This window comes from Microbacterium sp. CJ77 (genome assembly GCF_002911615.1).
Taxonomy (GTDB): Bacteria; Actinomycetota; Actinomycetes; order Actinomycetales; family Microbacteriaceae; genus Microbacterium.
This window is the reverse complement of record NZ_PQBR01000022.1, coordinates 1-55873: the sequence shown is the minus strand read 5'-3', so window position 1 is coordinate 55873 and position 55873 is coordinate 1. Positions and strand designations below refer to the sequence as shown.

The 55873-nt window shown below is 68.0% G+C and carries 59 protein-coding genes and 1 tRNA gene (1 of these 60 cut by a window edge); 36 read left to right on the top strand and 24 right to left on the bottom strand.

Annotated elements, in window-relative coordinates:
- On the top strand, positions 1 to 1209 hold the 3' portion of the coding sequence (locus C2868_RS11355; RefSeq protein WP_103663375.1) for a glycerol-3-phosphate dehydrogenase/oxidase. The gene continues 504 nt to the left of window position 1, outside the view; 1209 of the gene's 1713 nt are visible here — the last part of the coding sequence; its start codon lies beyond the left edge, outside the window; its stop codon occupies positions 1207 to 1209.
- Positions 1210 to 1219: 10 nt separating this feature from the next.
- On the opposite strand, the gene glpK is transcribed toward C2868_RS11355, so the two are convergent.
- From glpK to C2868_RS11335, 4 genes are all read right to left on the bottom strand, one after another.
- The gene (glpK, locus tag C2868_RS11350) at positions 1220 to 2722 is read right to left on the bottom strand and encodes a glycerol kinase GlpK (protein WP_103663374.1); all 1503 of its coding nucleotides are present in this window, start codon (positions 2720 to 2722) and stop codon (positions 1220 to 1222) included.
- Between the two features lie 106 nt (positions 2723 to 2828).
- Positions 2829 to 3794 (bottom strand): sugar-binding transcriptional regulator, encoded by a 966-nt coding sequence (locus tag C2868_RS11345; RefSeq protein ID WP_100812248.1) that lies wholly within the window; start codon positions 3792 to 3794, stop codon positions 2829 to 2831.
- Between the two features lie 141 nt (positions 3795 to 3935).
- Positions 3936 to 4889, bottom strand: a complete 954-nt coding sequence (locus C2868_RS11340) for an L-lactate dehydrogenase (protein ID WP_103663373.1) — start codon at positions 4887 to 4889, stop codon at positions 3936 to 3938.
- 51 nt (positions 4890 to 4940) lie between these two features.
- The gene (locus C2868_RS11335) at positions 4941 to 6347 is read right to left on the bottom strand and encodes an MFS transporter (protein WP_103663372.1); all 1407 of its coding nucleotides are present in this window, start codon (positions 6345 to 6347) and stop codon (positions 4941 to 4943) included.
- A gap of 124 nt (positions 6348 to 6471) precedes the next feature.
- Here C2868_RS11335 and C2868_RS11330 point away from each other — a divergent pair, with 124 nt between their 5' ends.
- From C2868_RS11330 to C2868_RS11295, 9 genes are all read left to right on the top strand, one after another.
- The gene (locus tag C2868_RS11330) at positions 6472 to 7224 is read left to right on the top strand and encodes an SDR family NAD(P)-dependent oxidoreductase (protein WP_103663371.1); all 753 of its coding nucleotides are present in this window, start codon (positions 6472 to 6474) and stop codon (positions 7222 to 7224) included.
- Between the two features lie 79 nt (positions 7225 to 7303).
- Positions 7304 to 7394: transfer RNA gene (locus tag C2868_RS11325), tRNA-Ser, on the top strand.
- A 180-nt stretch (positions 7395 to 7574) separates the two neighbouring features.
- Positions 7575 to 7790: an AlpA family transcriptional regulator gene (locus tag C2868_RS11320; RefSeq protein ID WP_100812410.1), complete on the top strand. Its 216-nt coding sequence runs from the start codon at positions 7575 to 7577 to the stop codon at positions 7788 to 7790.
- On the top strand, positions 7790 to 8851 hold the full coding sequence (locus tag C2868_RS11315; protein ID WP_374935779.1) for a tyrosine-type recombinase/integrase: 1062 nt from the start codon (positions 7790 to 7792) through the stop codon (positions 8849 to 8851). The genes C2868_RS11320 and C2868_RS11315 overlap by 1 nt, the downstream gene beginning before the upstream one ends.
- The gene (locus tag C2868_RS17730; RefSeq protein WP_258034440.1) at positions 8852 to 8983 is read left to right on the top strand and encodes a hypothetical protein; all 132 of its coding nucleotides are present in this window, start codon (positions 8852 to 8854) and stop codon (positions 8981 to 8983) included.
- Positions 8980 to 9264, top strand: coding sequence for a hypothetical protein (locus C2868_RS11310; RefSeq protein WP_100812204.1), 285 nt, complete (start codon positions 8980 to 8982; stop codon positions 9262 to 9264). Before C2868_RS17730 ends, C2868_RS11310 begins: the two co-directional genes overlap by 4 nt.
- Positions 9265 to 9330: 66 nt before the next feature.
- Positions 9331 to 10383 (top strand): hypothetical protein, encoded by a 1053-nt coding sequence (locus tag C2868_RS11305; protein WP_100812203.1) that lies wholly within the window; start codon positions 9331 to 9333, stop codon positions 10381 to 10383.
- A gap of 70 nt (positions 10384 to 10453) precedes the next feature.
- Positions 10454 to 14221: a MobF family relaxase gene (gene mobF / locus C2868_RS11300; protein ID WP_157813997.1), complete on the top strand. Its 3768-nt coding sequence runs from the start codon at positions 10454 to 10456 to the stop codon at positions 14219 to 14221.
- A 172-nt stretch (positions 14222 to 14393) separates the two neighbouring features.
- Positions 14394 to 14792, top strand: coding sequence for a hypothetical protein (locus C2868_RS11295; protein WP_100812202.1), 399 nt, complete (start codon positions 14394 to 14396; stop codon positions 14790 to 14792).
- Positions 14793 to 14807: 15 nt separating this feature from the next.
- Here C2868_RS11295 and C2868_RS11290 read toward each other — a convergent pair whose 3' ends face one another.
- From C2868_RS11290 to C2868_RS11255, 8 genes are read right to left on the bottom strand one after another with little or no spacing between them, the layout of a single operon-like run.
- Positions 14808 to 15347, bottom strand: a complete 540-nt coding sequence (locus C2868_RS11290) for a hypothetical protein (protein ID WP_100812201.1) — start codon at positions 15345 to 15347, stop codon at positions 14808 to 14810.
- Positions 15344 to 15748: a hypothetical protein gene (locus tag C2868_RS11285; RefSeq protein WP_100812200.1), complete on the bottom strand. Its 405-nt coding sequence runs from the start codon at positions 15746 to 15748 to the stop codon at positions 15344 to 15346. The genes C2868_RS11290 and C2868_RS11285 overlap by 4 nt, the downstream gene beginning before the upstream one ends.
- 5 nt (positions 15749 to 15753) lie before the next feature.
- Complete coding sequence (locus C2868_RS11280) at positions 15754 to 17565, bottom strand: type IV secretory system conjugative DNA transfer family protein (RefSeq protein ID WP_100812199.1); 1812 nt, start codon at positions 17563 to 17565, stop codon at positions 15754 to 15756.
- Positions 17565 to 18038 (bottom strand): hypothetical protein, encoded by a 474-nt coding sequence (locus C2868_RS11275; RefSeq protein WP_146048051.1) that lies wholly within the window; start codon positions 18036 to 18038, stop codon positions 17565 to 17567. Before C2868_RS11275 ends, C2868_RS11280 begins: the two co-directional genes overlap by 1 nt.
- A gap of 45 nt (positions 18039 to 18083) precedes the next feature.
- Positions 18084 to 19535, bottom strand: coding sequence for an ATP-binding protein (locus C2868_RS11270; protein ID WP_374935780.1), 1452 nt, complete (start codon positions 19533 to 19535; stop codon positions 18084 to 18086).
- Positions 19520 to 20932 (bottom strand): SCO6880 family protein, encoded by a 1413-nt coding sequence (locus tag C2868_RS11265; RefSeq protein ID WP_100812408.1) that lies wholly within the window; start codon positions 20930 to 20932, stop codon positions 19520 to 19522. Before C2868_RS11265 ends, C2868_RS11270 begins: the two co-directional genes overlap by 16 nt.
- 54 nt (positions 20933 to 20986) lie before the next feature.
- A complete protein-coding gene (locus C2868_RS11260; protein ID WP_103663369.1) occupies positions 20987 to 22330 on the bottom strand; it encodes a conjugal transfer protein TrbL in 1344 nt (447 codons plus the stop codon).
- A 22-nt stretch (positions 22331 to 22352) separates the two neighbouring features.
- Positions 22353 to 22670 carry a DUF6112 family protein gene (locus C2868_RS11255; protein WP_219811476.1) on the bottom strand — a complete coding sequence of 106 codons (318 nt, stop codon included), beginning with the start codon at positions 22668 to 22670 and terminating at the stop codon, positions 22353 to 22355.
- Positions 22671 to 22687: 17 nt separating this feature from the next.
- Here C2868_RS11255 and C2868_RS11250 point away from each other — a divergent pair, with 17 nt between their 5' ends.
- Entirely contained in the window at positions 22688 to 23557 is an 870-nt protein-coding gene (locus tag C2868_RS11250) for a hypothetical protein (RefSeq protein WP_103663368.1), read from the top strand.
- 126 nt (positions 23558 to 23683) lie between these two features.
- Here the strand turns inward: C2868_RS11250 and C2868_RS11245 are convergent, their stop codons facing one another.
- Complete coding sequence (locus C2868_RS11245) at positions 23684 to 24322, bottom strand: SOS response-associated peptidase family protein (RefSeq protein WP_100812159.1); 639 nt, start codon at positions 24320 to 24322, stop codon at positions 23684 to 23686.
- A gap of 198 nt (positions 24323 to 24520) precedes the next feature.
- Here C2868_RS11245 and C2868_RS11240 point away from each other — a divergent pair, with 198 nt between their 5' ends.
- From C2868_RS11240 to C2868_RS11230, 3 genes are all read left to right on the top strand, one after another.
- Positions 24521 to 24919, top strand: coding sequence for a hypothetical protein (locus C2868_RS11240; protein ID WP_198519601.1), 399 nt, complete (start codon positions 24521 to 24523; stop codon positions 24917 to 24919).
- Positions 24916 to 25641, top strand: a complete 726-nt coding sequence (locus C2868_RS11235) for a hypothetical protein (RefSeq protein ID WP_100812158.1) — start codon at positions 24916 to 24918, stop codon at positions 25639 to 25641. The genes C2868_RS11240 and C2868_RS11235 overlap by 4 nt, the downstream gene beginning before the upstream one ends.
- 93 nt (positions 25642 to 25734) lie before the next feature.
- Positions 25735 to 26900 (top strand): IS3 family transposase gene (locus C2868_RS11230; protein ID WP_100812122.1). Its coding sequence is split into 2 segments (ribosomal slippage): positions 25735 to 26019 and positions 26022 to 26900, totalling 1164 coding nucleotides; the frame shifts between segments, so codons are not numbered across the junction.
- A 95-nt stretch (positions 26901 to 26995) separates the two neighbouring features.
- Here C2868_RS11230 and C2868_RS11225 read toward each other — a convergent pair.
- The 6 genes from C2868_RS11225 to C2868_RS11200 form a co-directional block, all read right to left on the bottom strand.
- On the bottom strand, positions 26996 to 27286 hold the full coding sequence (locus C2868_RS11225) for a DUF6112 family protein (RefSeq protein ID WP_258034439.1): 291 nt from the start codon (positions 27284 to 27286) through the stop codon (positions 26996 to 26998).
- The gene (locus C2868_RS11220) at positions 27283 to 28422 is read right to left on the bottom strand and encodes a M23 family metallopeptidase (RefSeq protein ID WP_181003453.1); all 1140 of its coding nucleotides are present in this window, start codon (positions 28420 to 28422) and stop codon (positions 27283 to 27285) included. The genes C2868_RS11225 and C2868_RS11220 overlap by 4 nt, the downstream gene beginning before the upstream one ends.
- A gap of 8 nt (positions 28423 to 28430) precedes the next feature.
- Positions 28431 to 29069: a hypothetical protein gene (locus tag C2868_RS17445; protein ID WP_181003452.1), complete on the bottom strand. Its 639-nt coding sequence runs from the start codon at positions 29067 to 29069 to the stop codon at positions 28431 to 28433.
- Between the two features lie 65 nt (positions 29070 to 29134).
- The gene (locus C2868_RS11210) at positions 29135 to 30178 is read right to left on the bottom strand and encodes a ParB N-terminal domain-containing protein (protein ID WP_100812155.1); all 1044 of its coding nucleotides are present in this window, start codon (positions 30176 to 30178) and stop codon (positions 29135 to 29137) included.
- The gene (locus C2868_RS11205; RefSeq protein ID WP_100812154.1) at positions 30175 to 30990 is read right to left on the bottom strand and encodes a hypothetical protein; all 816 of its coding nucleotides are present in this window, start codon (positions 30988 to 30990) and stop codon (positions 30175 to 30177) included. The genes C2868_RS11210 and C2868_RS11205 overlap by 4 nt, the downstream gene beginning before the upstream one ends.
- Positions 30987 to 31214, bottom strand: a complete 228-nt coding sequence (locus C2868_RS11200) for a hypothetical protein (RefSeq protein ID WP_146048050.1) — start codon at positions 31212 to 31214, stop codon at positions 30987 to 30989. The genes C2868_RS11205 and C2868_RS11200 overlap by 4 nt, the downstream gene beginning before the upstream one ends.
- A 399-nt stretch (positions 31215 to 31613) precedes the next feature.
- Between C2868_RS11200 and C2868_RS11195 the strand changes: the two genes are divergently transcribed.
- From C2868_RS11195 to C2868_RS11135, 13 genes are all read left to right on the top strand, one after another.
- Positions 31614 to 32396, top strand: coding sequence for a sigma factor-like helix-turn-helix DNA-binding protein (locus tag C2868_RS11195; RefSeq protein WP_100812152.1), 783 nt, complete (start codon positions 31614 to 31616; stop codon positions 32394 to 32396).
- Between the two features lie 210 nt (positions 32397 to 32606).
- Positions 32607 to 33209, top strand: a complete 603-nt coding sequence (locus C2868_RS11190; RefSeq protein WP_146048049.1) for an SAF domain-containing protein — start codon at positions 32607 to 32609, stop codon at positions 33207 to 33209.
- Positions 33210 to 33215: 6 nt separating this feature from the next.
- Positions 33216 to 34067 carry a hypothetical protein gene (locus C2868_RS11185; RefSeq protein WP_100812150.1) on the top strand — a complete coding sequence of 284 codons (852 nt, stop codon included), beginning with the start codon at positions 33216 to 33218 and terminating at the stop codon, positions 34065 to 34067.
- Positions 34060 to 35673, top strand: a complete 1614-nt coding sequence (locus tag C2868_RS11180) for a CpaF family protein (RefSeq protein WP_157813996.1) — start codon at positions 34060 to 34062, stop codon at positions 35671 to 35673. Before C2868_RS11185 ends, C2868_RS11180 begins: the two co-directional genes overlap by 8 nt.
- Positions 35670 to 36548, top strand: coding sequence for a type II secretion system F family protein (locus tag C2868_RS11175; protein ID WP_100812148.1), 879 nt, complete (start codon positions 35670 to 35672; stop codon positions 36546 to 36548). The genes C2868_RS11180 and C2868_RS11175 overlap by 4 nt, the downstream gene beginning before the upstream one ends.
- Positions 36545 to 37429, top strand: coding sequence for a hypothetical protein (locus C2868_RS11170; protein WP_100812147.1), 885 nt, complete (start codon positions 36545 to 36547; stop codon positions 37427 to 37429). The genes C2868_RS11175 and C2868_RS11170 overlap by 4 nt, the downstream gene beginning before the upstream one ends.
- Positions 37430 to 37603: 174 nt before the next feature.
- Positions 37604 to 38023: a TadE/TadG family type IV pilus assembly protein gene (locus tag C2868_RS11165; protein WP_100812146.1), complete on the top strand. Its 420-nt coding sequence runs from the start codon at positions 37604 to 37606 to the stop codon at positions 38021 to 38023.
- Positions 38024 to 38073: 50 nt separating this feature from the next.
- Positions 38074 to 38472: a pilus assembly protein TadE gene (locus tag C2868_RS11160; RefSeq protein WP_146048048.1), complete on the top strand. Its 399-nt coding sequence runs from the start codon at positions 38074 to 38076 to the stop codon at positions 38470 to 38472.
- On the top strand, positions 38469 to 38843 hold the full coding sequence (locus C2868_RS11155; RefSeq protein WP_100812144.1) for a hypothetical protein: 375 nt from the start codon (positions 38469 to 38471) through the stop codon (positions 38841 to 38843). Before C2868_RS11160 ends, C2868_RS11155 begins: the two co-directional genes overlap by 4 nt.
- Before the next feature lie 9 nt (positions 38844 to 38852).
- Positions 38853 to 39464: a hypothetical protein gene (locus C2868_RS11150; protein ID WP_100812143.1), complete on the top strand. Its 612-nt coding sequence runs from the start codon at positions 38853 to 38855 to the stop codon at positions 39462 to 39464.
- Positions 39458 to 40405 carry a hypothetical protein gene (locus C2868_RS17240; protein ID WP_146048047.1) on the top strand — a complete coding sequence of 316 codons (948 nt, stop codon included), beginning with the start codon at positions 39458 to 39460 and terminating at the stop codon, positions 40403 to 40405. Before C2868_RS11150 ends, C2868_RS17240 begins: the two co-directional genes overlap by 7 nt.
- 28 nt (positions 40406 to 40433) lie before the next feature.
- The gene (locus C2868_RS11140) at positions 40434 to 43244 is read left to right on the top strand and encodes a hypothetical protein (protein WP_103663366.1); all 2811 of its coding nucleotides are present in this window, start codon (positions 40434 to 40436) and stop codon (positions 43242 to 43244) included.
- Positions 43241 to 43822: a prepilin peptidase gene (locus C2868_RS11135; protein ID WP_100812140.1), complete on the top strand. Its 582-nt coding sequence runs from the start codon at positions 43241 to 43243 to the stop codon at positions 43820 to 43822. The genes C2868_RS11140 and C2868_RS11135 overlap by 4 nt, the downstream gene beginning before the upstream one ends.
- Positions 43823 to 43832: 10 nt before the next feature.
- Here C2868_RS11135 and C2868_RS11130 read toward each other — a convergent pair whose 3' ends face one another.
- A complete protein-coding gene (locus C2868_RS11130; RefSeq protein ID WP_100812139.1) occupies positions 43833 to 44147 on the bottom strand; it encodes a hypothetical protein in 315 nt (104 codons plus the stop codon).
- Between the two features lie 95 nt (positions 44148 to 44242).
- Here C2868_RS11130 and C2868_RS11125 point away from each other — a divergent pair, with 95 nt between their 5' ends.
- From C2868_RS11125 to C2868_RS11110, 4 genes are all read left to right on the top strand, one after another.
- Entirely contained in the window at positions 44243 to 44992 is a 750-nt protein-coding gene (locus C2868_RS11125; RefSeq protein WP_258034438.1) for a Xaa-Pro peptidase family protein, read from the top strand.
- Positions 44989 to 45855, top strand: coding sequence for an NAD(P)-dependent oxidoreductase (locus C2868_RS11120; RefSeq protein ID WP_103663364.1), 867 nt, complete (start codon positions 44989 to 44991; stop codon positions 45853 to 45855). Before C2868_RS11125 ends, C2868_RS11120 begins: the two co-directional genes overlap by 4 nt.
- A gap of 89 nt (positions 45856 to 45944) precedes the next feature.
- Positions 45945 to 46655 (top strand): SDR family NAD(P)-dependent oxidoreductase, encoded by a 711-nt coding sequence (locus C2868_RS11115; RefSeq protein WP_103663402.1) that lies wholly within the window; start codon positions 45945 to 45947, stop codon positions 46653 to 46655.
- A 370-nt stretch (positions 46656 to 47025) separates the two neighbouring features.
- Positions 47026 to 47565, top strand: coding sequence for an RNA polymerase sigma factor (locus C2868_RS11110; RefSeq protein ID WP_100812107.1), 540 nt, complete (start codon positions 47026 to 47028; stop codon positions 47563 to 47565).
- Positions 47566 to 47615: 50 nt separating this feature from the next.
- Here C2868_RS11110 and C2868_RS11105 read toward each other — a convergent pair whose 3' ends face one another.
- Positions 47616 to 47996 carry a nuclear transport factor 2 family protein gene (locus C2868_RS11105; RefSeq protein WP_100812106.1) on the bottom strand — a complete coding sequence of 127 codons (381 nt, stop codon included), beginning with the start codon at positions 47994 to 47996 and terminating at the stop codon, positions 47616 to 47618.
- Between the two features lie 527 nt (positions 47997 to 48523).
- Between C2868_RS11105 and C2868_RS11100 the strand changes: the two genes are divergently transcribed.
- On the top strand, positions 48524 to 49993 hold the full coding sequence (locus C2868_RS11100; RefSeq protein ID WP_258034437.1) for a glyceraldehyde-3-phosphate dehydrogenase: 1470 nt from the start codon (positions 48524 to 48526) through the stop codon (positions 49991 to 49993).
- Positions 49994 to 50171: 178 nt separating this feature from the next.
- On the opposite strand, the gene C2868_RS11095 is transcribed toward C2868_RS11100, so the two are convergent.
- A complete protein-coding gene (locus C2868_RS11095) occupies positions 50172 to 51140 on the bottom strand; it encodes an aldo/keto reductase (protein ID WP_100812104.1) in 969 nt (322 codons plus the stop codon).
- Between the two features lie 82 nt (positions 51141 to 51222).
- Here C2868_RS11095 and C2868_RS11090 point away from each other — a divergent pair, with 82 nt between their 5' ends.
- Together C2868_RS11090 and C2868_RS11085 are read left to right on the top strand one after the other, a co-directional pair.
- Positions 51223 to 51819 (top strand): TetR/AcrR family transcriptional regulator, encoded by a 597-nt coding sequence (locus tag C2868_RS11090; RefSeq protein WP_100812103.1) that lies wholly within the window; start codon positions 51223 to 51225, stop codon positions 51817 to 51819.
- Positions 51820 to 52404: 585 nt separating this feature from the next.
- A complete protein-coding gene (locus tag C2868_RS11085; RefSeq protein ID WP_219811475.1) occupies positions 52405 to 53034 on the top strand; it encodes a class I SAM-dependent methyltransferase in 630 nt (209 codons plus the stop codon).
- Between the two features lie 51 nt (positions 53035 to 53085).
- Here C2868_RS11085 and C2868_RS11080 read toward each other — a convergent pair whose 3' ends face one another.
- Together C2868_RS11080 and C2868_RS11075 are read right to left on the bottom strand one after the other, a co-directional pair.
- On the bottom strand, positions 53086 to 54270 hold the full coding sequence (locus C2868_RS11080; protein ID WP_103663363.1) for a site-specific integrase: 1185 nt from the start codon (positions 54268 to 54270) through the stop codon (positions 53086 to 53088).
- A complete protein-coding gene (locus C2868_RS11075; protein WP_258034436.1) occupies positions 54263 to 54853 on the bottom strand; it encodes a hypothetical protein in 591 nt (196 codons plus the stop codon). The genes C2868_RS11080 and C2868_RS11075 overlap by 8 nt, the downstream gene beginning before the upstream one ends.
- 334 nt (positions 54854 to 55187) lie before the next feature.
- On the opposite strand from C2868_RS11075, the gene C2868_RS11065 reads away from it, so the two are divergent.
- Both C2868_RS11065 and C2868_RS11060 read left to right on the top strand, forming a co-directional pair.
- A complete protein-coding gene (locus C2868_RS11065) occupies positions 55188 to 55709 on the top strand; it encodes a ParA family protein (protein ID WP_181003450.1) in 522 nt (173 codons plus the stop codon).
- Positions 55702 to 55873: transposase (locus tag C2868_RS11060; protein ID WP_146048056.1), on the top strand; the 172-nt coding region annotated here is incomplete at its 3' end. The genes C2868_RS11065 and C2868_RS11060, both read left to right, overlap by 8 nt.

The window sequence follows — 55873 nt, the reverse complement described above, 5'->3', positions numbered from 1 at the left end:
GCCCCGGACTTCCGCTTCACCGCGACCTACTACGACGCATCGCTGCGCGACCCCGAGCGCCTGGCCCTCGACGTCGCGCTCGATGGTGAAGCCGCGGGCGATGCCACGGCACTCAACTACGTCGAGGCCGTCGGGGGCGACCAGAACGGCGTCATGGTGCGCGACGTCCTGACCGGCACGGAGCAGACGATCACGGCACGCGTGATCGTGAACGCCTCCGGGCCGTGGACCGACCTCACGGCCCGTGCCCTCGGGCAGCCGAGCACGTTGATGGGTGGCACCAAGGGATCACACATCGTTCTCGACAACCCCGAGCTGCTCGCCGCGACGGGCGGGCGCGAGATCTTCTTCGAGCACCAGGACGGACGAATCGTGCTGGTGTACCCGCTCAAGGGACGCGTGCTCGTCGGAACGACCGACCTCGACGCAGACCCGGGCGAACCCGCTGTCTGCACCGAGGAAGAGGTGGACTACTTCTTCGAACTCGTCGCTCAGGTGTTCCCCGATGTGACCGTCGACCGCTCGCAGATCGTGTATCGGTTCTCGGGCATCCGTCCCCTGCCCCGTCACGACGACATGGTGCCGGGCTTCGTCTCGCGTGACTACCGCGTCGTCGACACGCAGGGTCCCGGGGCGCCGATGCTCAACCTGGTCGGTGGCAAGTGGACCACGTTCCGGGCGCTCGGCGAGCAGCTGACCGACCGCGTGCTCGCGCTGCTGCAGAGCGAGCGCCGCGTGTCGACCGAGGACCTCCCCATCGGCGGGGGTCGTGGTTATCCGCTGCCGGATGCGAAGGATGCCTGGATCCGTTCCGAGCTGGGTGGCGTGTCGCGCGAGCGAGGGCGCGTTCTGTTGGAGCGTTACGGGACCAAGGCCCGAGATGTCGTGAACTTCCTCGCCCTCGCACACGACGAGCCGATCCTCGGCGACCGCCTGTCCTCGCGCGAGGTGGCGTATTTCGTCGAACAGGAGAAGGCGACGCGCCTGAACGACGTCCTTCTGCGGCGCACCGACGTGACCTACACAGGCGACCTCACCGACGACGTCTTCGAGCACACGCTCGGCGCGTTCGCGGACGCCGCCGGATGGGATGCCGCGCGCATCGAGGAAGAGCGCTCCCGCTCGCTCGCCGAGCTCCGGGTCGCTCACGGCGTCGCGCCGCGCGCAGTGGCGGAGCGAGCCGGGCAGCGACGGCGCGCCTCGCGCTGAGCGGCGAGGACTATTCCTGGGGCCAGTCGAGCGTTCGTGCGACCGCGTTCTGCCAGCGCTCCAGCATCCGGGTCCGCTCCGCCTCCGACGACCGCGGCTCCCAACGGCGATCCTCCTGCCACAGTTCGGACAGCTCGGGCAGGCCCGACCAGAACCCGACCGCCAGCCCGGCGGCGAACGCGGCTCCGAGCGCCGTCGTCTCGGCGATCGCGGGGCGAACGACGGGGATGCCGAGCGCATCGGACTGCATCTGCATGAGGGTGTCGTTCGCGACCATGCCGCCGTCGACGCGCAGCTCGGTGATCGGAGCGTCGGTGTCCGCGGCGGCCGCATCGACGACCTCGCGCGTCTGCATGGCAACGGACTCGAGCGCGGCACGAGCGATGTGACGGCGGTCGGAGAAGCGGGTGAGGCCCATGATCGCGCCGCGGGCATCCGGGCGCCAGTGGGGCGCGAAGAGGCCCGAGAACGCCGGGACGATGATGACGCCGCCCGCGTCGTCGACGGCCAGTGCGAGGTCTTCCACCTCGCTCGCCGACGAGATGATGCCCAGGTTGTCGCGTAGCCACTGCACGAGGGACCCGGTCACCGCGATGGATCCCTCGAGCGCGTAGGCGGTCTCGCCGGATCCGAGCCGGTAGGCCACGGTCGTGAGGAGCCCGTTGCGGGAGATGACGGGGGTGTCTCCCGTGTTGATCACCAGGAAGTTGCCCGTGCCGTAGGTGTTCTTGCTGTCGCCGCGAGCGAAGGCGGCCTGTCCGAACGTCGCCGCCTGCTGGTCGCCCATGATTCCGGCGATGGGTACCTCGCGCAGCAGGCTGGACGATTCGACGGTGCCGTAGATCTCCGACGACGAGCGCACCTCGGGCAGGATCGACGCGGGGATGTCGAAGGCGCTGAGCAGCTCGGGGCGCCAGTCGAGCGTCTCCAGGTCGAGCAGCAGGGTGCGGCTCGCGTTCGTGACATCGGTGGCGTGCACGCCGCCCTCCGGTCCGCCCGTGAGGTTCCACAGCAGCCAGGTGTCGGGGGTGCCGAACGCGAGGTGTCCCTCGTCCGCGAGTTCACGTGCGCCGGGGACGTTCTCGAGCACCCAGGCGATCTTCGTCGCGGAGAAGTACGCGGCGAGGGGCAAGCCCGTGCGGGCCCGGAATCGGTCGACGCCGCCGTCCGAGGCCAGCCGATCGACGATCTCCTGCGTGCGGGTGTCCTGCCAGACGATGGCGTTGTGGACGGGTGTACCCGTGCGCCGATCCCAGAGGATGGCGGTCTCGCGCTGGTTGGTGATGCCGACGGCGGCGATGTCGTGGCGGGTGATGTCGGCGCGGGCGAGCGCGACGCCGATCACCTCTTGGGTGTTGTGCCAGATCTCCAGGGCGTCGTGTTCGACCCATCCGGCCTGGGGGAAGATCTGCCGGTGTTCCAGCTGGCCGACCGACACGCGGCCGCCCGCGTGGTCGAAGACGATCGCGCGGGTGCTCGTCGTGCCCTGGTCCAGGGCGAGGATGTATGTCATCGACGTGTACTCCTTCGTCGTCGGAACCCGTCAGTGGGCCGGGACCAGATTACGGAGGCGTGCACGCCTTCTGCCAGCCGATGCACGAACGTGCGCCGAGGTGCGATCACGATGCCGCGAGCTTGCGGGCGGCAGCCTCGTCGATCACGAGATCGGTGATGAGGCGGGCGGCCAGCGCGCCCCGCAGGCTCGGCACCTTCTGCTCACCCGCGACGACGCACATGCGGCGGGCGACGCGCCGCAGCTCGTCGAAGGCCGGGCCCGTAGCTCGGCGGTTGAGCGCGACATCCGTCCAGCTCCCGTCGGCGCGGTAGAAGACGGTCGCGACATCGCCGACGATCTCGTCTTCGGTCAGGCTCGCGAAGTCGGCCTCGTCCAGGTACCCGCCGATGTATACCTGGCTCGGAACTCCCGCGAAGGGTGAGCCGAGACCGAACAACGCCAGGTCCATTCGGGACTGGATGTCGAGGACGCGACGGGTGCTGCGCTCGCGCCAGAGCGCCGACCGGGTCTCGGGGTCGTCGAAGAACGCGGGAACGGGGAACTGCTGAACCTTCGCGCCATAAGCATCACCGAAACGGCGCAGGATCTCGCTCGTGTAGTCGATCCCGGTCGTGAGGTAGCTTCCGGCACCGTTCATCTGGACGACGGTGACATTGTGCGTGTCCTTGGGGACCAGGTGCCTGCTGATCGCGCTGACGGTGGAGCCCCACGCGACCCCCAACGTCATGTTCGAGTCGACGAATCGGGCCAGTAGGCGTGCCGCGGTGAGAGCGACGCGGTCGAGTCGGTCGACGTCGCTGATGTTCTGGGGACAGGGGACGACGTGGACGGCGATCCCGTAGCGCGCCTCGAGATCGCGCTCGAGCTCGGTCGCGGCGTCGAAGGGCGAGCGGATCTGGATGTCGACGAGTCCGCTGGAGCGCGCATGGCTGAGCAACCGCGACACGGTCGAGCGCGAGGTGTGCAGGTCGCTGGCGATCGCCTCCATCGTGAGGTCCTGCACGTAGTACATCTGAGCGGCGCGCAGAGCCGCGCGAGCGCGTTCGTCGTCACGATCTCCATCGACCATGCCTGATTCCTCCCGCCGTGAGTTGCGTCCCATCCTGGCATCCGGGGCGGCGCGACGTACTGGCTCCCCTGCCGGGGAAGAAGCCCGATGTGCATCCGTGCGATATCGAAGGCGAATCGTGCAGGGCGTGCTCTGTTCGTTTCAGGTCCGAAGCGAATCCGCGACCGTGCGCAGGGCGCTCGCCGAGCTGCGGAGCAGACCGAGCTCGCTGTCCGAGAAGACCGTCTCGCGGATCGGAACCGCGCCGTGGGAGCTCACGATCGAGGGCACGGAGAGGGCGACCCCGTCGATGCCGTGGAAGTCATGGAGCACCGTGCTGACCGGCATGACGGCATGCTCATCCCGGAGGATCGCCTCGACGATCCGCGCGCTGGAGAGCCCGATCGCGTAGTTGGTCGCGCCCTTTCCGAGGATGACCTTGTATGCGGCATCCCGCACATCCACGGCGATCGCGTCGAGCTCGTCCTGAGACATCCGCGGGTGTCCGGGCGCGACCCAGTCGAGGATCGGCACCGCACCGATCGTGGCCTTGGACCAGAGGGGGAACTCCGTGTCACCGTGCTCGCCGACGATGTACGCGTGCACGCTCGACGTCGAGACCCCGGCGCGCTCGGCGAGCTTCCAGCGCAGACGCGACGTGTCGAGCACGGTTCCCGAGGCGAAGATGCGCTCGGGCGGCAGCGCCGTAGCCTCTTGTGCGAGGACCGTCAGGACGTCGCACGGGTTGGTCACGATCACGTAGATGGCATCGGGAGCAACCGCGAGCAGGTCCGGCATCATCGAGCGGAGGATGCCCGCATTGACCCCGGCAAGCTCGATGCGCGACTGCCCGGGCTTCTGTTTGGCGCCGGCTGTGATCACCACGACGTGCGATCCCGCGGCGACCGAGATGTCACTGCCGCCCGTGATGTCGCTCGCGCCCGTGAATTGCGTGCCGTGGGCGAGATCGAGCACCTCGGCCTCGACTTTCGTGGCGGCGATGTCGTACAGGGCGACGTGCCGTGCGGATCCCCGGATCAGTGCCGCGTAGGCGACGCTGGCACCGACACTTCCGGCGCCCACCACGGTGAGTTTCGCGTTCTCGATTGCGCTCATGCGGCCAGTCTCGCAGGGGGCCGACCGGGAGGGCAGAGAGCGGCGCCAGAACTAACGATCGTTCTCGCTCGCCGATCGCGGTTCTGCCGTCGTCATCGCGGCGCGCGGCGGATTGCGGATGCCGGCGAAAGAGACGAGCCCACCGACCGCCATGAGGGCCGCGGTGACGATCGCGGCGCGGTGGAAGCCGTCGAGGTCGAGCGATCCGCCGACGATCGTCGCGAGCAGAGCGATCACGATCAACCCGGCGACGCGCGAGACGGCGTTGTTGACGGCGGAGGCGATGCCCGAGCGTTCCGTGTCGATCGCGCCCAGGATGGCCGAGGTCAGCGGAGCGACCGTCAGCGAGATGCCGAGGCCGAATACCAGGATGCCGGGCAGAACCTGCGTCCAGTACGAGAAGTCGTCGCGGACGGTCAGCAGCAGGAGCGCCCCCGCCGCCATCACGAGCGGCCCGGCGGTCATGAACAAGCGCGGGCCGAAACGTCCCGAGAGAGCGCCGACGCGCGAGCTGAGCAGGATGAGCAGGACCGTGCCGGGCAGGCTCGCGAGACCGGCCAGCGTCGCGCTCAGGCCGGCGCCCTGCTGCAGGTAGACGCCGACGACGAAGCCGTTGAGGCTCAGTGCGCCGTAGACGAAGGCGGTCGCGACGTTGCCCGTCCAGAAGTTGCGAACGCGGAAGAGGCCGAGGGGGAGGATCGGCGTGGTCGCCGTGCGCTGACGGAACAGGAACGCGACGAACATGGCGAGGCCGGCAATGCCGGGGATGAGGATGATGGGCGAGCCCCAGCCCAGGTTCGGTTGTTCGATGAGTGCGAAGACGAAACCGCCGAGCCCGAGCGTGCAGAGCGCCGCGCCGAGCCAATCGATCGAGGCATCCGGTCGTCGCACGTCGCGGTGCGTCAGGCGTGTCAGCAGCCACAGCGTGACCGCGATCGGCAGGACGTTGATCAGGAACACCAGGCGCCAGGAAAGCAGGTCGACGAAGAGGCCGCCGATGACGGGTCCGGCGAGCATCGCGCACGTGGTGAGGGCGGTCCAGATACCGATCGCCCGGCCCTGTGCGGCGTCGCGGAAGGTCGAGGTGATCAGGGCCAGAGAGCTGGGCACGAGGAACGCCCCGGCCGCGCCCTGGATCGCGCGGGCGACGATCAGTACGACCGGGTCGGGTGCGAGGGCGATCGCGACCGAGGCGACGCCGAAGCCGATCAGCCCGATCCGCAGCACGAGGATGCGCCCGAACGCGTCGCTCACCGACCCCGCGAGCAGGATGAGCGCGCCGAGTGTGATGAGGTACGCATCCACGACCCACTGTTGCGTCGTGAGGCCACCCCCCAGTTCGCGGTCGATCGCGGGTAGTGCGACCGTGACGACGGTTCCGTCGAGGAACGCCACGAACGACGCGAGCACCGCGACCGCCAAGACGAGGCGCTGCTGTGTCGTCATCGTGGGGGCCATGGGGCCAACCTAGCCCGCGACCAGGGGGTGCGGGTCCGCATTGAGCCGCGATGCGTGACGGGACCAACGACCCTGTGTGGCCGCGCGGATTGCCGCTGGACTGACCTCGAGAAGAGGAGACATCATGACCAACAGCACGGCACGCTTCGAGGGTCGCACCGTCATCGTCACGGGGGGAGGAGCCGGAATCGGCCGCGCTACGGTCGAGAGGCTCGCACGCGAGGGCGGGCGGGTCGTCGCGGTGGACATCTCGCCCGACCGCCTGGAATCGCTGACCGCCGAGGTCGGCGGAGACGTCGTCACCGTCGCGGGCGACCTGACGGACGAAGAGACGGTGCGCCGAGTGGTGGAGGTGGCGGGCGACCGCATCGACGGGCTCGCGAACGTCGCGGGGATCATGGACGGATTCGAGCCGACCGCTGAGATCGCGGACGAGACCTGGGAGCGGGTCATGGCCGTAAACGTGACCGCGATGATGCGCCTGACCCGTGCGGTGCTGCCGAGGATGCTCGAGGCAAGTGCGGGCAGTATCGTCAACGTCGGATCCGAGGCTGGCCAGCGGGGTTCGGCCGCGGGAACGCCCTATACGACGTCGAAGCATGCGGTGAACGGCTTCTCCCAGAGCACCGCGTTCTACTACTCCCCGAAGGGAATCCGCTGCAACGTCGTCGCCCCCGGACCCGTCGCGACGAGCATCGAGGCCCCGTTCCGCTCCGAGTGGGCAGCACAGCGAATCGGGCCGTTGCTGCAGACGAACATACCCGCAGTCGCGCAGCCTGAGCAGTTGGCCGCGGCAATCACCTGGCTGCTCAGCGACGACGCTTCCAACGTGTCCGGCGCCATCCTCGCGGTCGACGGCGGTTGGGCGGCGGTGTGACACGCGCACGTAGCCGGGAACGACGGTCCTCGTCGTTTGCGATTGGCGGCGCGACACGTGGGCACGTAAGCTATTCCGCGGTGACGTGTCCGAGCGGCCGAAGGTGCAACTCTCGAAAAGTTGTGTAGGGTAACCCCCTACCGTGGGTTCAAATCCCACCGTCACCGCCAGCTCTGGCCCGGAATTCTGCGGAAATCCGGGCCAGAAGGCGGTTAAGGACTTGAACCGGTCACCACGTCGTCACCACATCCACTCCCTCGCCACCCACCCGCACCCGCTTGCCGATTCCGCACACGGAAGGCATCGGTGCCGCCTGGAGGAGGCGGGACGGCCGGGCGCACATGTTGGGTATGGATACTCAACAGGCTCACCCCGTCCAGCTGGAGCCGTTACTGTCCGTCCGGGAACTGTCGGACTATCTCGGCGTCCCCATCGCGACGATCTACGACTGGAGAGTGGACGGGAAGGGCCCGCCCGGGATCCGCGTCGGTCGGCGCGTCATGTTCTTCGTTGCCGACATCGACGAATGGATCCGATCCCGACGAGAGACGGGCGGTGAGCCCTGATGTCGAGTACCCGAACCCCCATTGGAACATTCGGAACGATCAGCTTCCGGACTGGCGCGAACGGCATAGTCAGAGCCAGGACTCGATACCGCGATGAGGACGGCGCGCTTCGGCAGGTCCAGGCCAGCGGGCGGAGTCGAAAGGCTGCCGAGCAGAGGCTCAAGGTTCTGCTCACGGAACGCAGCCGCCCGGCAGTCGCAGGAGAGTTGACGCCGGACACACCCTTCGCCGATCTCGCTGAGCTCTGGCTGGACGACCTCGATCTGGAGGGACGGATCGCGGTGAAGACGCGCGACCTCTATGAGTGGAACATGCGCAAGCTGGTGCTGCCGGCGTTCGGGCAGTTGCGGCTGAAGGAAGTGACCGTCAGTCGCGTCGATCGGTTCCTGAAGACGTGCGCGAAGACCAGCTACAGCCGCGCGAAGCAGGCCAAGAACGTGCTGAGCCTGGCATTGGGCTTGGCCGTGCGGTACGACGCGATCCCCCGGAATCCTGTCAGCGGCGCGGCGCGATTGCGCAAGCCGGTATCAGAGATCCTCGCCCTCACAGTCCCGCAGATCCAGGCGATCAGATCAGCGGTGAGTCGCTGGCGCACCGCTGAGGGTCTTCCGGGGCCGCGTCCTGATGGCCAGCTCGGAATCATCATCGAGGTGATGCTGGGGACTTCCGCCCGCATCGGCGAGGTGCTTGCGATCCGCCGCTGCGACGTGGATGTTACGGTGGTGCCGGCGACGGTGAAGATCACCGGCACGATCGTCTGCCCGAAGGGCCGACCCGCGTTCCGGCAGGATCATCCCAAGACGGCGAAGTCTCGACGTACAGTCGCGGTTCCCAGCTACACCGCGGCCGGGATACGGCAGCGACTGGCAGCGGTACCGGCCGACGGTGACACGCTGCTGTTCTGCAGCCGAAACGGCACTCCGCTGATCCCGAACAATATCCGTCGGCGGCTCCGGACGATCCTTGAGGCGGCCGGTATACACGGGGTGACACCGCATGCGTTCCGGCGTACGGTCGCGACGGTCCTGGATCGGGCGAGCGGGCTCGAGTTGGCGGCCTAGATGCTCGGCCACACCTCCACGGACATCACGCGGGCGCACTACGTCGAGCCTGACGACCACGTGGATCCGGTCACGGCAGACATCCTCGAGTCGCTCGGGCCGTCCTCGGGAGCGGAGGATGACTCGCGATGAGCACGAAGAACCAGATGATCGATCGCGAGAAGGTTGACGATGCGCTGCAGCGCATCGCGCTGGCCGCATTCATCTACTACCCCGAAGTGCGTCTCGACGAACCGGCCTACCAGGTCGACCAAGATGTCGAATGGTGCATGTACCCCCTCACTGACCTCTCTACTGATGCGCGAGCAACGCTCCGCGAGCTGATCCCCCTAGCGATCGTCGACCCGTCTGCGCACCGCCAGGAAGCGTTCGCCGCCCTGATCGCTCTCTCTGAGCCGCGCACGCACCGCTGACACGCCCTCGTCGTGTCTGACCTGCCCCACCTAAAGGGGTGAGGCCGGACATGACGAGGAGCAGGTATGACGGAGAGGTCTGGGGCAACCAGTGACGATCAGGATCGTCGCAGTCGACGTGTCTCCCCAGAGGAGCGCAAGGCACGGGACACCGCGGCGAGGAAGGCGTGGAACGAGGCCCACCCCGACTACTACCGTGACTATCGCGAGAGAAATCGGGAGAGCATCCGCGCGAAGGGCCGCGAACGCGAACGCGAGCGGCGTGTGCGAATGAAGGCCGAAGCCGAGCAACGACGTCAGAAGATGGCGGCGGAGGCCGAACGTCGACGTCGCGACGTCGAACGCGCACGCGAATGGGCGCAACGCAACCCCGATAAGAAGCGGGAACAACGGCGACTCTACGTCGAGAATAATCGGGAGCGCGTCCGCGCCCTGCAGCTGGCCTACTACTACCGCAATCGGGAGCAGATTCTGCAGAACGCCCGCGAGCGCAGGCTGGCCGATCCGGACAAGCGGCGACAACAGCAGCGGCGATGGCAGCAAGCCAATCCGGAGAAGGTCAGAGAGAACCAGCGGCGCTACCGCTCGAACCCGGAGACCGCCGAGAAGGCGCGTGCGTACAACCGGGAGTGGAAGCGCCGGGAGCGACGCCGCCAGCAAGCCGGGCTCCCCCCGCGTCGGCTGCATCCGGCCTCTGAGGAGGAACGGGCGGCGAATCTCGCCGCCGCGACCGAGTTCTTCACGCGCCGCCGTCTCGTCTCCGAACGGCGGCGGCTGATGCAGCACTTCGAAAGGACGCCCCGGCCGCTTCTCGAGGAGTGGATGCGGAAATCCGCTCTCGCCCGGCGCCGCCAGATCGTCCCCGACTACCTCGTCGAGCACGGCGAGCGACTGCGAGACGAGGTGACCCTGGACTCCCGCGCTCGGCAGGCGCGCGGCGCGGACCCGTACGACCTCGAGACCGAGGTGCGCCGGCGCGCCATCGCCGCCGTGCGGCGGGCACGTGCAGACCCGCAGGGGCGGCTGCGCGAGGACGCGTCAGCCCCCACGCACGGCACGGATGCGTACATCGACTCCTCGGCCGCACGCGTCAGGGTGCCGGTGAGGATCAGACCTTAGGACCCGGCGGCTGTGCGAGGAGCCGGGGCCGTCTGCCCATGGCATGGCCAGGCGCGCACACCGTGTCCAGGTGACGGTCTCGATGCGGGTGATGAGCGCGGGGCAGGGCTACCGCTACCTGCTGCGGACCGTCGCCGCCGGCGACGGCGACCGCGACGTCACCGAACCGCTGACCCGGTACTACCAGGAGAAGGGCACCCCGCCCGGTCAGTGGGCCGGCTCCGGAGTTGCTGGCCTCCCGTCCGCGACGACCCGCGTCGGCGACGAGGTGACCGAGGAACAGCTCAAGCGCTTCCTCGGGGCGGGGCAGGACCCGAACAGCGGCGCGCAGCTGGGACGGCCGTACCGTTCCTTCGCCGGCATGCGAGACCGGGTGCGGGCGCGTGGCAGGAAACTGCCCGCAACACTGTCGGAGGAGGACCGCGCGGCCGCGCTGGTCGCGATCGAGAATGAGGAGAACGCCCGGCAGACCCGCCGCGCCGTCGCCGGATTCGACTTCACGGCCTCCGTTCCCAAGAGCGTGAGCACGCTGTGGGCGGTTGCCGACGCGGGCACCCAGGCGCTGATCGCGCAGGCGCACCATGACGCGGTCGGCGACGTCCTTCGCCTCGTCGAGGCGCGCGTCGCGATGACCCGGGTCGGAGCGCGCGGCCCGCGCGGAGCGGTGGCGCAGGTCGAGGTGCGGGGGGTGATCGCCGTCGCGTTCGATCACTACGACTCGCGCTCCTCCGACCCGCAGCTGCACACCCATGTCGTCATCGGGAACCGCGCGCAGGCCGCCCACGACGGGAAGTGGCGCAGCCTGGACGGCAGGCCCCTGCACGCGTCGGTCGTGGCACTGTCGGAGACCTACAACGCGCTCCTCGCCGACAAGCTCACGGCCATCCTCGGGGTGGGATGGGAATCGCGAGACCGCGGCCGAGATCGCAATCCGGGGTGGGAGATCAGCGGGATCCCGGAGGATCTCATGCGAGATTTCAGCACCCGCAGCCTCGACATCGACGAGCGGCACGAGCAGCTCCGTGCGGAGTTCGTGGAGGCGCACGGCCGGCAGCCGGGCCGTGTGCAGATCATCAAGCTGCGGCAGCAGGCCACCCTGGAGACCCGCCCCCTGAAGAACTCGCACTCCCTGCAGGAACTCACCGCGAGATGGCGGGAACGCGCGACAAAGACGCTGGGTACCGACGCCACCGGGTGGGCACGGCAGCTGATCGCCGCCCAAGAAGCGACGAGACTCCTGCATCGCGACGACCTATCGTCGGCGGACCTGGATGCCGCCGGTATCGAGGTGCTCGCCGGCGTCGGCGATCGTCGCTCGACGTGGCGACGCTGGAACCTCTGGGCGGAGGCGGCTCGGGTGACTCTCCCGTTGCGCTTCGCCACCGCCCAAGACCGCACCGCGATCCTGGACGAGATCGTGGACCGTGCCGAAAGCCGTTCCCTGCGGCTGACACCCCCAGAGCTCGCATCCAGCCCCACCCCGTTCCGACGCCCGGACGGCGGCAGCGTCTTCCGGGAGAAGGCCGGCACGATCTACTCCTCCACGGCGCTGCTGGCCGCCGAGGACACACTGCGCGAATGGGCCAGCGAGATGACCGGCCCCGCTCTCCCCGCGGATGTCATCCAACGATCCGCGCAGGCCCGAGCCTCAGCGCCGCTCTCCCGGGAGCAGCATGGGGCGATCGCTGCGATCGCGGCGTCCGGCCGGGTCCTCGATGTGCTGGTCGGCCCGGCCGGCACCGGGAAGACGACCACCCTCGGCGGGCTCCGGCGCGCGTGGGAAGCGCATCAGGGCGAGGGCACGGTCGCCGGCGTCGCACCGTCCTCCGTCGCTGCGGACGTGCTCGCTGAAGACCTCGGAATCCCCACGGACAACACGGCGAAATGGCTGCACGAGCACCGGCAGACGCCTGCGCGGATCGCCGAACGAGACCGTCTCCTCGAGTGGGTCGGCGCACTCAGCGCGCGACCGTGGATGGCCCGGAGCTGGCGTGGTCGCATCGCGACGATGTCCCCGGTCCTTGCGGACACGCTGGAGGAACGGACCCGGTGGGACTCGCCCAACCTCGCCCCCCGGCTCACCGCGGCCGCCAGACGCAGAATAAGGGTGCTTGATGACGGGATCCAGGCGTGGACCCTGCGACAGGGCGACCTGATGATCGTCGATGAGGCATCGCTTGTAGGCACCATGGCTCTGGAGGCGATCACCCGGCACGCCCGCGAGGTGGGTGCGAAGGTGCTGCTGGCAGGGGACTGGGCGCAGCTCTCGGCGATCGAGTCCGGCGGCGCGTTCGGGATGCTCGTCCGTGACCGCGCCGCGCCACCGGAACTGACGACCGTGCACCGGTTCGCACACGTCTGGGAGAAGGATGCCTCCCTCGGTTTGCGGATGGGGGACGTGGAGGTCCTGCCCACCTACGCGGCGCACGACCGGATCCACGGGGGCGACCTCGAGGACATGCTGGAGGCCGCGTATCGCGCCTGGCACGCCGACCGGGTCGCCGGCGTCACAACAGCCCTCATCGCCGAGACCGGCGACACCGTCTCCGCACTCAACGAGCGCGCCCGCGCTGACCGGATCCTCGCGGACGAGGTCTCCGCCGACGGCGTCACCCTCGCCGGCGGAAGCCAAGCCGGCCGTGGGGACGAGATCCTCACCCGCCGAAACGACCGCCGACTGCGCACCGGCAGATCCGGGTGGGTCAAGAACGGCGACCGATGGGTCGTGATGCGGCACCGCCGCGACGGCTCCCTCACCGTTCGGCGCGTAGGACGCTCTCATGGCGGTATCGTCACGCTGCCCAGCGACTATGTCGCCGAACACGTTGAGCTGGCCTACGCGATCACCGGGCACCGCGCACAGGGCATCACCCTGGACACCGGGCACTGCGTGGTGCACTCCAGCGCAATGACCCGAGAGACCTTCTATGTTTCCATGAGTCGGGGCCGCCAGCGCAACACCTGCTACGTCGCAACCGACCAGCCCCACCTGGAGGAACACCAGAAGCAGCCGGAAGAGATGACCGCGCTCGATGTGCTGGCAAGCGTCGTTCGCCACGTGGGCGCGGAGCGCTCCGCGCACGAGACGATCATCGACGAACAGGAAGCCGCCGGGTCCATCGCCCAGATCGCCAGCGAATACGAGACGATCGCACAGCGCGCACAACACGACCGGTGGATCGAACTCCTGCACCGGTGCAGCATCCCGGCCCCGGCGATCGCGCAGATGATCGACTCAGAATCATTCGGCGTGCTCACCTCGATCCTGTGGCGCGCCGAGGCCGCCGGCCAGGACATCGACGTGTTGCTCGCCGCAGCCATCAGGAGTCGGCCGCTGACCGGCTCCGAGGACGCCGGGGCGGTGCTGACATCTCGGCTCCGAGACGCCCTGCAGGAATCGGGCAACCCACGGGCGCGTGGACGGGGGTGGATCGTCGGAATGGTTCCCCAGGCAGTTGCCGGGGCGGACGCGGAGATGCGCCTCGCACTGCAAGAGCGAGAGTCGCTGATGCGGCGGCGTGGCCGCGCGCTGGTCGACCGGGCGCTCCGCAACCAGGAACGATGGATCCACGAATTGGGCTCCCCGCCCTACGACGTCCACTCGCGCCGCGCGTGGTTCACGCTGGCGGGGACGGTCGCTGCCTATCGAGACCGATACGGGATCGACGCACCAGACGCAATCGACAGTGGCGGGAGCGGGGACTGGACGCGGCTGTCCGACCGCGACCACGCCCGCGACGCCCGCGACCGGGCGCAACTCCTGGCCCGCGGATCCTCATCCACACCGGAGCCGGCCGCACCCGCGACCCGCGAGTCACCCGGCAGCGTCTGGTCGTGACCGACCTACACGCCTGCCGCTCCGGCAGGCGTCGGAGCAGGGGGAGTATCCTGGTCGCAGTGCGAGCAACCTGGACGCTTTGGTCCGGGTCTGGACTTACGGTCCGCGATGATGAAAGCCCCGCGTGGGCGTGGCGCACCGAACGCAACCGTGAGGTTGTCCGGGAGTCCCCATGTTCGTCATCGTTCTGGCCGCGACGGCGGTCGCCGTGAGAATCGTCACCGCGGTCCACCGTTTCACACCGAGCAACCTTGTGATCCGACGCGTCCTCACCCGCACGGGCTACCGCTGGGCGTTGCCGGTCGGCGCGGCCGGAGTCCTCGCCTACGGTGCGATCGCGCTACTGGCAGGGACGCTTGCCGCACAGGGCGGACCGAGCGTGTGGCATCTCGTGCTGCTCGTGGCGCTGTACAACGCGGCGAGATTCGCCGTGCTGGTCCCGGTCGCCACCGCTCGCCTCCTCGCGGCCCGCTGGCGAGAGTGCCGCGTCTCCCGGACGGGCGGCGCCGAGTCGACTGGTGAACTCGGCCCGACGACGGAACGCACCGCGAGCCCGCTGTCCGCTGCATAGACTCGCGTGGCGGGGCTAATCCCCGGAGTTGCCGGCGACGTGGCTGCGTTGGGCGATGTCGTCCCGCACGTGGGCGCGGAAGCTCTCCGTCCGGTTCGCGATGACCTCGTCGATGATCTCCGGCAGGGGCGCTTCACCCGGCCAGCTGGTCTGCCGGGTGCGGCGGTGCCGGTCGAGCTTGCACCCCGCGGTGGTCGTCCATTCCCGCAGGCGGTCCCGCGCCTCGGCATACTGCCGATGCCATGTCAGCGGGCCGTCCGCGTTGTGCTGCGGGTCGTAGTTCGTCAGCCATGCCCGCTGCAGCGCGGACAGTTCCCAGAGGAGCTCGGGGTGAAGATGCCAGCACGGCGGGATGATCCCGGCGGGGAGGCCGTATTCGTGCCGAAGCCAGTCCACCCAGCTGTCGAGGTCCTCCCATGCCTCCGCTGCCTCCTCGCCGGTGAGAGTCAGCCAGTTCACGGGACGGAACGCGGACCCCAGCAGGTCGCTGAGATCGGCATCCAGGTCGTCGAACCCGTCCAGCGGTGGTTGCCCCTTCGGCGGCCCCGCGCTCATCCGCGCGTCACCGGGTCCACCGCTCGCACGGGGCCTTCCTGCGCGTCCGAGATCGCCGGGTCGCGGGTGGCAGCAGGACGGTGCAGGATGCGGATGTGCCGGTTCTGTCCGTTGGGTCCGATGCTGGCGGCGATGAACTGGGAGCGCCCGGTCTCCTCGTCGGTGCGCAGCCTTCCCTCCGCGGTGAATCGGTCGCCTTTCCGGAGGTGTTCGTATCCGGTCTCGGCCGCGTGGCCGAACAGCACCATGTCCCCGTACTCGTACTCGCGTTCGCCAGTCGGGCCGGCGCCGAGCCGCTCCTGCCCGAATCGGAAGTACAGCCGCGCCCGCTCCAGAGTGTGCGAGAGCACCGGGTCGGAGACGACGAATCCGCTGATTCCGGTCGATGTGCGCAGAGACATGATTCTCACGGTCCTTCCATCGGGTGCACAGAGGAGGTGTGCGAGCCGAATCGCGGGTCCGCCGCCTCCGGGGACCCGATGGCGGCCTCGGTGGCGGCGCGATCGTGGTGGAGTTGCTTCGCGTCCGGTCGGGACATCCAGGGGCGCAGTGTGGCGACGATTGCGGGGACGGTGCGCAGCAGCACGACCCCGACCCCGGTTGGCAGGGTGCGCAGCACGCTGGGTGGCAGAATCCTGACCCGCCGGGTGGACCAGCTCACCGATCGTCCGCCGTGCCGGTCGCTGCTGACCGAATCCGTCGTCTCGTCGTGTTCTCCGATCAGCGCGGACACGTCCTCGAGGTCTCGCGGTGAGGAGGCCCCGCCGAGCAGGATCTTCACGATCGCGGCGTCCCAGATCGCCGCGGCCTGGTGCTCACCCCATTTGCTGCGCGCCTGGGCGAGGGACTGCAGCACCGGCATCGTGGTGATGCCGGTGCCGCCGCCGTCCGCCATCAACGTCGGCAGTGACGGCAGCGGTGCGAGGTTTCCGATCTCATCCAGGGCCAGCAGCAGCGGCGGGTCCAGCCGCGCGCCCGGGGATGCGGCGGCCCGTTTCCGGGCGACCTCGACGAGGTCCTCGATGAACGCCGCGACCAGCGGCGCGGCCGTTCCGGCGCTCGCGCCGGCCGCGAGGATGTACAGCGTGCCCCGCTCGTCGAGGAACCGGGCGGGGTCGAATTCGTCGCCGGCGCTGGGTGTGACCGTGTTCAGTACCCGGGGGTCGGCCAGGGCGGCGAACGCGAGCGCTACTCCCTGCCAGATGGAGTCGCGGGTGCGGGGATCGGACTGCAGCATCGAGTCCAGGCCATCCGCCCATCCCTGGGCGGCGGACGGGTGGGCCTGCAGGATGCGCACCGCGTCCTGGGCGGCGGCGGGGCTGAGCGCCCACGATTGCAGGTGCGACGCATCGCGGCCGTCGAGTGCGGCGGCGTGCAGCAGGCTCTGGATCGCAACTCTCGCCTTGCCCTCCCAGAAGTCGCCGTTCTCGACCCCGCCGAACCCGGTGGACGCGGCGAGCCCGCGTGCCCGGGTCATCGCGGTGAGCGGGTCCTGGCAGCCCCGCACGGGGGACCAGCGCAGACCGGAGGGCAGTCCGGGCGCGATCTGCTGCGGGTCGAACACGGCGACCGGCCCCTGGTGTCGACGGGCACGGAGGGTGGTGGTGAGGTTGTCGGGCCGGGTGGAGGTCGTGATCACTGCGCCGGGCGCGTCCAGGATGGCGTTGACGACGATGTTGACCCCCTTCCCGGACCGGGGCGGTCCGAGCACGAGGATCGAGTCTTCGACGCTGGCCCACAGCGGCAGGCCGCGGGCGTATCCGATGAGGTATCCGACGTCCCGGGGGCGTGGGTGCGTGAGCGACGGGCGCAGCGTGCGGCTCCGTGTGCGCAGCGCCTGCGCCGATGCGGCACCGGTGATGTCGTGCCGTGTTGCTGTTCCGATCATGCGGCGGGGATCTGATCGGGAGGTTGAACGCAGTAGCCGCCACGCGAGGTAGCAGGCGCCGGTCGCCACTGCCACCATGACGGCGACGATGACCCAGTACAGGACAGGACTCAGCGCGGGCACTCCGACCGCGCCACCAGGATGCCAGGGGGTGCGGATGATCGCCGCGGACGCCTCTATCCCTGCCGGGGGGTTGGGGAGCTGTTGGATCCAGCAGCACACGATGACCGCGAGGCGCAGCATCCCCGCGCCAGCGACCACGACTGCCACGGCCCCCAACGCCACGTTGGTGAGGGTCTCCCCGCCGGGCGCACTCCCCCCTGAGACCATCAGATGCTCCCCGGGTCGCGGACGACCGTGCCGGAGATCGCACCGTACAGCAGACTGACCTCTCCGTAGTGGGCGCCCGCGCTGGCATGCCCGTCAGCGTCTGCGCGGGTCGCGGACACGAGGCGGAGCAGCTGCACTTCCTCGCCGGGCAGGAATCCGCCGCCGTGCAGGAGAGGATCTCCGGGCACGTCGGTGTCGAACGACGTATTGATGTCCCCTGTGGGCGGATGAAGGATGTCGGAGTGGCGTGTGCCGTCGGGTTCGATGATCACGACGGATGTCGGTGCGCCTTCGGCCGAGACCAGCTCCGATAGGCGAGCGGGCAGCTCCGCGCGAGTGATGTACCCGCCGGGCACGGTGATGTTGTTTCTGCGCAGTACCCCGAGATCCGCCCCGAGCATGAACACCTCGAGCTCCGTTGGGGCTGGCGGTGAGCTGGGAACCGGAACGTAGCTGCGGCGTCGGCGCTTCATGGAGACTCCTGAGTGTTCGATGATGTGAAGAGGTCGGTCTGCCTGTTAGGGGCCGGTCATCCTGTTCGAGGTGTTGAAGGCCCGCATCTCCTCGGGGTGGAGGTGATGTTCGATGACGCGGGCGTGCCCCTTTATCCGCCACAGCCCCTGGCCGACTCCGAGTGTGGGCAGCAGTTGCCGTTCGGTCCTGGTCAGTCCGAGGGCGAGCGTCGTGGGGCCTACTTGATCGGCTCCCTGCCGGTAGATGATCTGGGTCTCCGTATTGGCGAGCAGGCTGGCGGCGACGGCGCGCATAGCCGACCCGGCGTCGCCGACGGTGTCCAGATCGGAGAGCTTGTGGAACAGCAGGGCGTTGGCGATGCCGAAGTGCCGTGCCAGTCGCCACTGCGCGTCCATGCGGCGCAGCAGCGCCGGTTGCGACATCAGCCGCCACGCTTCGTCGTAGATGACCCACCGATGGCCGCCCGCTGGGTCGAGAAGCGCCGCTTCCATCCATGCGCTGGCGCAGGTCATCAGCACCGAAACCAGTGCGTCGCTGTTCGCCACGCGTGACAGGTCCAGGGAGAGCATTGGCAGCGCAGGATCGAAGGTCACGGTGGAGGGGCCGTCGAAGATGCCTTGCAAGTCCCCGGAGACTAGGCGGCGTAGCGCGTGACCGACCATGCGTCCGTCATCGGCGAGACGTGCGTCCTGCTCGGGGCCAGGCTCGAGGATGCGGTCGACGATCATGGGCAGGATCGGCGTCTCGGCCTGCGCGACCACTTGGTTGAGGGCGCGGTCGATGACAGTGTGTTCGATCGGGGTAAGGGGACGGGTGAGCATGGTCTCGGCGAGCGCTCCGACCAGGTCGAGGCGGCGCGCGCCGACCATCGCTTCCCATTCGGGCTCTGAGATCCCGGCGGGGCGTGGACCGGAGTCAAGCGGGTTCAGGCGGGTTCGCAGCCCGTGGCCGAGGATGATGGCCTTCCCGCCGACGGCTTCGGCGATCGCCGAGTGCTCGCCCTTCGGGTCCCCGGGGACGTACACCTTTCGCCCGAACGGGATGCTGCGGGTGTACAGGGACTTGATCAGGGCGGACTTGCCGGCCCCGACGATCCCGGCGATCACCAGGTTCGGTGCTGTGATGACTCCGGCGGCATAGAGCACCCACGGGTCGTACACGAACGCTCCGCCCGAGTACAGGTCCCGGCCGACGTACACCCCTGCCGTGGGCAGGTTGCCTTCGGCGAGAAAGGGGTAGACGCCCCGGACTCGCGCTGAGGTGTCCTGGTGGGCCGGTATCCGAAGCGGGCGCCACATCCGCAGCGACCGCGGTGCCGCTTGGCCGCCGCGCGGCGGGACGTCGTCCTGCAGGTCGGTGTCTGCGCGTTCCGCTCGGACACTGACGGGGGTGCGTGTGCTGGCGGGTGACTTCAATGTGTCGCCTTTCGTCGAGCGGAGTTGCTTGGTCGTGTCTTCGCTGTTCGCGCGGGGGTTGCTGGCTAGAGACCACGGCAGAAGGGCAGGGCGGCGGCAGTGAACGCCTGCGCCTGCTGTCCCGCAAGACGCCGCAGTTCGCAGGAGGACTGCAGCGCTGCTTGCTCGACCGCCGCGCAGGCGGCCTCGAGCTCTTCGCGGGAACCGCTGGAGACCGCGACCAGGCCGGTGTAGCGCAGGGCCCCATGCCCTTCGATGAGCTCCGCCTCCTGCTGCAGCGTGTCGGCGTACTCGGCAGTCGCGGCGGCGTCCTCGAGCTGTCCGATACGCGCGCGCTGCGCGGAGTCGGCCAAGTGACCGGTCTTGCGCTTGCGGATCTGCCGGGCAGCGACGTGCGCGGGGATCGGGTCGACCAGCAGAGTGAAGCTGCGCCGTACCCCGCTTGTCAGAATCAGCGGGCCGAGGAACCCGGGGTAGGTCTGGGCGCGAGGCCACTCGGAGATCCAGTACACCGCGTGATAGGCCGAGTCACTGCGGAAGTGGTCCCACTCCTCGTCGATCGCGAGCGGTCCGGCCGTGGCCAGGTCACGGCCTACAGGATGCTGATCCAGCACTACGGTCGCGGCGGGGTCGTACGCGGCCCGGATGATCTCGGCCACCTCGCCAGGGGTGCACCATCGCCCTGGCTGCAGGTCGGCGGCGCGCAGACCGGTGCTCAGCGCCGACATCTCCTGACGTAGCACCGTCGCTGCCCCCTTCAGTCCGCCGCCGGCGCCACGGACCGCCCGCGCGGCTGTGCGAAGGTCGATTGCCAGGGAGATCGTCGCGACGTGTCGTTCTCCGGTGGGGCCGGCGTCGGCCATCAGGTCGCGATACACGCCGGCGACCCAGGAGCCGTCGTCGACACCGTGCTCTGCCCACCACGCGGCAAGCCCTGACCCGGTGTCGGGCACCGTGCGCTCCAGGACCTGGAGGTGGGCGATCCTGGGGGATCGGCACAGGCCTGCGAGCACCCGTCCCCAGCCGCGGACCCGACGTTCCTGATCGGCAGGGTCCAGCAGCACGAAGCTCGGATACGAGATGGTCAGCGTCGCGGTCAGGGTCGACGCGTAAGGGTCGTGGATCATCGCGCACCCTGTTACCTGATCCTGAATGTGCCGGAGCCGTGCTCCGTCTCCGGGCAGCGACAGCTGGCCCAGTCGGCTCGGCCGGGTGATCTGTCGACGGAATCGGGTCTGACCGGCGGCGCGTCGAAGCGCCCAATGTGCGACGGTGGGCGCCCATTCGACGGCTGGGCGGCCCGCGATCGGCGCGTACGCCAGACCCAGCGCCAGTCCCCAGACCGGTGAGGTCCAGGCCACCCCGGCACCCCCGGCAACATACAGGGCAGCCAGCAAAACCACCCCGCCGGTCGCCAGCACCACCACCTGCCCGGCCGACAGCCCCAGGATCACGCTGCGCTTGCGCAACCGGGACATGCTCACGGGGGAGAGCACCGACGTCTGCTCGCTCACCGAAGCTCCTCCCGTGGCCTATACACCGCGCACGTCCGCGCGAGGTGGCGGCGGGACGGGAGCGGACGGACGATCGGCGGCATCCGCGTGCCCCGTCGCATCCGCTCCGACGTGGGCGCCGACGGAGCGGCCCGCATCTGCGGTCGCTCGCGCCACTCCGATCGCGGCCGCCGCGCCCGCCCCGATCGGACCCGCGGCTGCTCCCGCCCCGCCTGCGGCGCCGGCGCCCCCCGTCGCGCCCGCGCCGCCCGACGCGGGCGCTGTGCCGGGCGCCGCCGAGCCGCCGCTCTGCGCCGCTCCCCCGCCGCGCGCCGGGGGAGTCCCCGCACCCCCGACGGGAGCCCCTTCCGTCGGCGCCGCTGGTCGCGGCGCCGGCGCCGGAGACTCACTCGACCCCCGCTGCGGCAGCGTCTGCGGCAGGTGCGGGATCGGGATCGGCCGGTTCACCGCCTGCTTTGCCTCCTGCTCCGTGGCTGTAGCCGTATACAGGTCAAAGCCGACGAAGGCGACCAACTTGTAGACCAGGTAGGGGGCGAACCCCGCAATGAGCATCAACACGATTCCCGAGACGGGTTCGGCCAGAGAGGCGAGATCGAGATCGATCGGGGCGCCCATCTGCCCGACCGCGACGAGGAAGACGACCGTCATGACCAGCTTGGAGAAGATCAGCGCGACGACGAACAGCGCCCATTTGGACACCCATCCGCGGGTGAACTCCCACGCGCCGCCCGCCAGCGCCAGCGGCGCCAGGACGATCGCAACCAGCAGCAGGCTCTTGCGGATCAGCAGCGAGAACCACACGATCCCTGCCGCTGCGATCGCCATGGCAGCCAGGAAGATCGTCACGATGATCGCCGCCCCGGGGGCGGGGATGCTGAGGGTGCCAAGCCCTGCCAACAGCAAAGCGATTCGCCCGCCCATCTCCTCGATGGTGTGGCCGCTGGCCTGGATGATCCCGATGCTGAGCTGGTCGACGATCTCCAGCAGCGTCGCCGTTACCGTTAGGACGAGGAAGCTGCCCAGCACGGACTTCGCCAAACCCAGCGCGGCGCGTGCCAGCGCGCCCGGTTCTCGTCGCACCAGCCCCGTGATGAGCTGGAAGAGGAAGAAGATGATCATCACCAGCACGGCGATACCGAACAGGATGTTGTAGATGCGGACATAGTGCGGTGCGGTGACGTCAACCAGAGTCGTCGTGTCGAACAGCGTCCAGACGGCCTCGAACATCCAGGCCGCCGCGGCGCCGGTGGCGGCGGCCACCCACGCGAACGTGCCCTCGATGACCGACCCGCCCACGGCTCCCGCCGCCGCTGTCGCCGCATCGCAGACGGCAGAGATGACGGGGGCATCACAGACAGACATCCGGCAGGTCCTCCGTCCACGCTCAGATCGCCTGGCCGACGTTCCAGGCGAACGTGACGAACGTCACCGAGGCGCCCGTCACCAGCGCGGCAATGCAGGCGACGAGCACGCCGGTCTTGCCCCGCGAGGCGAGGTGCGGATTCGAGCTGAACGAGCCGAGCCCCCACACGATCGCCGCGCAGATCAGCGCCAGCACCGACAGCACGAGCCCGATCGTCATAACCGCCCCGACGATCGTCCGCAGCTGAGCGATGCCCGGCAGGCCGCTGTCATTCGGGGTGACACCGATATCGGCAGGCACAGCCAGCAGGATCGGCAGGAGGAGATCAGGCAACACCATGCTCCCTCAGAGACGTCATGAAGGAACGCGAACGCGTCCCACCAGCCCAGTGGGAACGCCCATCCCTATCCGACGTGCGCCGAACGCAGGAGGAGGCACCCCGATTCGAGGCGTCCGCTGCATTGCGAGGCCTGGCGCACGCGACCCGCGACATCCTGCAGCCCGGCGAGACCTACGCCGTGACCGGGGATCTGCTGGGGCGGGTACGGTCGCTGCAGCAGGTGCTTGATCAGCTCGTCGCAATCCACGCCCGCTTCCGCGCCACCGCTCATGACGACACGGGCGATCATCTCGCCGGGGCGCAGGCGGCGCTCGCCACCGCCGACGAGCTGCGACGGGCGGGAATCCTGCTGGGCGAGGTGCAATCCCGGCTGGATTCCGCATCTCAGCACTCTGTCCGCATCGCCTGGCACGAAGTCCCCGCAGATCCGACGCCTCCACCGGCGCGGCGCCTGGTCAGAGTGGTGTTCCTCGATGGCGGGAAGGCTGAGGAGGTCCTGGACCTGATCAGCCACGCGGGCACGGATGCAGCCATTGAAGAGTTTGCAGGGTATGACCGTGGCGCGCAGACCACCGAGGCGGCCTCGCTGAGGGGCACATCTACCGACGCGCCGCGTCGCGGACAACTCGAACGCTCCGCGACGAACGGCGCTTACACACTGACCTACAACCCCTTCCGTAGCCATGTCTCGCTCCTGCGCGAGCAGGACGACCCCGCCGGCCGCTCCCTGGCCGAGAGTGGCGCGCCCGAGGAACCGCAGCAGGGACCTGCGCGTGCCAAGAGTGGACTGAGATCCCGCCCCGGCAGGCAAGAGGTCGTGGGCATGGACCCGTTCACCGATCCGCTGCGCACACCGTTCGGGCCAGGGCGGGGGATGTCGTTCTGACCGTAGCGGGAGGCCAGCTGCGCACCAGAATGTCGGTCGGCGCGGATGGTGAACGGCCGGCACCGTCCCGGGCAGGCAGGAGCTGCGCCCGCCCAGCATCGCGCAGGCGCCCCCCTTTGTCGCGAGTCAGGGACGCGCCGCGATTGCCTGCGCAGTAACGCCGCGCAGGACACGATCGGACTCGACGACCGCGATCTCCACGACATCGCGCGATGGCGCGTCGCTTGCGAGCCACTCCGCGAGGAACGTCGCAGGAATCAGCAACGGCATGCGGTCGTGCACGCTCAAGAGCATGTCCGGTGCGGGACGCATCACGATGGAGTAGCAGGTGAACGCTGTGCCGTCTGCAGTGCGCCCCGGCTGCGTCACGGCGGCCATGGCGAGCAGCTCAAGGTCCGCGCCCTCGAATTGAAACCATTGCCGGCTTGGCTTCTGCATCTCGAACCAGGTGGTCGCCGGCACGACCGCACGCGCGGGAAGCGGTGCCGTTCGCTCCATGAGCCGCTCGGAGCGGGTGTTGATGGAGGGGAAATTCGCCGGCTGCCCCTTGACGAGGTATCCCCACCAGGCCAGTTCGACGGCGCGGTAGCCGTCGCGCTCCTGCACGATCGGATTCACGTTGCGCAGGTTCTTCCCGGTGGGAAGCAGCGTCTGCCCGCCATTGTGAACGGCCCAGGATCGCAGATTGTCGAGGAGCTCCACATCGCCGGCAAGGATGTCGTCGGCGTCCTTGAAGCGCGGGTCAAGCCCGTAGCTGGCGCACATGGTCCTAACCGTAGTTGCAGCCCGCCCACACCGCCGCAGCCGTCGACTGCTTCGCCGCTGTCCTCTTGTCGCGCGCTGCCGGAAGACTGTGCCGAGTTCATCCAACACACCGACAGAGGCATTTCTCATTGTATTTCATCCACCATTGCAATGGACATTTGTGCTGTCCTTTTCCCTGGTCGGGAGTAGGATCGGCACATGAGCACCACGACAGACTCGGACCAGCGGCCAGGCCTCCGCGCGTACGAAGACTCGATTCGGCTGCCGTTCGACCAGCTAGTGGCTCAGTTGCGCGAGATCCTCGGTGTGCGCCTGGTCGCGTACATCGGCGGCGTGAAGGCGGCGCGGTCGGTGTCGGCGTGGGCGGAGGGGCGTGGTGAGCCTAGCGAGCAGGACCGTGACCGGCTGCGCAGCGCGTATCACGCGGCCGCGTTGCTACGGGAGCGATTCGACGTGGTCACCGTGCAGTCGTGGTTCAAGGGAATGAACCCGATGCTGCGCGATGACGCCCCCGCGACGGTGCTGCGCGAGGGTGACGCGCTGGACGGCGCCCGCCGAGTGCTTGCCGCTGCGAAGCGGTTCGCCGTTCTCGGATGACCGCGCCGACACTGCAGATCACGCACGACCCAGGCATAGTGTGGCGTGTCGGATACGAACCCGATCCGTGGGAGTGGACCCCGTGGCGGTACGCCACCGCCCACGGTCTGTTCGACGGGCGCTGGGATGATCCGCGCGGGGAGTTCCGAAGCCTCTACACGACCGACAGCTTGCTGGGATGCTTTCTCGAGCTGCTCGCCCACTTCCGACCCCACGATGTGCTTCTGAGCGAGCTCGACGACATCGAAGATGACGGCACCATCTCCGCCTTCCCCGAGGCCGCGCCCGGCGAGGTCGGCTACGAGTGGCTCACCGGGCGAATCTACGGCTCCGCCCATCAGCGCGGCCGGTACTGCTTCATCACCCACTCACGCACTATTGCGACTCTCGCGCCGCAGTTCCCGTTCCCGGTCTACGGCATCGCGCCAGACCAGGTCGACGCCGCTCTGCTGAAGGACGCGAGTGCACGCGTCCTCACCCAGGCGATCGCTCGATGGATGTACGACCTGCCGGGAGAGGACCGCCGGGACCTCGTGGACGGCGTCGAGTTCCGCTCCCGGCACGGTGACGACATCCGCGTGTGGGCTGTCTTCGAACGTGCCGACGACGACGTCCACACCAGCCACCTGACATCCTTCAGCGACACCGAGCGTGTGGCGGCCGACACGCCCGATCTGCTCGACGCCTTCAGTCGACTCGGCCTGCGCTGGCACGATGTCTGACGCGACCTCGCCGCCTGCCCGTTTGGGTCTGCCGCACCGGTAGGTGACATCTGAGTTGGGTTGCCCGGGAGGGTGCCCTGGAAGGATGTCATCGTGCCCAAGCCCTATCCCTCGGAGTTCCGTGACGATGTCGTGCGCGTCGCTCGGGGCCGCGAGCCCGGAGTGACGATCGAGCAGATCGCGACTGACTTCGGGGTTCACCCGATGACCCTCACGAAGTGGTTGCGGCGTGCCGCGGTCGAAGAGGGCACAAAGCCGGGCGTGACCCGGTCCGAGGGTGCGGAGCTGCGGGAGGCGCGGAAGCGGATCCGGCTGCTGGAGCAAGAGGTCGAGGTGCTGCGGCGGGCGGCGGCGTATTTGTCGCAGGCGAACCTGCCGGGAAAAGGCTCTACCCGCTCGTGACCGAGCTCGCCGTCGACGGGATTCCCGTCGCGGTGACGTGCCGGGTGCTCAAGCTCGCTCGCCAGCCGTACTACCGATGGCTGGCAACCCCCATCACCGATGCTGAACTCGTTGCGGCGTATCGTGCAAACGCGTTGTTCGGCGCGCACCGCGACGACCCTGAGTTCGGCTACCGGTTCCTCCTCGACGAGGCCCGCGACGCGGGCGAGGTCATGGCGGAACGGACGGCATGGCGGATCTGCCGTGACAACGGTTGGTGGTCCGCGTTCGGGAAGCGTCGCCGTGGGAAGAGTCGGCGTCCTGGCCCGCCGGTCCACGATGATCTCGTGCGCCGGGAGTTCACCGCCGACGCGCCGAACCAGCTCTGGCTCAGCGACATTACAGAGCACAAGACCGGTGAAGGCAAGCTCTACCTCTGCGCCATCAAAGACGTGTTCAGCAACCGGATCGTGGGGTACTCGATCAGCGACCGGATGAAGGCTCGTCTCGCGGTCGACGCTGTCAACAGTGCCGTCGCGCGGCGCGGAAACGTCGCCGGCTGCGTGGTCCACACGGACAGAGGATCCCAGTTTCGCGCGAGGAAGATGGTCCGCGCTCTGCACCATCACGGGATGGTCGGATCAATGGGCCGAGTCGGCGCGGCGGGCGATAACGCGGCGATGGAATCGTTCTTCAGCCTGCTGCAGAAGAACGTCCTCAACCGACGCTCCTGGGCCACCCGCGACGAGCTCCGCATCGCCATCGTCACCTGGATCGAACGCACCTACCACCGACGCCGCCGACAGAAGCGGCTCCACGGCTTGACCCCGGTCGAGTACGAAGCAATCATGAACACCGACGTCGCCCTCGCGGCGTGACTATAACCCGTCACCTATCCGTGCGGCAGACCCTTTGGCTGGCAGCGGGCAGGAGCTTGTTGCCGGCTCATCCTGAGACCATCGACATGCGGCCGTCAGAAGGAAGCGCCCACCGAGATCAGATAGCTCACCCAGGCGTTCATCGCGCCGGCCAGAGCCGCCGCACCCACGCTGACCAGCACACCGGTGCGTGCTCGCATCATGCCTCGAACGTTCCCTGCCGAGTGGGTCAGCCCCCACCCTGCTGCGCAGATGACCAGCATCAGGCAGGACAGCACCAGAACGATGGTCAGGAGTGCGCCGGCTACATCCAGCAGCGCCTCCCGTCCGGCGAGAGCCCCGAGGTCGGGGTAGACGTCCAGCGGGCGCGGCACGGCGGCGGTCACCAACCGCACCGCGCGGTGCTCGATGATGCCCCCGAGTGTGCTGCCGCACCGTGCGCGGCCAGCCACGTGAGGGGATCGACAGTGCCCGCGGTCCAGCCATCGGGATGGATTTCCAGGTGCAGGTGTGCGCCCTTGGCGCGTCCCTCCGCACCGACATCGGCGATGTGGTCCCCGGCGCGGACGCGGTCTCCTGCCCGCACATGGATGCCCCAGTCCCACATGTGCAGGTAAGCGCTGGCTACCCGTTCGCCTGCCACGGTGTGCTCGATGACGATGATGTTGTTCCATCCCGCCAGGTATCCCGCGTGGATGACGAGCCCATCGGCGATGGCGACGATCGGCGTCCCCTCTGCTGCGCCCATGTCCGTGCCGTAGTGAAACCGTCGTTCGCCCGTGAACGGGTCGATTCGCAGCCCGTATGGGCTGCTGTCGTTGTAGCTCCCCTCGGCCAGGGGCATCACCACCCGGGCGGTCTCGGGAATGTCCGCGCGGGGATCAGCTGAGCTGGAAGCCGGCCGCGCGGTCCATTCCAGGGCCCGGTCGGTGACCGTCGTGACGTAGGAGCGCACTCCCGCGCTGACGTCCGGCCACCATCGCAGCGCCCCCGGCCCGGCGTTGTGGGCGAGCGCAAGCGCCTCCAGCTCGGTGAGCTGGGTCGCCGCAGGCCACTCCGGGTTCGCTTCTCGGAGCCGCCGCACCTGAGCAAGAAGACCGCACAGGTACCGCGCTCCGACCTCGGCGTGGATCATCGGTTCCCGCACGTCCCAGATTCCGTTGCCGTTGCGGTCCGCGCTCCACGGCGCCCCGTACGTCGCCGTCCACACACCGTTGTTGATCTGGAACAGTCCCCATGTGCCGCCGTTGACGTCGTCCGCGTAAGCGTTCGGGTCGAAGCTCGACTCCTGGGCCATCACCGCGGCGAACCATGCCTCGGGGATGTCGCTGCACGTCGTGGCCGCCAGATGCACCCAGCGGCGGGCCTGCTCCGGAACCGGGGCGTCCGGGGAGAGTGCACCGGGTCCGGGACCCGGTGCGCAGCCGGCCAGGGACAGCGCGATGGCGGTGGCGATTCCCGTCACCGCGACCCCGGGCAGCACCAGCAGCGCGACGAGCAGGAGCCCAAGGATCTTCTTCATAGGGCCACTCAGGGCAGCGGATCGTTCAGCCGCGACACACGAAGGGCGACGCACGGTCCGCCTTCTGGCGGGCAGGCCATGAAGATCGTGAACGACACCGTGTGCTCCGACCGGACATCCGCGCCGAACGCGTAGCCGTCGCGAAGGCGGACACCCTCCACCGTGCGCGCGTCCACGCCGGAGGGGAGGCCTGTCTTGTCGACACCAGCCCATGTGGCGGGCGTGCGCACCCGCTGCACATGCAGTTCCTGCCGGGTATGGAACTCACGCAGCTGGTCCCACGCGTCTCCGGTGGGAAGGTAGCCTGCCAGGTCCGCCTCCAGCCCGGCGCGCTCATCGTCGGGAGGCCTTGCCTGGTCGAACACTCGCTGGACGGCCTGTTGTGGGCCGGCGTCGTGCATGCTGTCCCACCGGAAGAGTGCGTCGGCGACGCCGAGCGCCAACCGGTCAGCGGGTGACGTCGCAGCCGCCGGGCTCGCGGGTGTGTGGGAGGGATGCGGGGCGGTGGGCGCCGGCCCAGGCAGGCCCAGCCCGTACAAGCCGGCGGCGACGGCGGCGATCAGGCTCGCGGCCCCGACGGCGGCCACGATCAACACGAGGATGCGACGCCGCCGAATCGAGGCGCCGGACGTGGGCCGTGTGGTCATACGACCTAGGTGGGTCTGGGCATCCCGTTGCCCCGCGGACGCAAGAGCGTCGGCGTGGACTCGCCTCAGCTCGCCTCAGCTTCGTGTCGCGGTGCCGGCGGACTTGTGGGGGCGTGGGCGGTGCCCTCGAGGACGGTTGCGGTGAAGATGGTGACCAGGTCACGGAACGCGGTGAGCCGTTGGCGGTCCTCGACGGTGAGCACCGGTGAGAGCGATGCCGCATCGATCCGGTCGAGGTGAGAGCTGTGGTCCTCGATCATGGCGAGAAGGCGTTCGCGGGCGAACCGGGAACGCGACTGGGGGTCCACATCCGCCCATCCCGACCGCTGGCCTTCCTCCAGCCGGCGGATCGTCCTGCTCGCCTCCGAGAGCGCACTGGCACGGGGTGTCAGGGACCGCAGGGTGGCGTCGGCTTCCGCGCGCACCGGCGGCGGCGCTGTCGTGTCAGAGGCAAGCGCGCGCAGCGAGTGCGCTGCTTGCGCGGTGCGCACCTCGAGGTAGGGGCCGTGCACTTTGCTGTACCGGTCGATCTCCGCAAGCGCCTGCTCGGCTTGGGCACGCAGCCAGTCCGGGGTGGCCTTGCTTGTGGCCAGGGACTGCAGCTCGAGCACCTGCTCGTGCTGATGATAGGAGTTGCGGCCGGTGATCGTCCGCGAGGCCTTCTCGCGCGCCTTCCCCCGGCGCGGTGGTGGCGATTCGCCACCACCGCGGGACGCGGCTCGGGGCGCGCCGAAACGTGTCGCAGCTTGCCGGGCGCGCGCTTCAGCCGCCTCGAGCTCGCGCAACTCGGCGTACAGCGCAGCCTGTTCGGTGGGAGTGAGGTCCTTGCGCTGCTCGAACGATGCCTTCAGGGCGAGAACGTGGCTGAGCTTGTCGGAGACTCCGCGGGCGATCCAGCAGGGAACCGTGGCATGGCCCAGGGCTGTGGCGGCGGCCAGACGGCGGGCACCGAAGACGAGGACGAAGTCCGCGGTCACGGTCAGCGGCTCCAGGATCCCTCGTTCGCGGATCGACTCCTGCAGGCTGCTCAGATCGCCGAGATCGTGGCGTGCCTGGTATCCCCGCACGATGCGCGAGGGGGCGACGTCGGCGAAGCCGGTGTCGGTCACGGCTGGCTTCCGGGCAGGGTTTGCTGGGCGAGGCTACGTAGGCGCTCATCGCCGAGCAGTTCTGCGAGCGTCTCGCCGGACAGCACCCGGACCAGCAGACCCGGCCGGGCCGGGGATGCCGCGGTGGCCTTGGCCCCCACGAGCAGCCGTACCATGGCCGCCCACTCGGGTTTGGACAACTGAAGGAACTGCCGGAACGCATGATCGCGCCGTAGCACGTCGACGGCGGACTCCTGGGAGCCGAGATCGGAGATCCGCTGGCAGACATACTCTGCCGCCCCCACCGCCCCCAGCGCCGGCCACCCGGCGACAGCGAGGTACGCGGCCGCGCACTGCACGATCCCGTCGATCCGGTCGCTGACCTCCCCGCCGTCATCCTCCGTCCCCTCCATCAGCGTCTCGTCGTCCCCGGCGCGGACCGGCACCGTGTTGGGATGGTTCTTCAGGCGCCTAGCCCGCTCCGGGCTCTGCAGATGACGTTCCCCCTGCGTCTCGGCCATCAGGTTTCGAGCGACGGCTTTCCGCACGACTGCCCACGGGCTGTCCGCGTTGAGGATGCCCGGCTCCCGCATCGCGAGGAACGCGGCATATGCCGCATCCTCGGGGGGACGATGCCACGACCTCGCCAGACTGGCGAACCGCGCCTGTGCATAGGAGAGCAGCTCGGTGGCGATCGGAAGCGTGCGCCACCCAACGGGGCCGGCCGCGTGGATGGTCTGCAACGCCCCACGGACCGCGTCCGCGGACGCGAACGGCTCCTCCGCCCGATGCTCCCGCCCGGCCGCGCTCGGCTCGATCCTCGTCAGGCTCATTGTCCGACACCAGGCCGCTTGATGGTCATGCCCTCGGGGCGCTCAAGGTCGCCGGCTCCGTTCAGACGGGCGCGACGGTCGGCGAGTCGCTGACGCAGCCGGTCGGTCGCCTCGATCCGTCCCTGCATCAATGCCGCACGCAGGCGCCTGTCCAGGTCCACACCGTTGCGGGCGAGCATCCCGGCCATCCGCGTTCCCAGTTCCGTCGGGCGAACCCATTCCACCCACACGCCTTCCCGGGTCCGGGCGCCCCTTGCGGGGCGCCCGCCCGCCCGCCAGTCTCGCCGCCTGTCATGCCGCGGTCGCTCGATGTCCTCACCGATGGTCTCGGTCTCGCTCATCCGGTATCACCGTCCCTTCGCCCGCACCGTCCGCGCCGGGCCCGGCCGCTGCTGCCTCTACTAGGTACGGAATCGGCATCGATGGGGACCGCGGCTAAGCCAATTTCGCCGGGTTTCGCAGCAGCGCCTGAAGACGCTGCTGATCGGGGCTTTTCCACTCGGGTGAGACGGGGATTCCACCGCACCGCCCATAGCGAATCCACGAGGCGAGCCCTCAATTCCACACGCGCTTCTACCGTCCCCGAGCAGTCTCGAGACCACCTCAACGAGATGGGAGCTCGCATGTCACAAGTGCGACGCCGTATCACCCCTTTGACCGCCCAGCTGGACCGGGAATGGGAGCAGCACTACTCGCGCGAATGCATCGACCTCGGCGCTCTCGGCTCTGGCACCGGAGACGAGTGGATGACGCTGATGCGCGCCGGCTCGGCCGACCGGCAGGACGCAGTCCTGCGCGCTCTGCTCGAGCACGCCGCCCAGGGCAGTCCTGAAGCGGAGCGGGTGCTGTTGGCGATGATGATGCCGAAGGTCATCGCGTTCTCCCGCACCACTGTGCGCAGTGTTGCCGGCGCCGATGCCGTCGCGGTCGCGATCGGAGCCGCTTGGGAGGTGATCCGCACCTTCCGCGTCACACCCGGCATGCACCACGTCCGCGGTTCGCTCGTGCTGGCTATCCTGCGCACGATTCTCGCCGCTGAGCCACCGGCCCGGGAGATCCCCTTCGACCCGGCCCTGCTTCCGCATCCGCTCGAAAGCCCCACCCCTGAATGGATCGACCCGGGCGCACGGGTGGAGGCTGTGCTGGAGTGGGCAGTTGCAGCCGGAGTCCTGGACCCCGACCAAGCCCGCCTCATCGTGCGTATCGACGTGCTCGGGGAGGGGTACCGGGAGCTCGCCAGCGAGATGTCCGTCGACTACGACACCCTCCGCAAACGGGCATTCCGGGCCCGCCGCCGGCTTACCGCCGCCGCCTGCGGTGAGGGGTTGGGAATCAACATCGCGGCCGCTGACCTCGTACCTGGGTGGCACCAAGCCCGTGCAACAAACCGACACAACGTTGACTGAGCGCAGTCGGACACTAAGAATCGCCGCAGGCAGACGTTCCCCATGCGGGATATGCAGTCGCATTTCCCGCGACTGGCGTGAGCCTCTTGTTCCCGCCCTGCCGACGCGTCTAGCTGGACGGGTAAGCAGGAGGCACCAATGACACAGGCAACCGGCCTAACGGACCGAATTCCTCCACTTGCCCAACCGGACCGGTCCGCGCCGGCGCCGGTGCGGACCCGGCGCCGCGCGCCGGTGATCGCGGCCGGCGTCGTCCTTGTCGTGGTGGGCACGCTCACCTCCGTCGTGCTGCTGACCTCGGCGGGCAACTCCGTGACGGTCTTCATCACCGGAAGCGAGGTGCTCCGAGGGGAACCAATCGACTCGTCGATGCTCCGGGAGATGCAGATCGGCAGAGACCAGTCGCTGGATGTCTTCACGATCGACGACGCGTCCCGCGTCGTGGGACGGTACGCAAGCGTCGACCTGCCGGCGGGAAGCCTGCTGACCACCGCGAACACGGCGGAGGAGGTCGGCGTGCCCACGGGCCAGTCCCTGGTCGGCGTGCCGCTCGGTCCCGGACAGATGCCGGCGAGCCGCATCGTCGCCGGTGACCACGTCCGCCTTGTCGCCACGCAGCTGCTGGACGCGAGTGGCCGCCCGACCTCCGACGCCAACGCACTCCCGGTCGAGGCGATCGTTGCCGCCGTCGCCGCCGACGACACCGGCACTCTCACTATCGTCGACGTGCTGGTGCCTACCACGGCCGCGGCGTCCCTCGCCAGCCGCGCGGCGGCGGGAACGCTCGCGCTCGTCCTGGACCCGGTGGGGTGATGCATCGTGGCCATCGTCGGATTCGCGTCCATCGCCGGCTCTCCGGGGGTCACCACGTCCGCGGTCGCAACGGCCCTCCTGTGGCCGAGACCGGCGGTGTTTATCGAGGCCGACACCTCCAACATCAGCGCCGTGCTCCCCGGGCTGCTGCGCGGGCGACTGGACTACTCGCGGAGCCTCAGCCAGGCGATGCTGCTGCACACTGGCGGCGACCTCACCGCCGACGCCTTCCTCGACCCGACGCTGCCCTTGTCTGTGCCGATTCACGAGCTCCCCAAGGATCCGTATCTGCCCCACCCGTCTGTGCGCGACGGACATCGCCTCTGGGTGGTGGCGGGATTCGACAACCTCGATGCCGCCGACGGCACCAGCTCCCTGTGGACCGCGCTGACCGGGATCGGCGGCGAGCTGGAGGAGCTCGGCACCGACATGGTCGTCGATTTCGGCAGGCTGAACAGGGTCGAACCCCGGCAGGCACTGCTGGAGGCCTGTGACCGTCTCGTCATCGTCGCCCGGGCGAATCTGCCCGACCTGTTCCGGTCGATCGGGCGGATCTCCGAGCTCCGTGCCCGTTTGGCGCCCCTCGGCCGTGACTCGCACCTGAGGCTGCTGCTCATCGCCTCGCCCACCCGACACGGCACCGAGGCGCTGGACTTCGAGAAGCGTGTCGGAGTGGAGGTCATCAGCGTCCTGCCCTTCTCTCCCCGCGGCGCGGCGGGATACTCGGCCGGCATCTCCGAGCGGCATGCGAGAAGCTCGTACCAGCGCGCGGTCCGCCGGTTCGTTCAGGAACTGTCCCACCCGCTCACCACGCAACGCCGTCCGTGGCCCGCCGAGGCGGGAGCATCCCATGGCTGATCCTCGCGGCCGCGAACCGGCACCCGCCGACATCACCTCGCTGCCGCTGTTCCGCGACACCGCGACCCGTGAGCTGCCCCGTGCGGCGCGCCACCTTCTCGCCGCCGCTCAACCTGCACCCCTCCCCGGTCAGCCCGGTGTCCTCCCGGAGGCGAGCACAGTGTCGGCAGAGCTCATCGCCCCCGCCGCCATGGCTCCGTCGGCAGGGGTCGCTGTCCGCCCCCGACCGCGGACCACGAGCAGCACCGATCCCGACGGAGTCGTCGACTGGGATCTCGTCGAGTTGCTGCAGAAGACGGCCAGCGAGCTTCTCCCCCAAGCGGACGCCGTACGTCTGGGAGAGACCGTCTACCTCGACACCGCCACCGCGTCACCGGAGCTGAGCGAACGGGACCTCGACAACCAGGACATCATCCTCCGCGTGGTCAACGACTACGTCACCCGTCATGTGCTGCTGCAGCGCGGGCAGGACGCCGACTGGTCAGCCGACCAGCGGCACCGCTACGTCGAGGCGGTGTTCAACGAGATCTTCCGGTGGGGGAGGCTGCAGCCGCTGATCACCGAACCGGGCGCGAAGAGCATCAACATCCTCGGCCATGACAGGGTGATCGTCCGATACCAGGACGGCAGCTACGCGCTGAAACCGCCGATCGCCCGCAACGACGCGGAGCTGATGCGGCTGCTGCAGAACATCGCGAAGAAGCGGCACCGTGAGTTCTCCGATGTGAAGGCGTCGGTCGGCATCGATCTCGACGGGGCGCGTCTGAACCTGCTCGCGTCCTCGGTCGCGACCCAGCCCTCCGCCGGGATCCGCATCCACAACCATGTCGACGTCGACCTCGATGACATGGTCCGCCTGGGCACTCTCACCGGTCCCGCCGCGCGCCTGCTCACCGCGGCCGTGGCTGCGGAACGCAACGTGCTCATCTCCGGCGAGCCCGGCGCCGGCAAGACCACGCTGCTGCGTGCCTGCGCCGCAGCGATCCCCCGAGATGAGCTCATCGCGACCGTCGAGACCGAATACGAGCTGTATCTGCACAAGCTGCCCCACCGGCACGTCGCCGTGCTGCCGTTGCAGATGCGCGAAGGCACCGGGGAGGGAACCCACGGGGAATACTCGCTGCGGCAGGCCATCAAAGACGCGCTGCGCCACAACCTCAAGCGGGTGCTGGTCGGTGAGGTCCGCGGCGCGGAGGTGAAAGCGATGATGGAGTCGATGCAGATCGGCGGGGGATCGCTGGCCACCATCCACGCCGAGAGTCCCTCCGACGCGATCTTCCGTCTCGCGAACCTCATCATCGAGGAAGGCAACCTCACCAACGACTACTATCCGCTGCGGTTGATCCAGCAGCACATCCGCCTGATCGTGCAGGTGCGGGAGGTCACCGCCCCGGGCACGGCTCCCCGGCACATCGTGACCGAGATCGCCGAGGTCACCGCCCCCACCACAGAGAAGGGCCCGCCGCTGGCCCAGGCGCTGATGCGCTACGACCCGGACGCGGGCGAGCTGTCCTTCACCGGCACGCAGCCGACCCCGACGCTGCGGACCCAGCTCGAGCGCGTGGGACTTCCCGACGGGTTCTTCCACACCGGGGGGAGACGATGACACACCTGCTCACTGTGCTCGCCATCTCTGTCGCCCTGTGCGGCGTCGCTTTCATCCTCTACGGGTCGCTGACCGCCCCTGCCCCGCGCAGCGACACCACGCCCGCGCGTATGCGGGTCGTCGACCGCGCACGGGGACTTGTCCGCGGGATGAGCCGGCAGCGGGGGCGTCTTGTCGCCGGGGTGGTCGTCGGGATCGCGACGTGGCTGATCTCGGGATGGCCGGTCGCCCTGGTCGCGGTGCCGGCCGGGTTCCTGTTCCTCCCCGAGGTGCTCGTCAAGCCCAGTACCCGCGGACTGACCTTGACGGAGGCTCTGGCGGCGTGGACGCGGAACATCGCCGCGCTCGTGCAGACCGGGACGCTCGGCGTGGAGGACGTCATCCAACTGTCGCTACCCGCGACCGCGGAGAACATCCGCCCTACCGTGGCCACCCTGGTGTCCCGATTCCGCGGCGGGTGGGACACCCAGGACGCCCTGCGCGCCTTCGCCGACGACCTCGCCGACCCCGCCGCGGACAAGGTCACCGCCCACCTCATCCAGGCGGCACGCAAACGCGCCGGCGACCTGCCACGAGCGCTCGACGCGCTCGCGGAGGAGATGGCCGCCGAGGCACGCGTGCGCCGTGCCATCGAGGCGGACCGCGCGAAGCCGCGGCAGAGCCTGCGCATCGTGACCCTCATCACCGTGGGCGTCGTCCTGGTCCTTCCCCTCTTCGGCCGCTCCGGCCAGTTCGCCGGCTACGCGACACCGATCGGGCAGGCGATGCTCGCGTTCTGGATCGCCTGCTACATCGGCCTGCTGCTGTGGGTGCGCGCGATCCTGCGGGAAAGCCCCCCGTCACGCCTGTTCGCGTCGAAGGAGCCGGACCGATGAGCTGGTGGATGCTCGCGTTGCCCGGCCTGTTGGTCGGATGCGGGGCGGCGGTGCTCGTCAGCGCGCTCGCCCCCCGTCACGTCCACGTCGCCTCGGCGCTGACCCGCCTGGGAACGACGACCCGCCCGGATGCGCCGTCGCGCCGGGATGCACCCAGCATCATCGGCGAGTGGGCGCACCGCCACCTCCCCGACGCGCCCGGCTTCCGGATCCCGGCCGCCGACCTCGTCCTGATCGGGATGCCACCTGCGGCATTCCTCTACCGCAAAGTCCTGGGCGCCGCTGTCGGCCTGCTGGTCCCGCTGCTGCTGGGCGCGCTCATCAACCTGGTCCTCCCAGTGCTGCCGCTGTGGATCTGGATGGCCATCTCCGTGGTCGCCGCGGTGGTCGGCTGGACAAGCCCGGACGCCGAGGTGCGCACCCGCGCGCGGCGTGCCCGGGCCGAATTCACCCGCGCGATGGCCGTATATGTCGGCCTCGTGGCCGTGGAGCTCAGCGACGGCGCGACCGGACCTGCCCGCGCGATGGCCAATGCCGCGAGCGTCGCCGACTCGTGGGTCTTCCGACGCATACGCGAAGAGCTCACTCTCGCCGAGTACACCGGACAGACCCAATGGGACGCGCTGGAACGACTCGCTGAGCAGATCCAGGTCCCCGCCTTGCAGGACGCCTCCCGGATCATGCGCCTCGCCGGCGACGGCGCACGCGTCACCGATTCCCTGCGCGGAGCCGGCGACGCGCTGCGCAACGCCATCGTCAGCCAGGCGCACGCAGAAGCCAACGCCCAGAGCGTGAAGATCGGCCCCCCGCTGGCGCTCACGGTCTTCGTCCTCGCAGGACTGTTCATGACCCCCGCGGTGATGGCGATCATCGCGAGATGACCCCGGTGCGGCATGACGCATCACCAATAGAAGAAGAGATGAGAGGAAGAGACCATGGATGAGATCCCCACCCGAGCAGTCCTGCTCGTCGGCGGCATCCTGCTGGCCGGTGTCGTCGTCGCGCTGATCACGGCGTTCGCCACCGGGACGCTGAACCCCGTCATCGGCTGAGACATGCGCGCACCGACACGCCCGCCGCCCAACTCCGCGTGGGCGCGGCTGCTGGGTCGCGGTCGGCGACAACGAGGAGTCGCGGAGGCCGCACTCCTGTATCCGTTCCTGCTGCTGCTCACCTTCACCGGCCTGCAGCTGGGGTTCTATTTCCACGCCGCCCAGGTCGCCCAGGCCGCGGCGACCGTCGCGTTCAACGGTGCGCACGGACTGGACGCATCCGCGTCCGACGGGGATGCGGCCGCGACCGCATTCCTCGACTCACGTCGTGGCGAGCTCCTCGCGGCCAGCGTCGACGTTCAGCTGACACCCACCGAGCTGACCGTCATTGTGACCGGCCAGGCTCCCGGGATCATCCCCGGCTGGGTCTGGCTGGATGTCAACGGCACCTACACGGGTCCGGTGGAACGGTGGACGGGATGACCGTTCGGCGCTTCTTCGGCTCGCACGTACGGCAGCGGGGGGAGATGGACATGTCCGCGGAAACCGCCGTCCTCGCGGTCGGCGTGATCATTCTGCTCGGCTTCACCATCTCGTTCGGATGGATCAATCAGACCGAGACGAGTCTGCACGCGGCAGCGGCCACCGCAGCGCGAGAGATCTCACTGCTGCGCGACCCCGACACCGCCGCCACTCAGGGTGACGATGCCGCCCGTAGAGCGATCGATGCCCACGGCGTGTCGTGCCAGACTCTCACCGTCGACGTCGACCCATCCGGACTACGTGCGCCGCTGGGGGAGATCGGAATCGTGAGCGTGACGATCACCTGCACCATCGCACTCGTCGATCTGCCTCTCGCTGACGCGCCCCTGACCACCTCCATGACCGCCACCGGTACCAACCCGGTCGATCGCTACCGTGAACGATCATGAAGGCCAGCAGCTACGTCGCCGCCGCGGTCCTCGCCCTCGTCGTGGTGATCGCCTGGGTCGTCGACGGAGGAGGGCAGATCCTCGCCCAGCAGCGCGCAATGACCCTCGCCCAGGACGCGGCACGGGTAGGCGCAAACGCCGTGTCTGGCCACGTCGTCGCCACCGGCGCTGTCGCGATCGATGTCACCGCAGCACGAGCCGCCGCGCTCGAATACATCGCCGCCGCCGGCGAGTCCGGGTCGGCGTCCGTGATCGCAAACACTGTCACGGTCACCGTAACCGCCAGCTACGACACGATCTTCGCGGTCTTCCCGGGCCTGGAGACACTACGTGCCGAGGCCACCGCCTCCGCACGACTGATCAGCGGCTAAGGAGCACCGATGACCATCCTTCGACCGACCACGCTCGCCGCGCTGGGCCTGAGCGTCGTCCTTCTCGCCGGCTGTGCACCGACGGTGCCGCCTACCCCCGACCCGTCGCCCTCCGTGAACACGCCGTCCCCTTCGCCATCCGCCACCCCGATAGCCACCCCCGACACGGTCGGTCCGCCCTCCACCGCCGACGACGCGATCGCGCACGCGGTCGACACGATCGGCCGGTACATGCAGCTGCGCTCCGCCGTGTACGCCGACCCGTCCGGACAGCACGACCTCGCCGCCCTGGTCGGCGGAGCCGCCGAGAGCCGGCTGCGCGACGAGGCCTCTCAGCTGGCAGCGCAGGGCATCCACGCCGAGGGGCAGTTCCGCTTCGAAACATCATCCGGACAGGCATCCGAAGCCGTCGTCGACGGCGCCTCCATCCCGTTCGGAACCGTCACCCTCGGTGGATGCTACGACTCCAGCCAAGTCGAGCTCCTGTACGCGGACGGCGGCCCTGTTCCGGTCGCTGATGTTCGCCGTGTGCGCTTCCAGCCCGTCCTGGTCTACCGGCCCACGACACAGTCCTGGATCGTGTTCGACACTCCATCTCCCGCTGAGCCAGAGCCATGCTGAGACGTCACCGCAACTGGATTGTCCTGCTGACCATGCTCACTCTGCTGGCGGCACTCGCACCGCTGCCGGCCCACGCGGACGTGCAGGAACCCCACTGCGACGCGATCGCCCTGGCCTGTACGATCCAGCTGGATCGGCCACCCACGGATCCGGCACCCGACCCGCACACGGGGGTGACGCCGGGGCCAGCGCAATGCCTGGCGGATGTCGGCAGCGGGTACGTGGAGGTGCCGTGCGTGTCCGAGCACGGGCACTGGAGCAACGCGAGCCAGTGCTACTGGGAGCTGCGCGATCCGGCCGTCCTCGGCGAGCACCCGCCACCACCTGGTGCTGACCCGACGGGAGCCTGGTATCTGTGCACGCCATACGCGCCAGGCGCCGGGTTCGTCGTCGCCACTGGTCACTGGCTCACACAGCCTCCACCAGGGTTGGAGCTCACGCCTGGCCAGGCCGCCGCGCGGATCGTCCAAACCATGACCTTCCACGGCATCGACATCGGCATGGCACCCGACGTGAACGCCGAGTGGGGGCACCGGCGCGGGCACGTCGGCATCCCGATCTGGCTGTGGGCACAGAACCGCACCGCGCAGAACTGGGGTCCCTACACCGTCACCGCCACCCTCGGAGGCCAAACGGTCACCGTCACGGCCCGTGTGACCGGCGTGGTGTGGGTCATGGGCGACGGTGCCACAGTCGCCTGCGCAGGACCGGGGACCCCCTATGACGAGGCGCGGGGCCTGGGCGCCTCCCCCGACTGCGGTCACTCCTATGCGCTCACGAGCAGACAGCAACCCGGCGGCTACTACTCCGTCGTTGCACGCAGCCAATGGGATGTCGATTGGGTCGGAGGCGGACAGAGTGGAACCATCCCGCTCACCGCGGAGAGCACGGTCCCCCTCGAGATCCAGGAACTCCAGTCCGTCAACGTTCCCAACCGTTGACAAGAATCCGAGAGAACGGCACGCGGAAATGAGACGCATCCTCGCAAGCATCGCCTCGGTACTGGCCGCGGCCGTCCTCATCATCGGCGCCCCCGCCGTCCTGCTGGCACTGGCCGGGAACCCCCTGCCCTCCTGGGAGACACTCAGCGAGGCGATGACCGTCCCCGACTTCGGCGGCCGCTTCTTCCTCGGCACGGTTCTTCCGCTGATCGGGTGGGGCGCCTGGGCGTTCTTCACCGTTCCCCTCTTCGCCGCCATCCCCACCGCGATCCACCACGCCCGCCGCGGCGCCACCCCGCGCCCCGCCCCGGCGGCCTTCCGGATGCAGCAAGCGGCCGCATCCGCGCTCGTCGCCGCCATCCTGGTCATCTTCGGCGCCACCGCCACGCCTGCCTCCGCGGCATCCACCGGACCGCCCGCGATGACCAGTGCTGTTCCGGCGGCCGACATCTCGCAGCCCACTGAGATACCCGCGGCATCCCGACCCGAACAGCCCGTCACCACGGAACATGAGTTCCTGGAGCGGACGATCGTGCCCGGCGACACGCTCTGGGACATCGCCGCCGAAGAGCTCGGTGCCGGCGAACGGTATCCGGAGATCTTCGAGGCATCCACCCACATCGAACAGCCCGGCGGAAGACGCCTGACCGACCCCGACCTGATTCTGCCCGGCTGGACCGTCCACATCCCGCAGCCCCGCAGCGCTCCCGTCGCCACGCCGGAGCCGGCAGCCCCGCCCGCGGATGACCACGCAACGCCCACCCCTCCTGAGCCCGACCGGCAGGCACTTCCGGGGCCGGGCATCGACCACCCCACGCCGACCGCGGATCCGGAAGTCGCTCAGGCTCCGCACACGGTCGCCGACACCGCCACCGACACGGACGGCGGCGACGAGGACAGCGACCTCGCCGCCGTGGTGCGCACCGCAGGAGGCATCTCCGGGCTGCTCGCCGCCGGGCTCTTGACCGTGCTTGTGGCGTTGCGGGTGCACCAGCGTCGACGTCGCCGGAGCGGGGAACGTCTCCGGCTCCCCGACGAGCAAACCCACCAGCTGGAACGCCAGCTGCGCGACGCCAGCGACGAAGCGGGCATCGCCGACGTCGATCGAGCCGCACGAGCCCTCGGCGCCTGGGCGGCCAGCACCGGCACGGCCCTGCCCGCCCTGTACGCGATCCGGCTCGACACCACCGGCCCCACATTCTTCCTGGCCGACCCGGTCCGACTGCCGGCACCCTTCGAATCCGCCAGCGACGACGACCTGGTCTGGACCTACCCCGCCGCCGCGGCCGATCTTGCGCCCGGCGCGGTGAACCCCTATCCGTCGCTGCTGCTGCTGGGCCAGGACCCCGTCGGCGCGCACATCCTGATCGACCTCGAGCACTGGCGGACCCTCCAGGTTCACGGCGACCCCGCCCAGGTCGCCGCCGCGCTCACGTCGATGACGCTGGAGCTTTCCACCGCGCAGTGGTCTGACGACCTGCGCGTCACGGTCGTGGGCGCGCACCACGGACTGGCCCGCGCTGTGGACACCGGACGAGTCCGGTATCTGAACGACGCCGAGTCGCTGCTGCCGGCCCTGCGCGCGCGCACCATGGACGTCCGCCGGGCGCTCGCCGACGCCGGTCACGCGTCGATCGCCGACGCCCGGATCAGCGACTCTCCCGACTCATGGTCCACCGAGGTCGTCATCATCCACACCACGCTCACCGACGCGCAAGCGGACGCGCTTGCCGACATCGTCTCGCACAGCGACCAGGCCGGCATCGCGGTGATTGCCGGGCAACCGCTCCTCGACGGCGCGCAGTTGCGTCTGCGCGACGACGAGCACGCGTCCCTGGAGCCCATCGGCCTTGAACTGCATCCTCAGCACGTGGGCGACGAGGTCCTCAGCCTCCTGACCCGCCTGATGAACGACGCCGCGGCGCCACCCCGCACCTCCGAACACGATGCGCCGGCGGCCGCCAGACGACCCGCACCCGTTGTCGACGACGATGACCCGTCCCACCCCACGGAGACACGTCCTCCTGACGATGAGGAGCCTCCGCCTCAGGCGAGCGCTCAGCCTAATGCCCCATACCTGCGGCTGCTCGGACCGGTGGGCATCGATCTTCCCGAACGCGAGGGGGAGCCGCGGGCGCCCGCCCCCGGCCGCGGGGTCGAGCTCGTCGCCTACCTGCACCTGCACCCGCACGCGACCACCGACCAACTCGCCCAGGCGTTCTGGCCCAACGCCGCCCCCCAGGCCGCGTCCATGTCGATGCGCAAGCTCACCAACCACACCAGGAACTGGCTCGGCGCCACCGATGCGGACGTCGACACGGGCACAGTGGAGAACTATCTTCCTCGCTACGACTCCACCCACGGGTACCGCCTTCACACCGGGATCCGCAGCGACTGGGGCGAGTTCGAGGACCTCGTCGGCACCGACATCACCGCGGCGAGCTCCGAGCGGCTGCGGGCGGCACTGCGCCTGGTCAAGGGGCAGCCGTTCGCGGGCATCAAGCAACGATTCTGGGCCTGGTGTCACCTCGACCTGGAGGAGATGATCGCGCGGATCAGCGACGTCGCGGACGAGCTGTTCCGGCGCGCCTACGCGGCCCGCGACCACGGCCGCGCCCAGTTCGCCGCCACCGTCGGCAACGTGGTGGACCCGGTCAACGAGACCGCCTGGCGCAATCTGATGCTCAGTGCCCTGGCCAAGGGCGACACCGACCGGTTCGAACGGATCGTCGGCGATCTGGAACGGTATCTGGACAGCTTCGACGAGGGCTACGAACCCGAGCCCGAGACTCAGTCCCTGATCGATGAGGGTCGCCGGGAACTGGTCACGGACCCATGACCCGCCCCGCACCACCCGCCGTCGCGCCCGCGGCGCCGCACCGCCTGATCCCGGCCGCCACGACCGGACTTGCGATCGCGGTCGGCGCCGTTGCCACCGGGATCGACCGGGCCCTCCCGCCCGCCGGAACGGCGGCGCTGCTGGGCGCGGGCGCCATCGTTCTCGTGGCGGTGAGCGTCGTCGACCTCCGCACACATCAGATCCCGGACCGGCTGCTGCTGCCCCTGACCGGTCTTGCGGTGGGGTGGCTGGCCGCCGGCGCGCTGCTGACCGGCGATCTGGCGCGCACACATCTCGGCGGTGCTGCGCTGGCAGCCGTGGTGCTCGCCGCCGTGTACTTCGTGCTGGGACTGCTGGGGGCGGTCGGGTTCGGCGACGTGAAGCTCGCCGGCGCCCTCGGGCTGTGGGTCGGCGGCCTCGGTGGGGTCGCGTGGATGCTCATCCCGGTCGTCGCCGTGGGGATCAGCGGGATGCATCAGCTCGTCGTGTACGTGCTGCATCGACCCGGCGCCGTGGCGCATGGCCCGGCACTCGCGGTGGCAGCCGCGGTGTGCACGGTGGCCGCGCTGTCCGCGTGAACGCGGCCACTCAGTCCCAGGACGACTTGCGGACGAAGCGCGCCGGGTCCTTCCACGCGGCGACCACCTTTTCCACCCGTTCGGCGAGGTCTGTGCTCGACTCGAGCGGGATGGGTGCGCCGGTTCCCGGGTGAACCGCGGTCGCCCGGTAGAAGGTCGAACTGGCGCTGCGAACGTTCCACTGTTCGATCCACCCGATGCGTGCACCGTCGAGCATCACGTCCCACTCCGGCGGAGCGTTGCGCGACCGATGAGACTTCGGCGGCAGGCGCCGCAGTCCGACACCGTCGGGAAGCTCGATCGGTACTTTCTCACTCGAAGACACGCAGCACCTCGAACCTGTCCGGCGCCGTCTCGCGCAGATCGAACACGTACGTCAAGACGCCCGACGAGATCCGTCTACTCACGCAAGCGGCGTCGATGGTGGACGCCGCCTACGAAGAGCTGCACCGCTTCCTGCGGCCGGGCGTGCGTGAGAACGAGGCCGTCGGCGTCGTCGCGAAGACGCTCTACGACCTCGGATCGGAATACGTCGAGGGGGTCAACGCGATCTCGGGGGAGCGTTGCTCGCCGCATCCGCATGTCTTCTCCGACAGGCTCATCCGGCCGGGCGACCCCGCCTTCTTCGACATCCTCCACAGCTGGAACGGATATCGGACCTGCTACTACCGCACCTTCGCCGTGGGGTCCGCGTCGAGCAAGCAACGCGACGCGTACACGCGCGCACGCGAGTACATGGACCGTGCCATCGCTCTGGTGAAGCCGGGTGCGACCACGGCCGACATCGTTAAGGTGTGGCCGACGGCGCAGGAGTTCGGCTTCGCCGACGAAATGGCGGCGTTCGCGCTGCAGTACGGCCATGGCGTCGGCCTGTCGATCTGGGAGAAGCCGATCTTCTCGCGTCTCACTTCGCTCGATCACCCCGAGACGATCGAGGAGGGCATGGTCTTCGCTCTGGAGACCTATTGGCCGTCCGCGGACGGCTGGGGTGCCGCACGGATCGAGGAAGAGCTCGTCGTGACCGCAGACGGCTGCGAAGTCATCACCAAGTTCCCCGCCGAAGAGCTCATCGTCGCCGGTCGTCAGTACTACACGATCGACGGCCCGCTCAACCTCAACCGTGACAGCCAGTCACACCTGAATACGACGTGGGGGCGAGGAGAGGTATGACTGACGTCGGATTCCTCGGGCTCGGTTCCATGGGCACCGCGATGGCAAGACGTCTGATCGGCGCCGGACACACTGTGCTGGTATGGAACCGTTCCAGCGGCCCCATGGAAGAGCTCCTGGCCGCCGGCGCCCGCCGCGCGGACTCCCCGGAAGAGGCGCTCGCTACCCGAGTGTCGTTCAGCATGCTGGCCAATGACGAGGCAGCCGAGGCCGTCCTCGGTGGCGGTGTGGCTGCGGCGGCCGGGTCCATACATGTCAACTCAGCTTCGATCGGCATGGCGGCCGCAGATCGGCTCGCGACCCTCTACGCCGATCATGGGGCCGGATACGTGGCCGCCCCCGTGCTTGGGCGTCCGCCGGTGGCCGCAGCCGGCCAGCTGCACATCCTTGCGGCGGGACCGAGCGACATCGTGGACGCCGTGGTGCCTTATCTCGAGCACCTGGGAAAGCGCGTCTGGCGGCTGGGGGAAAAGGCGTCCATGGCCAATGTCGTCAAGGTCGCCGTGAACTACAACATCATCCACGCGCTCCAGGCCCTCGGCGAGTCGCTCACGCTCGTCGAGCGACAAGGAGTGGACTCCGACACCTTCGTCGAGCTGCTCACGAGCAGCCTCTTCGGGGGCGTTGTGTACTCCGGGTACGGCGCAGAGATTGCTGCACGCAGCTACACCCCACCAGCATTCAGGATGTCCCTGGGCCACAAGGATCTCGCTCTCGCACGCGAGGTCGCAGAGGCGGGGGGTGTCAGGCCGGCGACGATGCCGGCGCTAGTCGCCGTGTTCGAGCGGGCTCTGGCCGACCCAGAGCTCGCAGAGTACGACTGGAGCGCCATCGCTGAGGTCACACGACGCGATCTCCTCTAGTCATGGGCTCCGGAACCCCCGAAGCACGCAATCACACACACGTCCGGGTCGGCATCGTGGTGCCTGACGCGGCAATCGAAGGAGGAGCAGTGGCAGACAAGACGATCGTCATCGTGGGCGGGACTTCGGGCATTGGACTCGAGCTCGCACGAGACGTCGCCGCGCGGGGCGATTCGGTGGTCATCACGGGACGCGACGAGGCTCGAACCCAGGAGATCGCGCGCTCGATCGGCAGCCGAGCAACGGGGATCGCTCTCGACATCTCAGAGCCCGAGACGATCGCCCAGGCGCTGCGAGCGATCCCGGGCCCGGTGCATGGCCTCGTGCTCTCAGCGATCGAAAGGGACTCGAACTCTGTTCGTGAATACAGTGTCGAACGCGCCCGCAGGCTCACGGTGCTGAAGCTCGTTGGATACACTGAAGTGGTACATACGCTTCTTGACCGCCTTGACCCAGGCCGCGGGACGGGGATCGTCCTTTTCGGTGGTGGGGCGAAGGATCTGCCGTACCCGGGGTCCACGACCGTGTCGACCATCAACGGCGGTGTTGACGGGCTCACTCGCACTCTCGCGTTGGAATTGGCGCCCATTCGGGTCAATGCTCTGCATCCCGGGATCATCGGAGACAGCCCCTTCTGGGCGTCGAAACCCGAGGGCGTCCTTGACACCTACACATCTCGCACCCCGGGAGGCGAGTTGGCTACGGTCGCAGACGTCGTGGGCGCGACGCGCTTCCTGTTGGAGAACCAGGGTGTCTCAGGAGTGAGTCTGCCGGTCAACAGAGGGTGGTTTCTCACCTGAGCAAGTTGAGCGGCCAATCGGATGGGTCGCCATGCGCCAGATGCGAATGTGCTGCGGGATGGTGCACGAGCGTGTTGAACGAGGCGGCCGCCCGATTCGCGCGGACGGCGACGGAGTGGAACTCGTTTATCGGTCGTTCCGACGGCGCATCGGGGCGCAGACCGCGGAGGCGATCATCGGTCTGTTCGAGTCGGTTCGATCGACCTAGAAGGAAGTGATTCGATGAGTGACCCCAAAGTCCCACTGACGATCCTGGGCAACGCTGACGCGGACGGTATCTGTGGGTCGGATGGATGTCTCCTCCCGATCGGCAGCTCCTCGAACGTGTCTCCTGATGAAGAGAGCCTCAGCTCGCAGCTTGACACCGGGCATGACTGATCAGAATGCAGCTGTTCCTGCTCGCCGCGAGGTCTTGGAGGCTCTGCTGACGGCCGAGCCGCTGAGGCTACGCCGGCGGAGCATCTCGCTCGGTGTGCATCCCGACGACGCCGACGACGTGGCCCAGACGATCGCGTTGCGTGCGTGGCGGTCGGTGGATACAGTCGCCTCTTCCGAACCGAAGTCACTGTGCGCGTGGATCGACGTGATCGCGCGTACAACGGCGGCCGACCTGTTTCGCCTGCGTTCTCGCCGGCCCGAGGAGCAACTCTCCGTCAGTCTCTCCGCTGCGCACGATGTCCTCAGCGCGGTCGACGATCGTGTGCGTCTCCGCCAGGCCGTGGATGCGATCCACGATCTGCCTGACACGTTGCGCGACCCATTCGTGCTCTCAGTAATGGAAGGCCGCAGCGCCGCCGAGACCGCCGCGATGCTCGGTATCAACCCATCAGCGGTGCGTCAGCGATTGACGCGTGCGCGCTCCATGCTGCGAGCCGAACTTCGGACCGAGGGAGGCGAGTCGGGCGTGTGAACGGTGGGCAGGAGGTTGAGCGGACTCCACCCCCTGCCCAGCGGCCGGGCTCAGGCCGTTCCGAACGGATTGTCGATGGTGTATCGCCAGCCCTTCGCTTCGTCAAGGGTCGCGACATCGGCGGTGCTGCCCGACAGCGACACCGCCGCGCCGTCAGGCCCCGTGCCTTCTATCTTCCAATCGGCGACGGCGAGGCCGGTCGCTCCGGCGACGAACGTGTGACGCACGGTCAGCGAGATCGGCAAGTCGATCCCGAGAAAGCTCTCAAGTGCAGCCCGCACTTGATCTGCGCCCTGCACCGGCTGCCCTGGAGCAGGCACAAAGACCGTCTCAGGCGTGGTGAGAGCAACGAGGCCGTCCAAGTCACGGGCATTGAAGCGATCGGCGAACGCCCGCGGCAGCTCAGCGAGGTCGAAGATGGCAGTTGTCATGACGGATCTCTTTCGTGTCATGGCCACGCCGACTTGCGCGGCCTCACAGAGAAAGACGTCCAGGCTCCGGATTTGTGACATGGTCGTCGACTCGCGCCGCTGAGGGAAGGGGCGGGAGCAGAACGAGTCGTTCCTGGGAATGCGGAGCGTCCTGCCGAATGGGAAACACCGGGCAGCAGGCCATGAACGCATCCGCGAGTCGAGACTACTTCGAACCCATCGTCCCTTTGCTCGGTCGATCGCGTTGCGGATCCAGGCGGGGAACCCTGCCGGAGTCGACCAACGATCCCGGAGATGCTGGACCTGCGGCTCCGCTCGCGGATACACCCTCAGCCGTGCAGGGCCGTCCCAGCCATAGGCTTCGCCCTGCTGCAGATCCCTGTCGAGCGAACTACGGTGGACGAAGCGGGATAATTAGCCATGTTGCACGAATGCATCGTAAGCTGGTACGAAGTGCATTCACACTTAACACAACGTTCGTAACGGGAGAGGGCGCTTCAATCCAAGGTGCGCCTGAGGAGAGAGACGTGTCCGCAGCCACCTACGATGCGCATCGTGATGCCTGGATCGCCCGCGAAGAACAGGCGGAGCAGCTTATACCGCGGATCGGCCGCCTGTACCGTGACCACGGGGTGGTGACGTCGATTCACGGGCATCGGCTCATCAATCTGTCCGCTGCCGGCGTCATTTCGGTGCACGAGCGCGCACGTGAACTCGGCCACGAGGAACTCCCCCTTGCCGAGACATCGGTCGTGATCGATGCGCTACTCAAGATCTCACCTAGCCCCGCGTCGATCGACGTGGCGCGGCTAGCGGCGTCGTTGCGCGACGCGGCAGCGTCGGACGTCGTGGATCACGTGCGCAGCATTCTCGCAGCAGCGCCGCGCGAGGCGCCCCCCGTCGCTGGCACGGACGTGGTGCTCTACGGATTCGGCCGAATTGGTCGGCTGCTTGCTCGAATCCTCGTCGCCCACGCGGGAAACGGTCGCGGGCTGCGGTTGCGCGCGATCGTGGTGCGTCGCGGGTCGGAGAATGATCTCGTCAAGCGGGCAAGTCTGCTCGCTCGCGACTCGGTCCACGGGCCATTCGCTGGCTCGGTGACGGTAGACGCCGCACACGACGTGCTGATTGCTAACGGCACCCGAATCCAAGTCATCTACTCCGATGACCCGGCTGGGATCGACTACACGGCGTACGGAATCCACGACGCGATCGTCGTTGATAACACGGGCCGCTGGCGTGATGAGTCTGGCCTGGCTCAGCATCTGCGAAGTTCGGGTGTGGCACGGGTGCTGCTGACCGCGCCTGGGAAGAAGCCGCTAAAGAACATCGTGCACGGCATCAACGATGAGACGATCACAGCAGCCGACCGGATGCTGTCGGCTGCGTCATGCACAACGAACGCGATCACTCCAGTGCTCAAGGCGATCGACGAGGCCTACGGGGTCGCTCGCGGCCACGTCGAGACCGTGCACTCATTCACGAATGACCAGAACCTCACCGACAACTTCCACAAAGGCGACCGGCGGGGAAGGTCCGCGGTGCTGAACATGGTCATCACCGAGACAGGGGCAGCAGAAGCGGTCGCAAAGGCGCTGCCGAAACTTGCCGGGAAGCTCACCGGCTCGGCCATTCGTGTACCAACCCCGGACGTTTCGCTCGCGATCCTCAATCTGACGCTCGACCGTCCGGCGACGAAGGACGACGTCAACGACTACCTCCGTCGCGTATCGCTGCATTCGCAACTGCGGCAGCAGATTGACTACGTCGAATCACCTGAGGTTGTCTCTACTGACTTCGTCGGTTCGCATCGCGCGGGGATCGTCGATGGGCTCGCCACGATTGTCGACGGTGTGAATCTTGTCCTCTATGTCTGGTACGACAACGAGTACGGCTATTCATGTCAAGTGATTCGCGTGCTCGAGCGGATGGCCGGTACACACCCGATTGTCATTCCGACGCGCCGTGACGTCCGCCTCGAGGCGGCGGCCATCTGATGGTTCTAGCCCATCCCTCGACGGCTCGTCGACGGAGGTGAGCCAGTGTCGGGGAAGAGTCGGCCCTCGGGGGACCCGTGCGATCATTGACGGCGACCCCGGTCGCTCCGGAGACTGCACTCCTTGCTGGGCCTCTCGTGGCAGGTTGTGAAGATCGCGGCGGGCCCGCTGTGCTACTTCAGTCCCACCGGACGCCTTCGCTGTTACGGGCGCCGTAGGGACCGTCTCCGATCGCAGTCTCGATCGCGGCGAAGTCATCGGCAGTAAGGCTCAGCCTAGCTGCCGCGAGGTTCTCTTCGACCCGCCTCGGGCTGCGGCTTCCTGGAATCGGCACGATGAAGTCACCCCGCGCGAGGAGCCAGGCAAGCGCGAGCTGTGAGACCGTCGCGGCCTTGCCCACAGCGATCGCTGTCAGCCTCTGGACGATCTCGTAGTTCTTGTCGAAGTTTTCCGGCTGCCACCACGGAAGGCCTGCGCCGGAGTTGCGACTGTCTGTGCCGTCGTAGTCCGCGGTCGACTTCTTCAGGCTGCCGGTGAGGAAACCGCGCGCCAGCGGCGAGTACGGAACGAACCCGATGCCCAGTTCGTTGAGAACGGGGAACAGTGTCTCGACTTCTCGCGTGAAGAGTGAATATTCACTCTGCACGACGGATACCGGCTGTACGGCATGTGCGCGGCGGATCGTGTTCGGTCCCGCTTCGCTCAGACCGAAGTACTTGACCTTGCCGGAATCGATGAACTCCTTTACGACTCCGGCGACGTCCTCGATGGGAACGTTCGGGTCCACTCTGTGCTGGTATATGACGTCGATGTAGTCGACGCCGAGGTACCCCAGGCTGTTGTCGATGACTTCACGGACGTGCTCCGGGCGGCTGTCGTAACCGAACTCGCGGGTGAAGCCGAACTTCGTCGCGATGGCGATCTCGTCACGGAAGTGCTTCACGGCGCGGCCGAGGAACTTCTCGCCCTCTCCCCACCCGTACAGCTCGGCGGTGTCGAAGAGAGTAACGCCCAGCTCGTGTGCCTTCTTGATCGCGGCCGTGGCCTCAGTCTCATCCGTCGGCCCGTAGGCCATGACGAGTCCCATTGAGCCGTAGCCCAGCTCCGAGACGGTCAGTCCCTGCTGACCGAGTGTGCGCTTCTTCATCACGTTGTCCTTCCTGGAGACTTACAACACCCTACGTCAAAACTGACACAGCATGACACAAACGGCGCGGTATGCTCGGAACATGAACCGTCCCCCGGCCCCGGCTAGCGGGTTGCGTGCGATAACTCGCGAAGCAGTGCGCGAACGCATCGCCGAGCACGCGCTCATCCTCTTCGATGAGAAGGGGTTCGAGCAGACCACCATCGAAGACATCGTGACCGCGGTCGGTATCTCGGTTCGCAGCTACTTCCGCTACTACGCCAGCAAAGAAGACGCCGTGATCGGCGACCTTGTCATCGCAGGCACCCAGCTCCGGGACAACGTCGCCCGGCGACTGGCAGACCAGACGCCCTGGCGGGCACTGCACCTCGGCATGCGCGATGGCGCGGAGCAAATCGACGCGCAGCCCGACAAGTGGCTTCGAACCATGCGTGTGATCTACAGTGCAGCATCACTCCGCGCACGAAACCTCGAAAAGCACCTCGCCTGGTCCGCCCTGCTCACACCTCTAATCAGGGAACGCCTCGAGGACGACCCTCTCTTCGTTGACCTCGAGGCTCGCACACTAGTCGGCAGCGCCTTCGCCTGCCTAGACGCAGCCCTTGCCTCGTGGACCGAGACCAACGCCGCCGTGCCGTTCGGTGACGCCCTAGATGCAGCATTCACCGTCCGCTACTAGGGGCCGCGTCTCCTGGTTGGGTGCGCAGGTGAGCGCTGCGTGGAAGGATGACTCCGGCGCTGCTGGCCCTGCTACGCTGACCGCCCTGACTGCAGCTAGGCTGTGGACATCTAGCACGCACGACGATCCGCCGTCATGAGTTTCGATCGGTCACCACCGTGTCATCACATGACTCCCGGAATCCTCCATGCTGATCCGATATACTTCGAGTTGTGCACAAAGCACATTCCTTGAGTATCCAACGATCTCCAGGAGTTCCAGACCTGTACTGCGCAGTGCGGGGAGCTATCGGATGCCTCCCCCCTACCGTGGGTTCAAATCCCACCGTCACCGCCACCGTCAAAGCCCCGCGAACCCTTGGAAACACTGGGATCGCGGGGCTTCTGTCATTAGCAGAATCAGCAAGTGAGAACGAAATGAGAACGAACGTGTTCTCATCGCCCTTAACTCGTCGCCGATAGTCGCCGTCGCCGCGGACTAGAAGCCATGCCGCTACCACTCGATATGGTGGGCGGCATGCAGCGACCGACGTGGTTCTTGGATGAGACAACGTCTCTGGGTCGAGAGAACACCGATCCTGAGCACGTGGCCCACTACGACGCGAAGGAAGACGCCGGCGCAGCGAGCGAGATCGCAGCCCTGCGGAAGGTGTTTCCGGCCGGGAGCTCGGATGTCGTCGATCTCGGAGCCGGAACGGGGCAGTTCGCACTGCTCGCCGCAGAGCAGTGGGAAAACGTGACGGCCGTGGATCCCTCACCTGTGATGCTCAGGGTCCTCCGTGAGAAAGCGGAAGCCGCAGGTTCGTCGCTCCATATCGTGGAGGCGGGGTACCTAACTTACGAGCGCCCGTCCGAATCGGTCGATCTCGTCTACTCCCGCTACGCGCTGCACCACCTCCCCGACTTCTGGAAGGCCATCGCGCTTGCGCGCATCCGAGCGATGCTTCGCCCTGGCGGGATCCTCCGCCTGTGGGATGTCGTGTACCACTTTCCGCTGGAAAGTGCGATCGAACGGATCGAGCACTGGTGCTCGACCGGCTACGCGGACGAGGAAGGCGGATGGACGCGTGCCGACCTCGAAGAACACGTCCGAGACGAGCACTCCACCTTCACGTGGCTACTCGAACCAATGCTCACCGAGGCAGGCTTCGCGATCGAGGAAGCCGGCTATGGCGACGACGGGATTTTCGCCAAGTATCTCCTCCGCGCAGTCTGACCCACCGTCGCGCGAACGCAGTGGGTGGGCAAGCGGCGCTACCGTCCCGCCTTATCGGCTCAGTCCGCCACCATTCAGCGGGAGAAAGACATGTGCGGTCGATGAAGGCATGATTTGGTTTGGCGGAGTTGGCTGTGTCACCTCTAATAGTGTGATCGTTGCTTGACGCGCTCTACTCAAGGCCTCGGCGACGTTGTCGAGGTCGTCGTCGAAGAGGTCCGCATAGGTGTCTAGTGTCATCGCTGCTGAAGCATGGCCGAGCATCCGTTGCACGGCTTTGACGTTCGCGCCCGCGCTGATGGCGAGGCTGGCTGCGGTGTGGCGCAGGTCGTGGGGCGTCACTCGCGGAAAATCCGGATCTTGTGTCGCTGCCCGGCGTACGGCGCCCGCGAACCATCCGTCCTGCGAGTTGGGTAGGCGGAGGTGTGACTGACCATCTCCAAACAGAAGGGCCTCTCGTCCTTTCCCGAACACGGCGGCACGGACGATGTTCTCGAGAAAGTCCGGGTAAGGCACGGAGCGGGTTACATGCGATTTCGGTGTGCCGGTGTGGACCGTGCCATTGACCATGACGGCGTTTTCGTGCACGTGAACCCGCCGCCGGATGAGATCCACATCCTTGACGCGAAGACCGCTAGCCTCGCCCCATCGCAGCCCGGTGTAGGCGAGGAAAAGAACCAGCTCCGGATGGATCGAGCAGTGTGCAAGTATGCCGACCTGTGTGTGAGACAGATAGATATGCCGCTTGCCGCGCTTCTTCGGCAACCGAATCCCTCGAGACGGGTTCTCGGCGATTCGTCGATCTCGTACCGCGATATCGAGGATCGAGGCCAGTATTCCGTAACAGCGAATCACCGTGGTTGCGCCGCGGTCTTTGGTCAACGCGGTTACCCAACTCCGCACATCACTGTGTCGGATAGCGCCCACTTGTACCGCGCCCCAGCGTGGTTGGACGTGGACTCGCCATGCCGACTCAAGAGGGTGAAGAGAGGACGGCTTGATGACGGCGGCCTGATCTTGCAACCAGTCTGCGCCGAGGTCGGCGATCGTGATGCGGGCGTCGCCCGGGTCCACGTACTGATTGGCTGAGATGGAAACGGAGACTGTCGCGATGTACTCCTCGGCTTCGCGCTTCGTGCGGAAACCGCGCTTGGCGGCGTTCGTACCGTCGGGTTTGCGATATCGAACGAGGTACCGCTTGCCCTCTTTGGTCTTGTAAGGATGGACGCTACCCATCCGCCTGTCGGCCGGGCGTGTAGCTCATTCCTTCGAGGCGTCCTGCGGCGCGCGCTTTGTAGATCCAGTCCGCGGCGGTGCGGTGGGGGACGCCGAGTTCGACTTGGACGGCTTTGACGGGGGGTAGCCCGGCGAGGGCTGCGGTGCCGTAGAGGATCTCGATGACGTCCATGCGTTCGGCTTTCATGCCGCGCTTCACGACCGCTTCGGCCATCCATTCGGGGATGACCCGTCCGTCGTTGGCAGTGAGATCTGCGACGGTGATCCACGCTCCGTCATCCGAGTCAGACAGTTGCAGGGCGATGCAGTGCGGGATCGCGGCTTGCAGGATCGCTTGGGTCACGACCCGGCGCAGTGCGGTTTCGTCGAAGTCGTCTCCGACGGCGCGGTTGACGACGGTGGTCATCACGTACCGGCCGGCACCGGGGACGTATCTCGCTTCGATCGCGGTTTCGATCCCGGTGTCTTCGTTCACAGCTGTAGCGACGAACTGGGGGGCTATGCGTAGCGCGGACCCGACGGGCAGCGTCGCTGCCAGAGCGGTCATGGTGTCGCCGTTGGGTGTCTTCACGTCGACCTTCACCTCCTTAGTTTGCCTTACCGCGCTACGGATTCACGAAAAGCCCTTGACTAAGTGAATATCTAAGTACAACACTCTTGTCAATCCCACTGGTGGAAATGCAGGAGAGGTTGAGAGATGGCGATGACAGCGGACCGGCCCACGATCGGGCTTCCCGAGGTGTATCTCACGCCCGCGCAGGTCGCGGAGCAGCTCCCCGGTGTGACGGAGAACGCGCTCGCGATCTGGCGGCATCGACGGCAGGGCCCGCCGTTCTGCCGACTCGGCCGCACCGTCGTCTACCCACTGGAGCCTCTGACGCTATGGGTTGCCAGTCACACATTTCCGGGAGGCTCACGTGGACGCTGATCAGTCGCTGCGGATCGTTGCGGTCGTGAATCAGAAGGGCGGGGTGGGGAAGACGACCATTACCGTTCAGCTCGCGGCGACCCTGTCCCGCAGGTCTCGGGTGCTGGTGGTGGATGTGGACCCGCAGCAGTCCAGTGTCTGGTGGGCTGACAACGCTGGCGCCGGTCTGCCGTTCGATTTCGCGGGCAGGCAACATCCGAACGTCCTGGTCCGGCTGCGTGAACTGCACGCGACGTACGACCTCGTCCTGGTCGACACCCCCGGTTCGCTGGAGAGCACTAAGCCCCTGGAGACGGTCCTGGATGCGGTGGACTTCGCGATCGTCCCGCTCACTCCGGAGCCGCTCGCGGTCGAACCAACCATTCGGACGATCACCACGCTGATCGAACCACGGCATGTTCGGCACGCCGTGGTGTTGAACCGGATCGATCCACGGGCCCTGACCCCAGTTCTTGGACACGCTGAATCCAGCATTTTGCTGGGGAAGCGAGATGATCAGAATCATGGTTAGGAAGAACTACTCCGACGGGTTCCGGCGGCAGGCCGTGGACTTGTACGAGTCCACTCCCGGGGCGACGGTGCGTGGCATCGCCGCTGATCTCGGGATCGAGCGCGGCACGTTGCGGCTGTGGCTGGAGCGGCACGGGACGGGCCGGAACACGGCTGCGGACGGCA

What these genes read in the sequence shown, in the direction of transcription:
- C2868_RS11305 (WP_100812203.1), top strand. Translation starts at nt 9,331, where the DNA reads ATGACGGAGAGGTCTGGGGCAACCAGTGACGATCAGGATCGTCGCAGT.
- C2868_RS11235 (WP_100812158.1), top strand. Translation starts at nt 24,916, where the DNA reads ATGACCGCGCCGACACTGCAGATCACGCACGACCCAGGCATAGTGTGG.
- C2868_RS11195 (WP_100812152.1), top strand. Translation starts at nt 31,614, where the DNA reads ATGTCACAAGTGCGACGCCGTATCACCCCTTTGACCGCCCAGCTGGAC.
- C2868_RS11165 (WP_100812146.1), top strand. Translation starts at nt 37,604, where the DNA reads ATGCGCGCACCGACACGCCCGCCGCCCAACTCCGCGTGGGCGCGGCTG.
- C2868_RS11105 (WP_100812106.1), bottom strand. Translation starts at nt 47,996, where the DNA reads ATGACAACTGCCATCTTCGACCTCGCTGAGCTGCCGCGGGCGTTCGCC.
- C2868_RS11080 (WP_103663363.1), bottom strand. Translation starts at nt 54,270, where the DNA reads ATGGGTAGCGTCCATCCTTACAAGACCAAAGAGGGCAAGCGGTACCTC.
- C2868_RS11220 (WP_181003453.1), bottom strand. Translation starts at nt 28,422, where the DNA reads ATGAAGAAGATCCTTGGGCTCCTGCTCGTCGCGCTGCTGGTGCTGCCC.
- C2868_RS11125 (WP_258034438.1), top strand. Translation starts at nt 44,243, where the DNA reads ATGGTGGACGCCGCCTACGAAGAGCTGCACCGCTTCCTGCGGCCGGGC.
- C2868_RS11260 (WP_103663369.1), bottom strand. Translation starts at nt 22,330, where the DNA reads ATGTCTGTCTGTGATGCCCCCGTCATCTCTGCCGTCTGCGATGCGGCG.
- C2868_RS11280 (WP_100812199.1), bottom strand. Translation starts at nt 17,565, where the DNA reads ATGGTCTCAGGGGGGAGTGCGCCCGGCGGGGAGACCCTCACCAACGTG.
- C2868_RS11265 (WP_100812408.1), bottom strand. Translation starts at nt 20,932, where the DNA reads ATGTCCCGGTTGCGCAAGCGCAGCGTGATCCTGGGGCTGTCGGCCGGG.
- C2868_RS11180 (WP_157813996.1), top strand. Translation starts at nt 34,060, where the DNA reads ATGGCTGATCCTCGCGGCCGCGAACCGGCACCCGCCGACATCACCTCG.
- C2868_RS11340 (WP_103663373.1), bottom strand. Translation starts at nt 4,889, where the DNA reads ATGAGCGCAATCGAGAACGCGAAACTCACCGTGGTGGGCGCCGGAAGT.
- C2868_RS11155 (WP_100812144.1), top strand. Translation starts at nt 38,469, where the DNA reads ATGAAGGCCAGCAGCTACGTCGCCGCCGCGGTCCTCGCCCTCGTCGTG.
- C2868_RS11205 (WP_100812154.1), bottom strand. Translation starts at nt 30,990, where the DNA reads ATGAGCCTGACGAGGATCGAGCCGAGCGCGGCCGGGCGGGAGCATCGG.
- C2868_RS11310 (WP_100812204.1), top strand. Translation starts at nt 8,980, where the DNA reads ATGAGCACGAAGAACCAGATGATCGATCGCGAGAAGGTTGACGATGCG.
- C2868_RS11160 (WP_146048048.1), top strand. Translation starts at nt 38,074, where the DNA reads ATGTCCGCGGAAACCGCCGTCCTCGCGGTCGGCGTGATCATTCTGCTC.
- C2868_RS11275 (WP_146048051.1), bottom strand. Translation starts at nt 18,038, where the DNA reads ATGAAGCGCCGACGCCGCAGCTACGTTCCGGTTCCCAGCTCACCGCCA.
- C2868_RS11240 (WP_198519601.1), top strand. Translation starts at nt 24,521, where the DNA reads ATGAGCACCACGACAGACTCGGACCAGCGGCCAGGCCTCCGCGCGTAC.
- C2868_RS11150 (WP_100812143.1), top strand. Translation starts at nt 38,853, where the DNA reads ATGACCATCCTTCGACCGACCACGCTCGCCGCGCTGGGCCTGAGCGTC.
- C2868_RS11090 (WP_100812103.1), top strand. Translation starts at nt 51,223, where the DNA reads ATGAACCGTCCCCCGGCCCCGGCTAGCGGGTTGCGTGCGATAACTCGC.
- C2868_RS11330 (WP_103663371.1), top strand. Translation starts at nt 6,472, where the DNA reads ATGACCAACAGCACGGCACGCTTCGAGGGTCGCACCGTCATCGTCACG.
- C2868_RS11140 (WP_103663366.1), top strand. Translation starts at nt 40,434, where the DNA reads ATGAGACGCATCCTCGCAAGCATCGCCTCGGTACTGGCCGCGGCCGTC.
- C2868_RS11255 (WP_219811476.1), bottom strand. Translation starts at nt 22,670, where the DNA reads ATGGTGTTGCCTGATCTCCTCCTGCCGATCCTGCTGGCTGTGCCTGCC.
- C2868_RS17445 (WP_181003452.1), bottom strand. Translation starts at nt 29,069, where the DNA reads ATGACCACACGGCCCACGTCCGGCGCCTCGATTCGGCGGCGTCGCATC.
- C2868_RS17240 (WP_146048047.1), top strand. Translation starts at nt 39,458, where the DNA reads ATGCTGAGACGTCACCGCAACTGGATTGTCCTGCTGACCATGCTCACT.
- C2868_RS11135 (WP_100812140.1), top strand. Translation starts at nt 43,241, where the DNA reads ATGACCCGCCCCGCACCACCCGCCGTCGCGCCCGCGGCGCCGCACCGC.
- C2868_RS11345 (WP_100812248.1), bottom strand. Translation starts at nt 3,794, where the DNA reads ATGGTCGATGGAGATCGTGACGACGAACGCGCTCGCGCGGCTCTGCGC.
- C2868_RS11175 (WP_100812148.1), top strand. Translation starts at nt 35,670, where the DNA reads ATGACACACCTGCTCACTGTGCTCGCCATCTCTGTCGCCCTGTGCGGC.
- glpK (WP_103663374.1), bottom strand. Translation starts at nt 2,722, where the DNA reads ATGACATACATCCTCGCCCTGGACCAGGGCACGACGAGCACCCGCGCG.
- C2868_RS17730 (WP_258034440.1), top strand. Translation starts at nt 8,852, where the DNA reads ATGCTCGGCCACACCTCCACGGACATCACGCGGGCGCACTACGTCGAG.
- C2868_RS11315 (WP_374935779.1), top strand. Translation starts at nt 7,790, where the DNA reads ATGTCGAGTACCCGAACCCCCATTGGAACATTCGGAACGATCAGCTTC.
- C2868_RS11110 (WP_100812107.1), top strand. Translation starts at nt 47,026, where the DNA reads ATGACTGATCAGAATGCAGCTGTTCCTGCTCGCCGCGAGGTCTTGGAG.
- C2868_RS11295 (WP_100812202.1), top strand. Translation starts at nt 14,394, where the DNA reads ATGTTCGTCATCGTTCTGGCCGCGACGGCGGTCGCCGTGAGAATCGTC.
- C2868_RS11250 (WP_103663368.1), top strand. Translation starts at nt 22,688, where the DNA reads ATGAAGGAACGCGAACGCGTCCCACCAGCCCAGTGGGAACGCCCATCC.
- C2868_RS11335 (WP_103663372.1), bottom strand. Translation starts at nt 6,347, where the DNA reads ATGGCCCCCACGATGACGACACAGCAGCGCCTCGTCTTGGCGGTCGCG.
- C2868_RS11095 (WP_100812104.1), bottom strand. Translation starts at nt 51,140, where the DNA reads ATGAAGAAGCGCACACTCGGTCAGCAGGGACTGACCGTCTCGGAGCTG.
- C2868_RS11285 (WP_100812200.1), bottom strand. Translation starts at nt 15,748, where the DNA reads ATGTCTCTGCGCACATCGACCGGAATCAGCGGATTCGTCGTCTCCGAC.
- C2868_RS11245 (WP_100812159.1), bottom strand. Translation starts at nt 24,322, where the DNA reads ATGTGCGCCAGCTACGGGCTTGACCCGCGCTTCAAGGACGCCGACGAC.
- C2868_RS11170 (WP_100812147.1), top strand. Translation starts at nt 36,545, where the DNA reads ATGAGCTGGTGGATGCTCGCGTTGCCCGGCCTGTTGGTCGGATGCGGG.
- C2868_RS11290 (WP_100812201.1), bottom strand. Translation starts at nt 15,347, where the DNA reads ATGAGCGCGGGGCCGCCGAAGGGGCAACCACCGCTGGACGGGTTCGAC.
- C2868_RS11120 (WP_103663364.1), top strand. Translation starts at nt 44,989, where the DNA reads ATGACTGACGTCGGATTCCTCGGGCTCGGTTCCATGGGCACCGCGATG.
- C2868_RS11320 (WP_100812410.1), top strand. Translation starts at nt 7,575, where the DNA reads ATGGATACTCAACAGGCTCACCCCGTCCAGCTGGAGCCGTTACTGTCC.